This window comes from Bacillus sp. Leaf49, assembly GCF_001426125.1.
GTDB lineage: Bacteria > Bacillota > Bacilli > Bacillales > Bacillaceae > Bacillus > Bacillus altitudinis.
This window is the reverse complement of the sequence record NZ_LMRK01000021.1, coordinates 115344-171630: the sequence shown is the minus strand read 5'-3', so window position 1 is coordinate 171630 and position 56287 is coordinate 115344. Positions and strand designations below refer to the sequence as shown.

The 56287-nt window shown below is 40.4% G+C and carries 65 protein-coding genes, 5 riboswitches and 1 other annotated feature (1 of these 71 running past the window's edge); of the genes, 47 read left to right on the top strand and 18 right to left on the bottom strand.

The annotated features are described in order from the left end of the window. Positions 1-194 carry the end of an ABC transporter ATP-binding protein gene (locus tag ASG46_RS14000; protein WP_035700468.1) on the top strand. It extends 775 nt beyond the left edge of the window, so the window shows 194 of its 969 coding nt (coding positions 776-969); its start codon lies off the left edge, out of view; the stop codon is at positions 192-194. Positions 195-255: 61 nt separating this feature from the next. Here ASG46_RS14000 and ASG46_RS13995 read toward each other — a convergent pair whose 3' ends face one another. Then, positions 256-1116 carry a dimethylarginine dimethylaminohydrolase family protein gene (locus tag ASG46_RS13995; RefSeq protein WP_035700470.1) on the bottom strand — a complete coding sequence of 287 codons (861 nt, stop codon included), beginning with the start codon at positions 1114-1116 and terminating at the stop codon, positions 256-258. Positions 1117-1295: 179 nt separating this feature from the next. On the opposite strand from ASG46_RS13995, the gene ASG46_RS13990 reads away from it, so the two are divergent. The 5 genes from ASG46_RS13990 to ASG46_RS13970 all read left to right on the top strand — a co-directional run bounded on the left by ASG46_RS13990 (position 1296) and on the right by ASG46_RS13970 (position 4376). Then, positions 1296-1817 (top strand): acyl-CoA thioesterase, encoded by a 522-nt coding sequence (locus tag ASG46_RS13990; RefSeq protein WP_008346212.1) that lies wholly within the window; start codon positions 1296-1298, stop codon positions 1815-1817. Between the two features lie 114 nt (positions 1818-1931). After that, a complete protein-coding gene (locus ASG46_RS13985) occupies positions 1932-2258 on the top strand; it encodes a PadR family transcriptional regulator (RefSeq protein ID WP_017367090.1) in 327 nt (108 codons plus the stop codon). A gap of 4 nt (positions 2259-2262) precedes the next feature. Then, the gene (locus ASG46_RS13980; RefSeq protein WP_048002444.1) at positions 2263-3015 is read left to right on the top strand and encodes an HAAS domain-containing protein; all 753 of its coding nucleotides are present in this window, start codon (positions 2263-2265) and stop codon (positions 3013-3015) included. Positions 3016-3325: 310 nt separating this feature from the next. Further along, positions 3326-3814: a small multi-drug export protein gene (locus ASG46_RS13975; protein WP_007498817.1), complete on the top strand. Its 489-nt coding sequence runs from the start codon at positions 3326-3328 to the stop codon at positions 3812-3814. A gap of 16 nt (positions 3815-3830) precedes the next feature. Beyond that, positions 3831-4376, top strand: coding sequence for a GNAT family N-acetyltransferase (locus ASG46_RS13970; protein ID WP_008346205.1), 546 nt, complete (start codon positions 3831-3833; stop codon positions 4374-4376). Here the strand turns inward: ASG46_RS13970 and ASG46_RS13965 are convergent. Next, positions 4371-5429, bottom strand: a complete 1059-nt coding sequence (locus ASG46_RS13965) for a bifunctional transcriptional activator/DNA repair enzyme AdaA (protein WP_048002073.1) — start codon at positions 5427-5429, stop codon at positions 4371-4373. The genes ASG46_RS13970 and ASG46_RS13965 overlap by 6 nt on opposite strands. A 199-nt stretch (positions 5430-5628) precedes the next feature. Then, positions 5629-5738: riboswitch (guanidine-I (ykkC/yxkD leader) on the top strand. 66 nt (positions 5739-5804) lie between these two features. Between ASG46_RS13965 and ASG46_RS13960 the strand changes: the two genes are divergently transcribed. Next, a complete protein-coding gene (locus ASG46_RS13960) occupies positions 5805-6134 on the top strand; it encodes a DMT family transporter (RefSeq protein ID WP_017367095.1) in 330 nt (109 codons plus the stop codon). Further along, positions 6131-6445 carry a DMT family transporter gene (locus tag ASG46_RS13955; RefSeq protein ID WP_017367096.1) on the top strand — a complete coding sequence of 105 codons (315 nt, stop codon included), beginning with the start codon at positions 6131-6133 and terminating at the stop codon, positions 6443-6445. Before ASG46_RS13960 ends, ASG46_RS13955 begins: the two co-directional genes overlap by 4 nt. 33 nt (positions 6446-6478) lie before the next feature. Here the strand turns inward: ASG46_RS13955 and ASG46_RS13950 are convergent, their stop codons facing one another. Continuing rightward, on the bottom strand, positions 6479-6664 hold the full coding sequence (locus ASG46_RS13950; protein ID WP_017359125.1) for a hypothetical protein: 186 nt from the start codon (positions 6662-6664) through the stop codon (positions 6479-6481). A gap of 163 nt (positions 6665-6827) precedes the next feature. Between ASG46_RS13950 and purU the strand changes: the two genes are divergently transcribed. The 6 genes from purU (at position 6828) to ASG46_RS13920 (ending at position 12396) form a co-directional block, all read left to right on the top strand. Beyond that, positions 6828-7730, top strand: a complete 903-nt coding sequence (gene purU / locus ASG46_RS13945) for a formyltetrahydrofolate deformylase (RefSeq protein ID WP_007498809.1) — start codon at positions 6828-6830, stop codon at positions 7728-7730. A gap of 43 nt (positions 7731-7773) precedes the next feature. Continuing rightward, positions 7774-7992: a binding site (T-box leader), on the top strand. A 56-nt stretch (positions 7993-8048) separates the two neighbouring features. After that, on the top strand, positions 8049-9146 hold the full coding sequence (gene proB / locus ASG46_RS13940; RefSeq protein ID WP_025207224.1) for a glutamate 5-kinase: 1098 nt from the start codon (positions 8049-8051) through the stop codon (positions 9144-9146). 12 nt (positions 9147-9158) lie between these two features. Beyond that, complete coding sequence (locus ASG46_RS13935) at positions 9159-10406, top strand: glutamate-5-semialdehyde dehydrogenase (protein WP_025207225.1); 1248 nt, start codon at positions 9159-9161, stop codon at positions 10404-10406. 124 nt (positions 10407-10530) lie between these two features. After that, positions 10531-11667 carry a response regulator aspartate phosphatase gene (locus ASG46_RS13930; RefSeq protein WP_008346192.1) on the top strand — a complete coding sequence of 379 codons (1137 nt, stop codon included), beginning with the start codon at positions 10531-10533 and terminating at the stop codon, positions 11665-11667. After that, entirely contained in the window at positions 11657-11791 is a 135-nt protein-coding gene (locus tag ASG46_RS13925; RefSeq protein ID WP_008346190.1) for a hypothetical protein, read from the top strand. The genes ASG46_RS13930 and ASG46_RS13925 overlap by 11 nt, the downstream gene beginning before the upstream one ends. A gap of 176 nt (positions 11792-11967) precedes the next feature. Next, complete coding sequence (locus tag ASG46_RS13920; protein ID WP_007498801.1) at positions 11968-12396, top strand: organic hydroperoxide resistance protein; 429 nt, start codon at positions 11968-11970, stop codon at positions 12394-12396. Between the two features lie 33 nt (positions 12397-12429). Here ASG46_RS13920 and ASG46_RS13915 read toward each other — a convergent pair whose 3' ends face one another. Continuing rightward, on the bottom strand, positions 12430-12876 hold the full coding sequence (locus ASG46_RS13915) for a MarR family winged helix-turn-helix transcriptional regulator (protein ID WP_008346188.1): 447 nt from the start codon (positions 12874-12876) through the stop codon (positions 12430-12432). 161 nt (positions 12877-13037) lie between these two features. Here ASG46_RS13915 and ASG46_RS13910 point away from each other — a divergent pair, with 161 nt between their 5' ends. Further along, the gene (locus ASG46_RS13910; RefSeq protein WP_008346186.1) at positions 13038-13457 is read left to right on the top strand and encodes an organic hydroperoxide resistance protein; all 420 of its coding nucleotides are present in this window, start codon (positions 13038-13040) and stop codon (positions 13455-13457) included. A 72-nt stretch (positions 13458-13529) separates the two neighbouring features. Here ASG46_RS13910 and ASG46_RS13905 read toward each other — a convergent pair whose 3' ends face one another. From ASG46_RS13905 to ASG46_RS13895, 3 genes are all read right to left on the bottom strand, one after another. Continuing rightward, complete coding sequence (locus ASG46_RS13905) at positions 13530-14000, bottom strand: nucleoside deaminase (protein ID WP_008346184.1); 471 nt, start codon at positions 13998-14000, stop codon at positions 13530-13532. 142 nt (positions 14001-14142) lie between these two features. Further along, complete coding sequence (gene metE / locus ASG46_RS13900) at positions 14143-16431, bottom strand: 5-methyltetrahydropteroyltriglutamate--homocysteine S-methyltransferase (RefSeq protein ID WP_025207226.1); 2289 nt, start codon at positions 16429-16431, stop codon at positions 14143-14145. Between the two features lie 156 nt (positions 16432-16587). Then, positions 16588-16780: riboswitch (cobalamin riboswitch) on the bottom strand. A gap of 112 nt (positions 16781-16892) precedes the next feature. Continuing rightward, a complete protein-coding gene (locus tag ASG46_RS13895; RefSeq protein WP_007498796.1) occupies positions 16893-17852 on the bottom strand; it encodes a S8 family peptidase in 960 nt (319 codons plus the stop codon). A 460-nt stretch (positions 17853-18312) separates the two neighbouring features. Between ASG46_RS13895 and ASG46_RS13890 the strand changes: the two genes are divergently transcribed. From ASG46_RS13890 to ASG46_RS13850, 9 genes are all read left to right on the top strand, one after another. Beyond that, positions 18313-18615, top strand: a complete 303-nt coding sequence (locus tag ASG46_RS13890; RefSeq protein WP_017367102.1) for a hypothetical protein — start codon at positions 18313-18315, stop codon at positions 18613-18615. A 1-nt stretch (position 18616) separates the two neighbouring features. Then, on the top strand, positions 18617-18820 hold the full coding sequence (locus tag ASG46_RS13885; protein ID WP_008346178.1) for a helix-turn-helix transcriptional regulator: 204 nt from the start codon (positions 18617-18619) through the stop codon (positions 18818-18820). Between the two features lie 199 nt (positions 18821-19019). Continuing rightward, positions 19020-19706, top strand: coding sequence for a response regulator transcription factor (locus ASG46_RS13880; RefSeq protein ID WP_007498794.1), 687 nt, complete (start codon positions 19020-19022; stop codon positions 19704-19706). 3 nt (positions 19707-19709) lie between these two features. Continuing rightward, the gene (locus ASG46_RS13875) at positions 19710-21059 is read left to right on the top strand and encodes an ATP-binding protein (protein WP_056704869.1); all 1350 of its coding nucleotides are present in this window, start codon (positions 19710-19712) and stop codon (positions 21057-21059) included. A gap of 66 nt (positions 21060-21125) precedes the next feature. Continuing rightward, positions 21126-21815: a PepSY domain-containing protein gene (locus ASG46_RS13870; RefSeq protein ID WP_056704867.1), complete on the top strand. Its 690-nt coding sequence runs from the start codon at positions 21126-21128 to the stop codon at positions 21813-21815. Positions 21816-21908: 93 nt separating this feature from the next. Further along, a complete protein-coding gene (locus tag ASG46_RS13865) occupies positions 21909-22427 on the top strand; it encodes a PepSY domain-containing protein (protein WP_008346169.1) in 519 nt (172 codons plus the stop codon). Positions 22428-22503: 76 nt separating this feature from the next. Beyond that, positions 22504-22647, top strand: coding sequence for a hypothetical protein (locus ASG46_RS21155; RefSeq protein WP_008346168.1), 144 nt, complete (start codon positions 22504-22506; stop codon positions 22645-22647). A 131-nt stretch (positions 22648-22778) separates the two neighbouring features. Continuing rightward, a riboswitch (M-box (ykoK) riboswitch) is annotated at positions 22779-22942 on the top strand. Positions 22943-23149: 207 nt separating this feature from the next. After that, positions 23150-24508 carry a magnesium transporter gene (gene mgtE / locus ASG46_RS13855; RefSeq protein ID WP_007498785.1) on the top strand — a complete coding sequence of 453 codons (1359 nt, stop codon included), beginning with the start codon at positions 23150-23152 and terminating at the stop codon, positions 24506-24508. 101 nt (positions 24509-24609) lie between these two features. Continuing rightward, positions 24610-25008: a hypothetical protein gene (locus tag ASG46_RS13850; RefSeq protein ID WP_017367106.1), complete on the top strand. Its 399-nt coding sequence runs from the start codon at positions 24610-24612 to the stop codon at positions 25006-25008. Positions 25009-25153: 145 nt separating this feature from the next. Here the strand turns inward: ASG46_RS13850 and ASG46_RS13845 are convergent, their stop codons facing one another. After that, positions 25154-26017 (bottom strand): LysR family transcriptional regulator, encoded by an 864-nt coding sequence (locus ASG46_RS13845; RefSeq protein ID WP_056704864.1) that lies wholly within the window; start codon positions 26015-26017, stop codon positions 25154-25156. 200 nt (positions 26018-26217) lie between these two features. On the opposite strand from ASG46_RS13845, the gene ASG46_RS13840 reads away from it, so the two are divergent. After that, complete coding sequence (locus tag ASG46_RS13840) at positions 26218-26580, top strand: cupin domain-containing protein (protein ID WP_007498780.1); 363 nt, start codon at positions 26218-26220, stop codon at positions 26578-26580. Positions 26581-26825: 245 nt separating this feature from the next. Here ASG46_RS13840 and ASG46_RS13835 read toward each other — a convergent pair whose 3' ends face one another. After that, the gene (locus tag ASG46_RS13835; protein ID WP_007498778.1) at positions 26826-27155 is read right to left on the bottom strand and encodes a MerR family transcriptional regulator; all 330 of its coding nucleotides are present in this window, start codon (positions 27153-27155) and stop codon (positions 26826-26828) included. A gap of 192 nt (positions 27156-27347) precedes the next feature. Between ASG46_RS13835 and ASG46_RS21150 the strand changes: the two genes are divergently transcribed. The 3 genes from ASG46_RS21150 (at position 27348) to ASG46_RS13825 (ending at position 28528) form a co-directional block, all read left to right on the top strand. Then, positions 27348-27503, top strand: coding sequence for a hypothetical protein (locus ASG46_RS21150; protein WP_089374149.1), 156 nt, complete (start codon positions 27348-27350; stop codon positions 27501-27503). A 38-nt stretch (positions 27504-27541) separates the two neighbouring features. After that, complete coding sequence (locus ASG46_RS13830) at positions 27542-27706, top strand: hypothetical protein (RefSeq protein WP_008346148.1); 165 nt, start codon at positions 27542-27544, stop codon at positions 27704-27706. Positions 27707-28063: 357 nt separating this feature from the next. Beyond that, complete coding sequence (locus tag ASG46_RS13825) at positions 28064-28528, top strand: MarR family winged helix-turn-helix transcriptional regulator (protein ID WP_088004396.1); 465 nt, start codon at positions 28064-28066, stop codon at positions 28526-28528. Positions 28529-28763: 235 nt separating this feature from the next. Here the strand turns inward: ASG46_RS13825 and ASG46_RS13820 are convergent, their stop codons facing one another. After that, positions 28764-31187 carry an EAL domain-containing protein gene (locus ASG46_RS13820; RefSeq protein ID WP_056704862.1) on the bottom strand — a complete coding sequence of 808 codons (2424 nt, stop codon included), beginning with the start codon at positions 31185-31187 and terminating at the stop codon, positions 28764-28766. A gap of 248 nt (positions 31188-31435) precedes the next feature. Here ASG46_RS13820 and ASG46_RS13815 point away from each other — a divergent pair, with 248 nt between their 5' ends. The 4 genes from ASG46_RS13815 to ASG46_RS13800 all read left to right on the top strand — a co-directional run bounded on the left by ASG46_RS13815 (position 31436) and on the right by ASG46_RS13800 (position 35284). Continuing rightward, positions 31436-32050 (top strand): DedA family protein, encoded by a 615-nt coding sequence (locus tag ASG46_RS13815; protein ID WP_024719636.1) that lies wholly within the window; start codon positions 31436-31438, stop codon positions 32048-32050. Positions 32051-32128: 78 nt separating this feature from the next. Continuing rightward, a riboswitch (yybP-ykoY riboswitch) is annotated at positions 32129-32299 on the top strand. Positions 32300-32331: 32 nt separating this feature from the next. Further along, positions 32332-33123: a TerC family protein gene (locus tag ASG46_RS13810; protein ID WP_039169162.1), complete on the top strand. Its 792-nt coding sequence runs from the start codon at positions 32332-32334 to the stop codon at positions 33121-33123. A 215-nt stretch (positions 33124-33338) separates the two neighbouring features. Then, complete coding sequence (gene sigI, locus ASG46_RS13805; RefSeq protein WP_008346139.1) at positions 33339-34094, top strand: RNA polymerase sigma factor SigI; 756 nt, start codon at positions 33339-33341, stop codon at positions 34092-34094. Then, positions 34091-35284: an anti-sigma-I factor RsgI family protein gene (locus ASG46_RS13800; RefSeq protein WP_056704860.1), complete on the top strand. Its 1194-nt coding sequence runs from the start codon at positions 34091-34093 to the stop codon at positions 35282-35284. The genes sigI and ASG46_RS13800 overlap by 4 nt, the downstream gene beginning before the upstream one ends. Positions 35285-35323: 39 nt before the next feature. On the opposite strand, the gene ASG46_RS13795 is transcribed toward ASG46_RS13800, so the two are convergent. Further along, on the bottom strand, positions 35324-35518 hold the full coding sequence (locus tag ASG46_RS13795) for an alpha/beta-type small acid-soluble spore protein (RefSeq protein ID WP_008346135.1): 195 nt from the start codon (positions 35516-35518) through the stop codon (positions 35324-35326). A gap of 124 nt (positions 35519-35642) precedes the next feature. Continuing rightward, the gene (locus ASG46_RS13790; protein ID WP_046343373.1) at positions 35643-36359 is read right to left on the bottom strand and encodes a DUF1836 domain-containing protein; all 717 of its coding nucleotides are present in this window, start codon (positions 36357-36359) and stop codon (positions 35643-35645) included. A gap of 279 nt (positions 36360-36638) precedes the next feature. Between ASG46_RS13790 and htpX the strand changes: the two genes are divergently transcribed. From htpX to ASG46_RS13770, 5 genes are all read left to right on the top strand, one after another. Further along, positions 36639-37538 carry a protease HtpX gene (htpX, locus tag ASG46_RS13785; RefSeq protein WP_056704857.1) on the top strand — a complete coding sequence of 300 codons (900 nt, stop codon included), beginning with the start codon at positions 36639-36641 and terminating at the stop codon, positions 37536-37538. A 143-nt stretch (positions 37539-37681) separates the two neighbouring features. Further along, positions 37682-39028, top strand: coding sequence for a TrkH family potassium uptake protein (locus tag ASG46_RS13780; RefSeq protein ID WP_007498761.1), 1347 nt, complete (start codon positions 37682-37684; stop codon positions 39026-39028). Positions 39029-39329: 301 nt separating this feature from the next. Then, positions 39330-39857, top strand: a complete 528-nt coding sequence (locus ASG46_RS13775) for a DUF421 domain-containing protein (RefSeq protein WP_019743078.1) — start codon at positions 39330-39332, stop codon at positions 39855-39857. After that, complete coding sequence (locus tag ASG46_RS21145) at positions 39854-40018, top strand: hypothetical protein (protein WP_008346124.1); 165 nt, start codon at positions 39854-39856, stop codon at positions 40016-40018. The genes ASG46_RS13775 and ASG46_RS21145 overlap by 4 nt, the downstream gene beginning before the upstream one ends. After that, entirely contained in the window at positions 40011-40193 is a 183-nt protein-coding gene (locus tag ASG46_RS13770; RefSeq protein WP_035392274.1) for a hypothetical protein, read from the top strand. Before ASG46_RS21145 ends, ASG46_RS13770 begins: the two co-directional genes overlap by 8 nt. Before the next feature lie 34 nt (positions 40194-40227). Here the strand turns inward: ASG46_RS13770 and ASG46_RS13765 are convergent, their stop codons facing one another. Then, complete coding sequence (locus tag ASG46_RS13765) at positions 40228-41247, bottom strand: acyltransferase family protein (protein WP_017367116.1); 1020 nt, start codon at positions 41245-41247, stop codon at positions 40228-40230. A gap of 293 nt (positions 41248-41540) precedes the next feature. Here ASG46_RS13765 and ASG46_RS13760 point away from each other — a divergent pair, with 293 nt between their 5' ends. From ASG46_RS13760 to ASG46_RS21470, 3 genes are all read left to right on the top strand, one after another. Then, positions 41541-43736 (top strand): PAS domain-containing sensor histidine kinase, encoded by a 2196-nt coding sequence (locus ASG46_RS13760; RefSeq protein WP_019743075.1) that lies wholly within the window; start codon positions 41541-41543, stop codon positions 43734-43736. A gap of 1 nt (position 43737) precedes the next feature. Beyond that, positions 43738-44229, top strand: coding sequence for a methylated-DNA--[protein]-cysteine S-methyltransferase (locus ASG46_RS13755; protein WP_017359455.1), 492 nt, complete (start codon positions 43738-43740; stop codon positions 44227-44229). Positions 44230-44318: 89 nt separating this feature from the next. After that, complete coding sequence (locus tag ASG46_RS21470) at positions 44319-44453, top strand: hypothetical protein (RefSeq protein WP_017359454.1); 135 nt, start codon at positions 44319-44321, stop codon at positions 44451-44453. 24 nt (positions 44454-44477) lie between these two features. On the opposite strand, the gene mtnA is transcribed toward ASG46_RS21470, so the two are convergent. Together mtnA and mtnK are read right to left on the bottom strand one after the other, a co-directional pair. Then, positions 44478-45539, bottom strand: coding sequence for an S-methyl-5-thioribose-1-phosphate isomerase (gene mtnA, locus ASG46_RS13750; protein WP_017367119.1), 1062 nt, complete (start codon positions 45537-45539; stop codon positions 44478-44480). A 6-nt stretch (positions 45540-45545) separates the two neighbouring features. Then, entirely contained in the window at positions 45546-46739 is a 1194-nt protein-coding gene (gene mtnK / locus ASG46_RS13745) for an S-methyl-5-thioribose kinase (protein WP_056704854.1), read from the bottom strand. Between the two features lie 406 nt (positions 46740-47145). On the opposite strand from mtnK, the gene ASG46_RS13740 reads away from it, so the two are divergent. From ASG46_RS13740 to ASG46_RS13715, 6 genes are all read left to right on the top strand, one after another. Continuing rightward, positions 47146-48336 (top strand): pyridoxal phosphate-dependent aminotransferase, encoded by a 1191-nt coding sequence (locus ASG46_RS13740; RefSeq protein WP_046343376.1) that lies wholly within the window; start codon positions 47146-47148, stop codon positions 48334-48336. Positions 48337-48380: 44 nt separating this feature from the next. Beyond that, positions 48381-48482, top strand: a riboswitch (SAM riboswitch). 99 nt (positions 48483-48581) lie between these two features. Continuing rightward, positions 48582-49799, top strand: coding sequence for a 2,3-diketo-5-methylthiopentyl-1-phosphate enolase (gene mtnW / locus ASG46_RS13735; RefSeq protein ID WP_056704853.1), 1218 nt, complete (start codon positions 48582-48584; stop codon positions 49797-49799). Continuing rightward, entirely contained in the window at positions 49800-50495 is a 696-nt protein-coding gene (locus tag ASG46_RS13730; protein WP_017367123.1) for a 2-hydroxy-3-keto-5-methylthiopentenyl-1-phosphate phosphatase, read from the top strand. After that, the gene (locus tag ASG46_RS13725) at positions 50459-51091 is read left to right on the top strand and encodes a methylthioribulose 1-phosphate dehydratase (RefSeq protein WP_048002296.1); all 633 of its coding nucleotides are present in this window, start codon (positions 50459-50461) and stop codon (positions 51089-51091) included. Before ASG46_RS13730 ends, ASG46_RS13725 begins: the two co-directional genes overlap by 37 nt. 16 nt (positions 51092-51107) lie before the next feature. Further along, positions 51108-51638 carry a 1,2-dihydroxy-3-keto-5-methylthiopentene dioxygenase gene (locus ASG46_RS13720; RefSeq protein WP_008346104.1) on the top strand — a complete coding sequence of 177 codons (531 nt, stop codon included), beginning with the start codon at positions 51108-51110 and terminating at the stop codon, positions 51636-51638. A gap of 301 nt (positions 51639-51939) precedes the next feature. Continuing rightward, positions 51940-52182 carry an aspartyl-phosphate phosphatase Spo0E family protein gene (locus ASG46_RS13715; RefSeq protein ID WP_008346101.1) on the top strand — a complete coding sequence of 81 codons (243 nt, stop codon included), beginning with the start codon at positions 51940-51942 and terminating at the stop codon, positions 52180-52182. 51 nt (positions 52183-52233) lie between these two features. Here the strand turns inward: ASG46_RS13715 and ASG46_RS13710 are convergent, their stop codons facing one another. After that, complete coding sequence (locus ASG46_RS13710) at positions 52234-53733, bottom strand: ATP-binding protein (RefSeq protein ID WP_008346092.1); 1500 nt, start codon at positions 53731-53733, stop codon at positions 52234-52236. Between the two features lie 204 nt (positions 53734-53937). Between ASG46_RS13710 and ASG46_RS13705 the strand changes: the two genes are divergently transcribed. Continuing rightward, the gene (locus tag ASG46_RS13705; RefSeq protein ID WP_003211701.1) at positions 53938-54393 is read left to right on the top strand and encodes a MarR family winged helix-turn-helix transcriptional regulator; all 456 of its coding nucleotides are present in this window, start codon (positions 53938-53940) and stop codon (positions 54391-54393) included. A 179-nt stretch (positions 54394-54572) separates the two neighbouring features. Here the strand turns inward: ASG46_RS13705 and motB are convergent, their stop codons facing one another. Together motB and motA are read right to left on the bottom strand one after the other, a co-directional pair. After that, on the bottom strand, positions 54573-55340 hold the full coding sequence (motB, locus tag ASG46_RS13700; protein WP_019743067.1) for a flagellar motor protein MotB: 768 nt from the start codon (positions 55338-55340) through the stop codon (positions 54573-54575). After that, positions 55333-56127, bottom strand: coding sequence for a flagellar motor stator protein MotA (motA, locus tag ASG46_RS13695; protein ID WP_008346088.1), 795 nt, complete (start codon positions 56125-56127; stop codon positions 55333-55335). The genes motB and motA overlap by 8 nt, the downstream gene beginning before the upstream one ends. Positions 56128-56287: the final 160 nt, after the last annotated feature.

Genomic DNA, 56287 nt, shown 5'->3' with positions numbered 1-56287 from the left:
ATCCTGATGTGGAAGATAAACGCAAGCGGTTTATTTTAAAGGGAGAAATTCCAAGTCCAGTGAATCCGCCAAGCGGCTGCGTATTTCGGACAAGATGTCCTGCTGCAATGGATGTATGTGCGGACAAAAAGCCAGTATTACAAGCAGTCGAAGAAGGACATGAAGTGGCTTGTCATTTATATGATAGGAAATAGATAAAGGGAAGTAGACAAGCGTTTAAAAAGCCAGCGAGTAGACAAGCTGGCTTTTTGGCTTTTATGAACGCCTAATAGGTAATGTACAGCATCTAAAAGAGCCGCCGGATTTAATGATTTCTGAAAAATCTACTTCAATGACGGTGTAGCCGCGGGCTGTTAATGCAGCATTTGTTTCTTGATTGATTGGTAAGCTGATGACTTTTTTCTGACCAATGGACAACACATTTGGTCCAAGTGTGAACTGCTCTTGCTCACTTATTTCAATGAGATCATAATGCTTTTTGAGCATATGAAGATCCTTTTCCGTAAAAGCTTCAGGGTAAATCAAGATCTCATGATGAGAAAGAATATTCATCACACAATCAAGATGCAAAATGTGAGAAGGAAGATGAATAGGAATGATGTCGTGATTCGGCAGTTCTTTTTTGAGCTGCTGGATGGCGGCTAGATTTGTTCTTTTGCTGATCCCCACAAATACACGGGTTTGGTCTACAAGCACATCGCCGCCTTCAATCGTTCCATCATCCAGCGTGATGGTTGTCCATCCTTTTGTCTGTGCCCATTCTTTTAAGGAATGTTCTTCTCCTTGTCTGACAGGGGCTGCCATGTTTGAAACAAATAAAGTCTGTCCAATTGTAAATCCAATATCCCGAGTGAAGACTTGTTCAGGGAAACGTTCATTTGCAGGAAGAAGGACAGGCCGGACATGATGGTTTTTCAGCGTTTGGATGAATTGCTTATGCTGCGTGAGGGCTTTGATTTGAGAAATATTTTCTCTTGCAAAATGCTTTTGGGTTTCATTGATGATCTGTTTAATTTCCATATAAATTGGACTGCATAAGAGGACTTCTTGTAAATCATCATATTCACTCATACATTGCGGCGTTTTATACACTTTCTCTGATTTCATAGAATCCATCAAAGGGCCTCCTTGTTTATCGATAGTTATATTATTCCTCCTTCTAGTAAATGTTGAAACATTTCCGAAAGAAAATCTCTCATGAGAGACTAAAGCAAAAAGTTTAGACAAACCTAATAGAATAGTGTTTAATAAAAGTCGTTCCGCATCAACGAAAACAGCAAGAAGGAGCTATGACGATGAGTGAAGAAAATTTCAAATACTGCAAGGAATCAAAAGTTGTGAAAACCAGCAGGGTATTCCCCCTCGATACGAATAACCACCAAACGTTATTTGGCGGGAAATTAATGAGTTATATAGATGACATTGCTTCCATCTCGGCAGCAAGACACAGCCGTAGTGAAACAGTCACCGCATCAATGGATTCAGTTGATTTTTTAGAGCCGATTGGACAGAAAGAGTCCGTCTGCTTAGAATCTTATGTGACATGGGTCGGCACATCTTCTATGGAAGTATTCGTCAAAGTCATTAAGGAAAACTTGATGTCTGGAGAGCGCAGACTCGCAGCAACTTCATTTCTTACATTTGTCTCGCTTGATGAAAACGGGAAGCCAAAACGAGTTCCACAAGTCATGCCGGAAACAGAGGAAGAAATCATGCTTCATCAAACAGCGAAGCAGCGGGCAGAGGAAAGAAAAAGCCGCCGAAAGCATAGTAAAGCTTTGGCTGACGCACTTGGGACGGATAAGCCTTGGGCTTAAAAATCACCCTTTAAGCGGTGATTTTTTTCTGAGTCGGTATCTTGCATGGCAAGATAGTGTGTGGTAAGATCAAACTATCTTGTCATGCAAGGTACTGAAAGCGGAGGATCGATGATGACACAATCAACACAAATGCTAAAAGGAATTTTAGAGGGATGCCTGCTGTCGATTATTTCTGAAGGTGAAATTTATGGGTATGAAATGACAAAGAAGCTTGCGCACTATGGGTTTGATCAAATTAGTGAAGGGAGTATTTATCCGATCTTGCTGCGCATGCAAAAAGAACAACTAGTTCATACGTCTACAAAAGCATCGGCGAGCGGGCCGAAAAGGAAATACTATACGCTCACACAAAGAGGCGAAGAAGCGCTGACTGATTTTACCATGCGATGGAATGAGCTGTCAGGGAATGTAGAGCGATTATTACATAAAGGGAAGTGAGAAGATGGTAACAAAAGAAACGAGACACATCTTATTAGAGCTGCAACTCTATCTCATATCAAAAGGGAAAAATCAAGACGAGATCGACGAAGTGATGGATGAATTAACGACACACGCTGTCGAAGCTGAGAAAGATGGGAAAACAGGGGAAGATGTATTTGGCGGAGATCCACGGGGCTTTGCTGATGAGCTATCAAAAGAGCTCTCTAGAAACCATAAAGATTGGGTTCCGTTTGTCAGTGCTTTTTTAATTGGATCTCTTTTTTACATGATGTTAGCAGATGCCATCAGTCAAAGTTTATCGTATTCTTGGTATGCACTCATTGGTTATCCGCTCATCATAGTGGCCAATGTGATCATGACCATTGTGATGTTTAGAGCTTCTGCCTTTCAAACAAGCAGGAGGGCATTCTTTTACTTTTGGATATTAGGTGTTTTTCAGATGACAGCCTTGATCACAGTGAAATTATTGGACCAAAAACTTGGTACTCCTTTACTTGTGCTGACCTCGAGCCAAAGATGGGGCGTCATTCTTCTGTTGCTGCTGTGTATTGTCTTATTAAATGCCATTTTAAAAGCCAATATGGTGTCGCTCATTCCGCTGATCTTCTTCGGACCGCAGCTCCTATTCGAATGGCTTGGATGGACATCACCTCTCATGCTTCTTTTCACAAGTCTGGTATCCATTGTGATTTTAGTCATGCTCACAATCGCTTTTTTACGGAAAACAAACAATAAAAATGAACATTTAATGTAAATAGAGCACATCTCTTGCGATGTGCTTCAGCGTGTAGACAAACCCTCGCATTCTTTGTCAGTCCTGCGTGCTGGTGCTCACGAATGACAAATTCGCTCCGCGCCAGTACTCGTCCTTCCTAGGGCTGCAAAGGTTTTCTATCAAGCTGAAAAGAAGACAAAGGGCTAAAATCAAGTTCATTTTAGCCCTTTGTCAACAATCTGGAGCACATCTCTTGCGATGTGCTTTTCTTTTTCTAAAAAAATGTAGATATGGGATCACATTTTTCTTTACAATGAGAAGAGGACAAAAATGAAAAGGGGTTCTGTGATTGGATATTGTATGGGGGTATGTACTCGTTTTTATATTGGCTGCTTTACCTTTCTTTGAAGTGGTTGGTGTCGTTCCGCTAGGGATTTTAAGTGGTCTGCATCCTGTGACAACGGCAGTTATTGGATTCGTCGGCAACTTTCTTACCGTCTTGCTACTCATCGTCTTCGTGGACCGATTTAAAGCGTGGTGGCTGAAGAGGAAAGAGGAGAAACATGATGAAAAAGGAGAGAAAAAACAGCTGAAAGCCAGAAAGGTTTGGGAACGGTATGGTCTCCCTGGTTTGGCACTTATCGGTCCTTTTATCATTGGCAGTCATTTAGCGGCTTTTATGTGTATGAGCTTCGGTACGAAAAGAAAACAAGTCACTGTGTGGATGACGGTCAGTTTAATCATGTGGACCGCATTAGCTGCTAGTTTAACGGGTGCGGGCTTCCATTACTTTGCCCCAGATTCAAATGGGTTGTTCGGAGATATTTTTAGCAAGTAAGCAAGGGGGATAAAAAATGGCATATCAAACACGGATCGTGCTTGAAACAGAGCGCCTCAGACTGAGAACAATGGATGAAGACGATGCGCCTTTTTTATATGAAAAGCTGTTCCAAGATGAAGAGGTCATGAAGTATTATCCTTCACTAAAGGATGAAAAGCAGACAAAAGAGTGGATTGCTTGGAATCAAAAGAATGACCGCACGTATCATACATCCCTGTGGATCATTGAAGAAAAAGAAACGAAAGAACCACTTGGACAAAGCGGAATTGTTCTCCAAAACGTCGAAGGACAAACAGAGCTTGAAATTGGTTATATGCTAAAGAGATCGGCATGGGGAAAAGGATATGCTGTTGAGGCTGCAAAAGGCTGTCTTGCGTATGGTTTTGACGAAATGAAGGTGAGGCGAATGGTCAGCTTAATTCGCCCTGACAATGAAGCGTCAGTCAAGGTCGCAATGAAAATGGGGATGAAAAAAGAAAAAACCATTTCAAAATGGGATCAAATGATTGATGTTTACAGTGTTACTCGTGACGGAAAAAGCGGCTCGCTTGAATCATAAGGAGAGCCGCTTTTTCTTTTGTTCTAACTGAAGTAAATATTTCTTTCGTTCGATTCCCCCGCCATATCCGCCAAGTTCACCGTTTGTTTGAATGACTCGGTGACAAGGAATGATGATGGCCAACTGATTGGCACCATTTGCATTTCCAACTGCCCGAACCAAATGGGGATCGCCAAGCATGATGGCAAGATCTCGATACGATCTCGTTTCGCCTGACGGAATCTGTAAGAGAAGGTCCCATACCTTTTTCTGAAAAGGGGTGCCATGTATAGCAAGTGGCACAGTAAACTGCGTGAGTTTCTTTTCAAAATATAAGGCCAATTCCTTTGCTAATTGCTGATGGACGTTTGTTTCTCCAACTAAAATACGGGCATGATGTTTTTTTCTGATGTTCTCAATTTCTCTTTCTAATCCTCGTCTGTCCATAAATTCAAGCAAATACACATGGGTTGCATCTGAAATGCTCATCATCCGCCCAATCGGAGTGGAAATAAAATTCGCATGCAAAATATTGACTTGCGCCTTTTTGGGAGGATTTCCCATGATTTTCGTAAAGGCATCATTGAAGGCACTGGAAGACTCATAACCGAAGGTGACTTGCTGATCAATGACTTTTTTTCCGTTCAGAATCTCTTTAAACGCTAGCCCCATTCGGCGTGATCTAGCATATTGAACAAAGGTCATTCCATAGATTTCTTTGAATTTTCTCCGAGCTGTTGCAGAGTGAATCCCTAATTGGCGAAAATCTTCTTCTTTCCACCGTTTCTCAGGACTCTCTTCAACTGCTGATACAAGTGTTTTGACTTCTTCTGGAATGCTGTTAGGATATGTTAAAGGCGTGCATCGCTTACACGGCCGATACCCTGCAAGCAGTGCCTCCTCTGCTGTAAAGAAAAACTCGCAGTTCTCATATTTTGGTTTTCTAGCAGTGCATGTGGCATGGCAGAAGATGCCGGTTGTTTTAATACCAGCAAAAAACGTGCCGTCATATTGCGGATTCTTATCAACAAGTGCTTGATAAAATTCGTGTTTTTGTTCGTCGGTCATCATCATTTGATCCACCTCTTGTTTTATTATATCAGTGATGTGGTCGTTCCTCTTTCTAACATTTAGTATACTTCGCTTTCATCCACTTTCTTTCGAAAAATGAACAAGTATATTTGAAGGGGAAAAGCAAAGTGGTAGACCGGCATGTCAGGGTGTGATACACTTTTTCATACAGAATCGGCTGTATGCTAGATCTGATTATCATGAATTGGTTTTCTAGGGTTCCGTGCGGGCAGCGCAGTCTGGACCGAGAGAAAACACATAGGGTCTAGACAATAGACCGTATGGACACGGAGGGATAAAAGCCCGGGAGATTTGATCAAACGATCGATTTCCGGGCTTTTTTTATTGCTTGGAATCGGTAAGAAAGGAAGAGATCGAATGAAATGGGGAAACGTTTTGATTGCAGCCGTATTTGAAGTCGGCTGGGTAATGGGGTTGAAATATGCTGACTCTATATTGGAATGGAGCGCAACCATCGTTTGTATTGTCGTCAGCTTTTATCTACTCCTCAAAGCCACGACGGTACTTCCAGTTGGCACACTTTACGCCGTTTTCACCGGACTTGGAACAGCCGGTACGGTCATAGTAGGGATGGTCATGGGTGAGCCGGTACAGCTAGTAAAATTACTTTTGATCATGGTCCTTTTAAGCGGTGTATTAGGACTCAAATTGACCACAGGTGAAAAGAAAGGGGAGGCTGAATCGTGAGCTGGCTTTTACTCATTGGGGCAGGCATCTTAGAAATGCTTTGTGTCACCATGATGAATCAATTCCAGAAAGATCGCCATGTCAAATGGATTTTCTTCATAGCAGCTGGCTTTTCGCTTTCCTTTCTGATGCTGTCTCTTGCGATGAATACAATTCCGATGGGAACGGCGTATGCGATTTGGACAGGAATCGGAGCAGCTGGAGGAGCGATTGTTGGGATGCTGTTTTATGGTGAGTCGAAAGATGCAAAACGTATTTTCTTTATCGCACTGATTTTATCAGCAGCGGTCGGGTTAAAAATTATTGAATAAGAAAAGGCTGGCAAACATGAGCCAGCCTTTTTGCTACATCGAATGATGATTGGAATCGTTTTCATTTTTGCGGTAAAGTTGACTCACAAGCAGAAAACATACACCAAATGTAAGTAAAGGAATGAGTCTTTCTCCGGTCATAAATAGATAAATGCCCGTGATGAGACATACGATGCCGAGCCAAAAGCTCACTTTACCAAACAAAGTCATGTTTTTCATCTCCATCACTCCTTTTGTGATAAAAGGTCTATTCATATTATATCACGCCAGGTGCAGAATTGAATGAATATTCAATAAAAAATACGACACTTAATTGCTTTTTCTCTTTCCAGTCCAGTATAATATTTCATTAGAATGAAAAACGTAAATGAGGTCATAAGACATGAGAACATTGATTACAGAGAAACTTGAATTACACAGACAAAAGCATGAGCAAAAAGGCAGGCTTTTAGTCAGCTGCCCGGATCAGCCTGGTATTGTGTCAGCTGTTTCTACTTTTTTATTTGAACATGGAGCAAACATCATTGAATCTAGTCAATACACAACAGATCATGAGAGCGGCCGGTTCTTTTTAAGAATTGAATTTGATTGGAAAGACATTTCGGCCAACTTAGATCAACTGAAAAGCAGCTTTGAGCCAATTGCGCAATCATTTCACATGACGTGGAGCATGTCGCGTGCAAGTGATCTGAAAAAGCTGGCGATCTTTGTGTCCAAAGAGCTTCATTGTTTACATGAACTTTTATGGGAATGGCAAAGCGGTAATTTAATGGCTGAAATAGCGGTTGTTATCAGCAATCATGAAACGGCAAAAGATACAGTCGAAGCACTCGGCATTCCATTCCACTTCGTGAAAGCAAATAAAGACATTCGCCAAGATGCAGAAAAACAGCAACTTGCATTATTAGAAGAGTATGATATTGATGCGGTTGTGCTTGCGAGATACATGCAAATTTTAACGCCAGCCTTTATTGAACAGCATCCGAACAAAATCATCAATATTCATCATTCCTTCTTGCCGGCTTTTATAGGGGCTAACCCATACAAGCGTGCATATGAGCGAGGGGTTAAACTGATTGGCGCAACTTCCCATTATGTCACCAATGATTTAGACGAAGGGCCAATCATTGAACAGGATATTGAGCGGGTAGATCATAGAGATGATGCAGAGGCATTAAAAAATATTGGCCGCACGATTGAGCGCAGTGTGCTTGCCCGAGCTGTCAAATGGCATCTAGAAGATCGAATCATTGTCCATGAGAATAAAACGATTGTGTTTAATTGACCGCTTGACTTTTCTGAAGCAATTGGTGATAATATAAAAAAATTAACGAGCGTTGAGAAGGAATAGTAAGCAGGACCTGCTGTGTAAAGAGAGCAAATGACACGCTGAAACATTTGCCACAGACAGCTGCTGAACCTACCCTTTGAGCCTTAGAGGAAAAATCTAAGCGCATGCCTGGCGTTACAGGAGTTGAGTGGAATAAGCAAACGTATGCTTATTCAATGAAGGTGGTACCACGGAAAATCCCTTTTTCGTCCTTTACATAAGGAGAAAAAGGGATTTTTTATGTGGTGAAAGGTATAGCGGAGGGAATCAATGATGAAAAAGCAAAGGATCGTCATAAAAATTGGTAGCAGTTCATTAACAGAGCAAAAGGGAGCCATTGATGAACAAAAAATGCAGGATCATGTCAAAGCTATCGCAAAGCTAAAAGAGGCAGGGCATGAAATCATTCTCATTTCGTCAGGTGCCGTGGCGGCGGGATTTGGCAGTTTAGGATATCCGTCAAGACCTGTGACCTTAAAAGGGAAGCAGGCTGCTGCTGCTGTTGGTCAAGGCTTGTTAATGCAGAAATATACAGAACTATTTTCACAGTTTCAGATGACGCCTGCACAAATGCTTTTAACACGTAATGACTTTTCAGATCGTACAAGATATCGAAATGCTTACGCAACGATGATGGAGCTGCTCGAAAGAAAAATTTTACCGATCATTAATGAAAATGATTCTGTGTCCATCGAGGAGCTTACCTTTGGTGATAATGACATGTTATCAGCACTGGTCAGTGGCTTAATTCATGCAGACCAATTGATCATTTTAACAGATATCAACGGAATTTATGATGCCAATCCAAGTGAGAATCCTGATGCGAAGCGGTTTGATGTGCTGACTCACATTTCAGATGAATTGTTCTCATATGCGAAGAGTACGGGTTCAAAGGTTGGAACAGGCGGGATGAAATCTAAGCTTTCAGCTGCACAAACAGCTCTCTCCCTTGGCGTTAAAGTTTTCATTGGCACAGGTACAGGGGAAGACAAGCTTCTTCACATTCTCGCTGGTCAAGGGGACGGCACATATATTGGTGAACAAGACTTATCATCAGTCAATAACCGTCGCCAATGGATTCAATTCCACTCACCAGTCTCTGGGAAGATCATGATTGATGCCGGGGCAGAGGCGGCGATTTTGCATAATGGAAGGAGTCTTCTTCCAGCTGGTGTCATTGATGTAGCTGGTGAATTCTCTAAAGGAGAGGTCGTTGAAGTTGTTGGTCCAAATGGGTTAGTCGGTAAAGGGCAAACATTGTATGATTCAGATGAGCTTCTTGGCATTAAAGGGATGCGAAGTCAGGAGCTTTCTTATGAAAAACCTGAAGTCATTCACCGAGATCACTGGGTTCAGCACGTACAAAACTGAGGAGGGAAAACGATGAATGAAGTTCTAGAAAAAGCAAAAAAGGCAAGCGCAGCCAAAGATCAGCTGCTATTAAAAACAACTGAACAAAAGAATGCTGCATTAGACGCTATTGCAAAAGCATTAAAAGCATCTTCAGCGTATTTAATTGCCGAGAACCAAAAAGATGTTCAGGCGGCTATAGACAAAGAGTTCACGCCATCTGTGATCGACAGAATTACATTAACAGAAGAGAGAATTGAAGCGATTGCAGACGCTACGCATCAACTCATTCAGCTCAAAGACCCAATTGGTGAAACATTAGAGACCATTCAAAAAGAAAACGGGCTTTTCATTGAAAAAGTACGTGTGCCTCTTGGAACGGTTGGGATGATTTACGAAGCAAGACCAAACGTGACATTCGATGCGGCCACTCTTTGCTTGAAAACTGGAAATGCTGTGATTCTTCGAGGAAGTTCATCGGCCATTCATAGTAATAAAGCGATTGTGAAAGTCATTCATGAAGCGCTGCAACCAACGGATATTCCCGTAGACAGTGTACAATTGATTGAAGATACAGGCCGTGAGACGGCTAAAACCCTGTTCACTTTAAATGACTATCTAGATGTCCTGATTCCACGTGGCGGGAAACATTTAATTGATCTTGTTGTGAGAGAGTCTACTGTTCCAGTACTTGAGACGGGTGCAGGGAATTGTCATATTTACATTGATGAAACAGCCCAAAAAGAAATGGCTGAACAAATTGTTCTGAATGCGAAAACACAAAGACCATCTGTTTGTAATGCCATTGAGAGCATTGTCATTCATGAAACATGGGCAAAAGAACATGGTGCTTCGCTCTTTGAAGCACTTCAGACACATGGTGTAGAGATACGGGGCGATGAAGCAGTATGTGCACTTGCACCGAGTGCCACATTAGCGACGACCACTGATTTTGAAACGGAATTTTTAGCGCCGATTGTCAGTATTAAAACCGTCAAGACCATGGAAGAGGCGATACAGCATATTCAAATGTATAGCTCTAAGCATTCTGAAGCGATCATTACGGAAAACGACCAGCATGCGGCACTTTTCTTAACAGCCGTTGATGCTGCCGCTGTGTATCATAATGCATCTACCCGGTTTACAGATGGCTTTGAATTTGGCTACGGAGCGGAAATCGGCATTAGCACACAAAAATTGCATGCTAGAGGACCAATGGGTCTGCCAGCCCTAACCTCTGAAAAATTTGTCATTCGTGGGCAAGGACAAATAAGAGAATAACCAATCCAAAAGAGAGTCTTATCGCACAAGGCTCTCTTTTTCCTTTCATTTTTGTATTTCTCCGGTCAAGTATGATAAAATATGGTAATGTTTTATATTTTGAGAAGATTGGAGAAGGCAACGTATGGCGAAAATCATTCCCTCTTCGGATATTGGAGTGAAAATCAACAAGTGGTATGAATTAATCCGCAGATTTGATTCAGAACAAGCAGAACAGTTAAAGCAGGAAATTCGCACCTCTCTTGATTCAATGGAAGAAGATCAGAATTTGCTTCTCTATTTTTCTTTAATGGAATTCAGGCATGAGGTCATGCTCGATTATTTAAAGCCATTAAAGGAAGGAAAGCTTCGCGCCAACTTTTCCGAGCTTTCGAAAGAAATAGATGAGCATCAAACGCATGTCACAGGCATGCTTGAATATTACTATCATTTCTTCAGAGGCATGTATGAGTTCGGCCGGAGAGAGTACATTGCTGCCATATCGTCCTATCAAAAGGCAGAGCACAAGCTTTCTTTTGTATCCGACGATATTGAACGTGCAGAATTTCATTTTAAAATGTCAGAAATATATTATCACATGAAACAAACACACATTTCGATGCACCATGCCAAACTAGCGCTGGATGTCTATATTCAGCACGAACTATATGCGCTTCGTACCATTCAGTGTGAATTTATTGTAGCCGGTAATTATGATGATATGAGAAGGCATGAAAAGGCATTGCCACATCTCGAAAGAGCACTTGCAAGATCAAGAGACTTTCAGAATGTGCGTTTTATTGCTTCTTCTTTGTTTAATATGGGCAACAGCTATTACAGAATGGGAGACTTGAACCGCGCACTCGACTTAATGAAAGAATCCATCTCATTATTTGATCAAAACCAATCTGATCATCTTCGTCGATCGATAGACCCTCTTTATACAGCCGCTCAGATCTTATACAAACAAGGTAAAAACAATGAAGCATTATATTACAGAGAAGAATGTATGAAACGAGCAGAAGCTCTGCAGGATGACATTCATATTCAGAAGACCATTTTTTTAGAAGCATTGTACTTACGACAAGATGCAGAGCATATTAAACGGATATTCCATTTTTTAGAATCTTCCTATGCATATCCAGATATAGAAGAGCTGGCTTTAGACACCGCAAAGTATTATAATGAAATGGAGGATTATGAAAAATCTTCCATGTTCTATGGGGAAGCGGAACATGCTCGTATCTATATTCAGAGAGGGGATTGTTTATATGAATTTTAAAAAATGGGCAGTCGTCTGTACAAGCATCACGATCTTGGCATTATGGATCACATCACCTAATGCCGACCCCGATAACAGAAACCATACGTTAGAAAAACCGAATCCGCAGCATATCACGATCTAAAAAGCCCTTTTTAAAGGGCTTTTTTTATTGACCGCTTCAATCATCGTAGGTTGCACATTCATAAAAATAAAAAATGGAGGAAAGATGAAAGTGAGTGTTTTTCATTGACTCTTGAATTTAAATTGTGTACAATTTAATTGTAGAAAATATTAATAGAGCGAAAGAGGGTTATATTCATGTCAGAAGTTTTATTTACTGCAACTGTATCAGCTGTAGGAGGAAGAGAAGGTAAGGTTGTGTCAACAGATGGCGTACTAGAGCATGATGTAGCAATGCCAGGAACGCCAAGAGCGAAAAAGCTTGAGAAAGCAACGAATCCAGAGCAATTATTCGCAGCGGGCTATTCTGCATGTTTTGATTCAGCTCTTCAAATGGTCGCAAGACAAGAGCGTATCCGTTTTGAAAGTGAAGTAACCGCACATGTAAGCTTAATCAAAGACAGTTCAGACGGCGGTTTCAAACTAGGTGTCAAATTAGAAGTAAAAGGAACTGGAATTGAGCAATCTGCACTTGATGAACTTGTTCATAAAGCACACGGCGTTTGCCCATACTCAAAAGCAACGCAAGGAAACATTGAAGTAGAATTAGTAGCTGTCGCTCAATAATAGACATCAAAAAAAGGCTGAGGGAATATTCCCTCAGCCTTTTGATTGTGTTAATTTTTGCAGAAGCTCATGTAAAGAAGCGCGAAGTGTTTTCAGCTCTTCTTCTGATCTGCCTGTTCCAGACAGCATTTGAAATGGAATCGAAGTGGCCTTCTCTTGTAAAGCTTCTCCGTATTCTGTTAAACGAATTTGGACCGAACGCTCATCCTCTTTCGAACGTTCACGGATGATGAGTCCATTTTGTTCCATTCGTTTTAGCATAGGTGTGAGTGTACCGGAGTCTAAATATAAAAGCTCTCCCATTGTTTTCACATTTAATGTCCCATGCTCCCATAACAAAAGCAGTGCCAAATATTGCGGGTATGTGATATTCAACTCTTCTAATAATGGTTTATACTGCTTCGTCATTTCTCTTGAACTTGCATATAACAAGAAACAAAGCTGATTTTCCAGCTTCATATGTTCAAATTCATTTGTCATATCTGTCACCAACTATTTTTTGTCATACTTATCATTGTATAAGATTTTCTTCCTTTTTAAAATAAATACAGACTAAAAATGAAAAATTCTTCAATGTGCCATAAATGTTTGAGCAACGAATAGAACGTGAAAGGTATAAGTAGAAGAAGGAGGAGATCAAGATGAAACCATTATTTACTGCAAAAGTAAAAGCACAGCACGGAAGAGCAGGACATGTTCGTTCTGATGATGGTGTGCTTGACCACAACATTGTGATGCCAAACGCAAAGAAAGATGGAGAAACTGGTACGAATCCTGAACAATTATTTGCAGCGGGTTATGCGGCCTGCTTCGGAGGGGCGCTTGAACAAGTCGCCAAGAAGCAAGGTGTCGAAATTGAATCAGAAGTAGAAGGACATGTCAGTCTATTAAAAGATGAAAGTGATGGCGGTTTTAAACTTGGAGTGAAGCTGATTGTTTCCGCTAAAGGGCTTGACCATGACAAAGCGAAAGAGCTTGTTGAGGCTGCACATGAATTCTGTCCATATTCAAAAGCAACAAGAGGAAACATCGAAGTAGAGCTTGAAGTGGCGGAATCATGAAAAGAAAAAAGGGCTAAAATTTAGCCCTTTCTCAACAATCTACTGACACCTGCTGTGGAGCAGGTGTCTTTTTTAATATTCTTTCTTTTTGTCGTATGTGTCCCATGCTTCAAATGGAGCAAGGGTTTTTTGAAGGGTCAGCTGGTAAAATGGAATGTTTCTTGATTCGTATTCTTTATTGATTTCTTCATAAATAAAGGAGTCATCAAAACCAGAAGTCGCTGCATCCTTGTGTCCAGCGGCAAAATATACGGCCTTTGGTCTAGCCCAATAGATAGCACCAAGACACATTGGACAAGGCTCACAGCTTGTATACAAAATACAGTCTTCTAATTGATATGTATGTAGTGTTTGGCACGCCTTTCGAATAGCTGTCACTTCTGCATGTGCAGTTGGATCATTACTCGTTGTGACATTGTTGCTTCCCTCTGCAATAATCTGACCGTCTTTGACAATGACCGCTCCAAAAGGGCCGCCTGTGCCACTATTTACTCCTTCTACTGCAAGATCAATTGCGCGTTGTAAAAAAGCTTCGTGATTCATTGTCTTCCTCCCTTTGTTCGACTGACTTCTCTAGTATAAACGAATCATGATAGAAAAGGAATCATTGTAGGAGGAGATCGAACAGGACAATTTACGGATAAAAAACCCCTGCCAAATGTTCAGCAGGGGAAGAGTGAGTCCATTATGCGTGCTGCGCTAGCTTTTTACGAGCGACTTCAGCAGCTGTCACCATGTTTTTCAAAGCAGCAATGGTTTCAGGTTCTTGTCTTGTTTTCAGTCCACAGTCAGGGTTGACCCAGAAGCGATCTGTCGGACATACGTTCAGTGCATCATCAATGATTTTACTCATTTCTTCAACAGATGGAACGCGCGGGCTGTGGATGTCATATACCCCAAGTCCAAGACCTTTCAAATACGGGTGTTTTTCTAAATAATCGAGGAACCCGCCATGACTGCGTGAATGTTCAATCGTAATCACGTCTGCATCAAGGTCTTCAATCGTATCAACAATATCCTCGAAGTTGCTGTAGCACATATGTGTATGAATTTGCGTTTCATTTTGAACAGACGATGTCGATAGACGGAATGACTCTGCTGCCCAGTTTAAGTATGCTGCCCAATCACTCTCTTTTAAAGGAAGACCTTCTCTTAGCGCAGGTTCATCCACTTGAATCACTTGAATACCCGCTGCTTCTAACGCTTCTACCTCTTTGCGTAAAGCAAAAGCGATTTGGAAGGCAATGTCTTTACGAGAGATATCTGTTCTTGGGAAAGACCAGTTTAAGATCGTGACAGGTCCTGTCAGCATTCCTTTGACTTTTTTCTCTGTTAAGCTTTGAGCGTAAACCGTCTCTTTCACTGTCATTGGCTCTGTAAATTCTACATCTCCATAAATGATCGGCGGCTTTACGCATCGTGATCCATAAGATTGAACCCAAGCGAATTTTGTAAAGGCAAATCCAGCGAGTTTTTCACCGAAGTATTCAACCATGTCTGTACGTTCAAATTCTCCATGAACGAGTACATCTAGGCCAATCTCTTCTTGAATATCAATCCATCTTTTTGTTTCTTTTTTAATAAATTCATCATACTCTGCATCTGTCCACTCATTTTTGCGCCATTTTTGACGAGCACTGCGCACCTCAGCTGACTGAGGGAAGCTTCCGATTGTTGTGGTTGGAAGAAGCGGCAGTTCAAGAGATTCATTTTGAATGCGTAGTCGTTCTTCAAAAGCAACTGGACGTTTAAAATCTTTTGATGAAAGGCTGTTGCGCTCTGCTGTCAGGTCCGCATTTGTTCCTTTCGCGAATTCTTTTAGCGTCAGAAGTGCTTCATTTGCTGCATGGATGTCTGCATCAATGGCAGCTGCTCCTTTTGATAAGCCTTCTTTTAATAGCGTTAATTCAGCCAGTTTTTCAGTGGCATAAGAAAGTCCGTTTAATAGTTTTTCTTCAAGCTGTTCGCTCGGATGTTTTGCAACTGGTACATGTAGCAGGCTGCTTGAAGGCTGCAGCCATACTTCTTTCGGCTGCACGTCAGCAATCACTTCAGAAATAAACGATAATCTTTCTCCTAGATCTGATCTCCAAATATTTCTGCCGTCGATGATACCGGCTGCTAAAATTTTATCTTTTGGGAAGCCGTGTTTTTTCAATTGTTCAAGGTTTCGTCCTTGATCATGGACAAAATCAAGACCGATGGCTTCAACAGGATACGTCACAAGCTCTTCATAGGCATCTACTGAGTCAAAGTATGTTTGAAGGAGAACGTTTAAGGCAGGTACAGCTTCTTTAATCGTTTGATAGATGGCTTTTACTGCTTTCACGTCTTCACTTGAAGCTGTGACTAAAGCAGGCTCATCAATTTGAACCCATTTTACACCGGCTTCTTCAAGCTCTTTTAACAACTGAGTATAAAGCGGCACTAGGCGTTGCTGAATCTCTTTCACTTCATTGGCTTCATAGCCTTTAGAAAGAGAAACAAATGTATAAAGACCGAGAACGACAGGTTTTGTTTCAACACCAAACGCTTTTTTCACCTTTTCGTATGCTTCAAGCGGTTTGTTATGTGTGAGTTTGAATTCTGTGCTTTTTTCATATTCTGGAACGATGTAGTGATAGTTTGTATTAAACCATTTTGTCATTTCACTTGAGACAGCATCTTTTGTTCCTCTTGCTATCGCAAAGTATGTATCTAGCGGGTCTTTCAAGCTGCGGAAGCGCTCTGGAATCCAATTGAACATAACGGCAGTATCCAGCACATGATCATAGAAGGTGAAGTCGCCAGAAGGAACAACGTCAATTTGTTGATCAATTTGAGTTTTAATAGCGGCTAAAAATTGTTCATCGAGTGTGCTTAAGAGGGTTTCTCGGTCAGTTTGACCTTTCCAATAAGACTCAAGTGCTTTTTTCCATTCTCTGTTTAAACCAATTCGCGGGAAACCTAGATTACTTGTTTTAACAATTGTCAATTCCAATTCCTCCTCTAAATATAAAAAGACACTTACACTCATGGTCAAGATTGATGAGGGCAAATGTCTGGTTTAAAAAGACAAAATGTGTGTGCGAAAGAAGGCGTAAGTATCAATGACGAACGCTTTTCCGACATCTCCTATCAACCGTAGGGGGTTTGATGTGATAGAGCGGCTGGTATCCTGGCTCGTGAATCTGCAAGCTTTTCATCCTTCCCATCCTCACGACAGTGGATTATTAACGAAAAGCTCTCCTCACTTACAGTGGCGGGACCGCGCCGGATTTTCACCGGTCTTCCCAATTAAAATTCGACGTGTGATCGAATTACCGACTCTCAAACTATGAATTTATTGTGTTCGATTATATAACGTTCACTTCATTTCGTCAAAGTAAATTTTGAATAATTTTAATTAAAAAAATCCTGAGAAAATTCTATCTTTTCTCAGGACCTAACATGTACCTATAGAGACAAAAGTTCTGCTTCCAATGTTTTCTCAAGAAGCACATCTGGTGCAGTTAAATATAAAAACCCGTTTCCTACAAGGGTTTTTGATTGTTTTAGCGGAAGGGTTCTCCGTACGAGCTGAGCATATACCTCAGGTTCTGTCAGCTTACGCTGGAACGCTTCTTCTTCGGCATTTTTAATAATGGCGAGTGCACCGCTCACATGAGGGGCAGCCATGGAAGTGCCTGTTAGTCTTCCGTATTTATGGTTAGGGAGAGTGGATAAAATGTCTTCACCTGGAGCGACGAGGTCGATTTCTTTATTCGCATTGGAGAATTCAGAGGATTCTCTTGCAAGAGAGACAGAGCCGACGGCAATGACCTCATTGTATGCAGCTGGGTAGGAGAACTCTTCAGTACGCTCGTCTCCGTCACCTTCATTTCCTGCTGCGCAGACAACAAGCACACCGCTGCTTACCGCATGTTGGATGGCCTTTTGCAGTTCTGGTTCATTGCTTGGCCCACCGAGAGACATGGAAATGATATCAACCTTCTGCTCAACCGCATAGTTAATGCCATTGATAATCCATTCGTATTTCCCGCTGCCATTTTTCCCTCCAAGAACTTTTACGATCAACAGCTTGGCTTCAGGTGCAACACCTAAAATGCCGCCATTTTGATCCGTTGCTGCAATCGTTCCTGATACATGGGTACCATGCCCGTTGTAGTCTTTTACATTCTCAGCATCTCCATTGTCATCATCGGTAAAGTTTTTTCCTCCGATAATCTGATCTTTTAAATCGGGATGCTCCGTGTCGCAACCTGTATCAAGGACAGCAATGGTTATGCCTTTTCCTTTGAAGCCACTTGACCAAAGTTCGGGTGCTTTAATCTCCTGAATACTTTCCGGCGTCTCTTTCGCTTCCATCACATTGGCTTTTACTTCATACGGAATTAAGCGAATTTCACCTTTCATAAGAAAGCCCTCCTTATTTTGTTTTCAAAGTAGATTCAGGTTGCGTAATGTTATTGTATAAAACAAATGTTTGATCGGAAAGGGTCAATTGTAATAATTTTTCAAATAATCAAATAATTATTCATTGTGCAGTTCTCCTCATATCTTGCCGAAAGAAGTCACCTTTTGAGGAAAACTCTTAGTATCATATGAAAAAGAAGGAAATGCTGCATAGTGAGCTTGCACCTGTATAGATGAAAATGGGTGAAAAGAACTAAAAAAGGCAGAGCGAAAAAGCAATCATATAAAAAGATAGATGATGACAGAAAAGAAAAAGGTACATGCCATGTGCGGATGATTGTTTTTTCATTATAATGATCGAAAGAATATAGAATGTAAAAAGTATTTGACATTTTTTAAGTGGATGATATGATTGAAATGTAAAAAGTATTTGACATTTTGATTGAGAGGGGACTAACCGTTGGATGTTGTAAAAGTTGTGTATTCAGTCATCTTATTAGTGGTCGGACTGTTCATCTTTATCGCGCCTATGATTCAAAAGGGTGATGAAAGAAAGAGATTTATCTACTCAAAAGCTCAATCGTATGCATTTATGGTGGTCATCGGTATGCTTTTATTAGAAGTCGCAAAGTCTATATTTTTAACGACTCAAGGGAACCATTCTGATAAGGGGGTTGGGATTTCTCCCATCATGTTCCTAACTGTGATTTCGGTCATATATTTAGTTACATTACTCATATACAGAAAAAAATATGGTGATTAATTTGCAAAATCATATAAGAGAACTAAGGAAATCCATTAAATTATCCCAAGAAGAACTTGCTAAACGGTGTAAGGTCTCGAGACAAACCATCAATGCCATTGAAAACGATAAGTACGACCCTACTTTACAATTAGCCTTTGACATCGCCTCTGTTTTGAATACGACTGTAGATGAGCTTTTTGTCAGTCAACCTAAAAAGAAGTAAAGGACCAGCCTCAGAAAAGAGGCTTTTTTTGTTGATTTGTGTAATGTGAAAGGTTCAGCTGAAAATAAAAATCAACCATATTACATAACAATTCCTCATTCATGAAAAATAAGATATGAAGATTGTGACTGTTCCAATGGAGAAAGGCAACATATAATAATGGAAAGACAAGCTTGCCTTTCAGATAGGAGAGATAGAGATGAACAAAGGGAAGATACTCGTGGTCGAAGATGAAAAGAAAATTGCAAGAGTGCTGTCATTAGAACTTGAATATGAAGGATATGAGGTCACAGTCCAAGATACAGGGATGAAAGGGCTCCAGGCGCTCGAGGAGGAGAGTTTTGATTTAGTGCTTCTAGATGTCATGCTTCCAGAATTAAGCGGACTTGAAGTGCTTAGAAGGGTTCGAAAGACAAATACGGCAACACCGATCATTTTGATTACCGCAAGAGGAAGTGTTCCCGATAAGGTCAGTGGTCTTGATCTTGGGGCAAACGATTATATTACAAAACCCTTTGACATAGAAGAATTATTAGCGCGAATTCGTGCACAGCTGAGGTTCAATCACAATGCGCAAGAGGAAAAGGACATTGAGCTAAGTATTGCAGATTTAACGGTGAATGAGAAAACAAGAGAAATTCAAAGAGGCGGTCAGACGCTTGAGCTGACACCGAGAGAATATGACCTGCTTGTTCATTTATTGAAACATCAGCAGCAAGTGCTCACAAGAGATCAGCTTTTAACAGCTGTTTGGGGTTTTGATTATTTTGGTGACACGAACGTGGTTGATGTCTATATTCGCTATTTAAGGAAAAAAATCGATTACCCGTTTGAAAAACAATTGATTCACACAGTGAGAGGTGTGGGTTATGTGATGAAAGGATAAAGCATGAGATTAAAAAATAAGATCCAGCTTTATACATCGTTGTCCTTGTTTTTAATGGTGCTGCTGTTTCATACAGCGATTTATTTTATTTTTTCGATGACCTTGACGCAAAAAGATATGTCCAGACTGTCGGAAGTAGCTGAAAATATTGCGATTGCACTAAAGAAGTCAGAAGAAGAGGGCCTTCCATCTTCAGAGCTTCTGAAAGCGTATCTGCCTCAAAATGGTATGATCCGTGTCGTCACAGAGAAAGGTGAATCAAAGCTGACCGTCACGAAGGAATCTACGTTTAGCTCACTTCCTTTTACATACGAATCTGGTCAGACAGCAGAAATTCAAGAATACAATAAGCATATGATTGCGTTTGCGGCTATCCCTGTCATTTGGACAAATGGGGACATTGTGTCGCTGCAAGTATATGAAGAAATTGAAAATACAGAAGAGAACTTGGCGTTATTAAAAATGATTTTAATCACTACTGGCGTTTTGTTTATTGTGCTTTCTTATTTTGCAGGCCACATTTTAACGAAACAAATTGTCCGCCCAATTAGCCGAATGACCAATACGATGAAAGCAAGTATGAGAGAAAAGGCATTTAAACGAATTGAATTAACAGGCGATTCAAAGGATGAACTGTATCAAATGGGTCAAACCTTTAATGAAATGGCCGAAATTCTCGAGAAACATTATGAGAAAGAACAGCAATTTTTACACGATGCTTCTCATGAATTGAAAACACCCATTACCGTCATCATGAGCTACAGCAATTTACTAAAACGCTGGGGGCAAAGCCGGCCAGAGGTCGTAGAAGAATCCTCTCAAGCCATTCATGATGAGGCGAAAAAAATGAAAAGGCTGACAGATCAACTACTCACACTGGCGAAAAATGGGCAGCCGCTTTACTTGGACATGAAGCCGGTTGATCTTGGTCAATTGTGCAGCCAAGTCGGCCATACACTTGAAGTGGCAACCAATCGAACCATCCTTACTCATATACAAACCGATCAGCCTGTGATTGCTGAAGGGGACGAAGAGAAGATCAAACAGCTTTTGACCATCTTGATTGATAATGCGGTTAAATATAGTGCAGAGCCAGTTGATGTGAACTGCGGACGAGCAGGAGAGAAACCGTTTATTTCGGTTGTTGACAAAGGAATTGGCATAAAAGAAGAGGATCTGCCGAAAATCTTTGACCGCTTTTTCCGTGTGGATGAAGCGAGAAACAGTGAGACGGGCGGGACTGGACTTGGCCTGTCAATTGCGAAGCAAATTGCTGAAGAGCATGGGGCTGAGCTAAAGGTAGACAGCCGTATCGGTGAAGGAACCGTGATGACCATTCTTTTTCAGAAATAAATAGGTCTTTTCTCATCAATTTCTCATTTCCTCCTTATAAAATAGGAAATAGGAAGGAGGCGCTGCATGTCTAGAAAACTGAAAATGCTGCTTGCGCTCGCAGGATGTCTTTTCATTCTTGTGGCTTTTGCAATGCTCATGATTCAAACCATTGACAAAAAAATATTAAGCGAAGCAGACATAAAAAAAATCATCGCAAAAGACTACAATGGAAACATCACAAATATTGATCTGATCGACCATAAACAGGACTATACATTGACGCTTGAAAATTCAAATGGCATCTATCAAATCATTGCATCTTCCTCAAGCGGTCAAATGAAAGAGATGAAACAGTTAAAGAGCTATCAAAAACCAATTGAGAAAAATGCCGAACTCCAAGCAGAAGAAGTGGCAGTGAAAAAAGTGAAGGGTACCGTGATTCAAAAGAAAGAAAAATCGGATCGCTTTATCTTTACGATTCAATCAAAAAAAGAACTGTATCAAGTGGATGTTGAGAAAGACACGTTCAAGGTGATTGAAGCAGAAAAGAAAAAGCCAACCTCTAAAGAAAAGAAGCTGACAAAAATAACGGTAGAAGAAGCCATTCAGATTGCCGTAAAAGAAGTAGGCGGCACAGTGGATGATGCAGATCTTGAAACTTTTAGTGGAATGCTCGTGTTTGAGGTAGAGCTCGATTTGCCGGATGGAAGAGAGGCAGAGGTGTTAGTGAATGCTTATACAGGAGATATTGAAGGCATTACGTACGAAAACTAATCATTTTCTCATGATTTTCTCATGTTCCTTTCCTTCCTTTATCATCTTGTTTTTTTAAGATAAAGGAGAAATCAAACAGAGGAGGAATGAAATATGATAAAAAAAGTACTAGTAGCTACAGCATTCACAGGAGCACTTGTCGCAGGTGGTTTCACCCTTCAAGCGCAAAATACAAATCAAACGGCAAATGCCGAACAAGTGGTACAAAAGAAATCTTCATTTGTCTCAAAGAAACAGGCTGAAAAAGCAGCATTAAAAGTTGTGAAAGGCTATGTAGATGATGTAGATCTTGAGCGTAAAAAAGGAAAATGGGTATATGAGGTCGAGATTAAAAAAGGCGGCTTTGAATATAAAGTATATGTCGATGCCAAAACAGGCAAAGCGCTCAATGATCCAGTCAAAGAAAAGAAACAAAATGTAAAAATCACCAAAAAACAGGCTGAACAAATTGCCCTTGCAAAAGTAAAAGGAACAGTCACAGATTCAGAATTAGATAAAGAAAATGGTGTGTACTTGTATGAAATTGAAATTACGACACCAAGCGGCGAAGAAGTTGATTTTGAGATTTCCGCTAAAACAGGCAAAATCCTCAAGCAAGAATGGGACGATTAAGCCATAAATGAACCTTACACTTTTATGTGTAAGGTTTTTTCATTGGGACAAACTACTTGAAAGGAGGCGAGAGAATATGATGAAGAAAAAAGAAGAAGAACAGACGATGGATCGTGCGGAATATGTTCCCCATCCTGATGGAGAAGGATATGCTTTGTTTTTGCATGATTCCTTTCATCTCCTCTCCCAAGAGGATATGAATCAGCCGGAAGAAGAATAAAAGACATGAAAGGGCGATGGTCAACTTGTCGATCGCTCTTTTTTTGAAAAGAAAGCGAATACATCAGGAAACTTGGCATCTTGCTTATTGACATCATTGCGCTTTTTCTGTAATCTCAGTGTGTCAACAATATGAGACTTCGTTAGGTGAGGCTCCTGTATGGAGATACGCTGCTGCCCAAAAATGTCCAAAGACGCCAATGGGTCAACAGGAATCATCGACATAAGGTGATTTTTAATGCAGCTGGATTAATCCTATGCCATACAGTGCTAAAGCTCTACGATTGAAGGAGCAAGTGTTTATTTGTCATGCTTACAAAGCGCCTTCATTCGGTTGAAGGTGCTTTTTTATGAGAAAAGGAGGTGTGGGGATGGATCATCCCGATTCGAGACACATAGAGAGTATGTCAAAAGATCAGATTGACGCATCAGATAGAGGAGATCCTGACCCCCGCACAATCTAAGGGATTCGGGTATCTCCTGATTTTGGGGAGGTAACAGCGATGATACAGAACATTACGTACGATGAACTCATTTTACGCATCATTATTTTACTAAGAGATGGAAAACGTAAAGAATTTAAAAACATTATGGAAGAACTTCAGCCTTATGATATGGCCTACTTATTCAAGGAGCTTCCAGAAAAACACCGCGGCCGCTTTCTCAGCTTTTTAACAGTCGATGACGTGACGGAAATGATGGGTGAACTGGAGCGGGAATATCAAGAGATTGTTCTTGAAAAAGTAGGGAAAGACAAAGCCACCTTCGTCACAAACAAAATGGATAACGATGATCTAGCCAACTTGTTTGATGAGATGGAGGATGAGCTGAAGGATCAGCTTTTATCTAACATGGAAGCAGAGGAATCCAAGGCCGTCCAGCTTCTCATGAATTATCCTGCTGAGACAGCAGGTCGGATCATGACCAATCGGTACGTTTGGATTCCGCAGCATTATACGGTTCAGGATGCCGTGGTGAAGCTGAAAAGCTTTGCTGAAATTGCCGAATCGATCAACTACTTATATGTCATAAATGATCAAAAACAGCTTGTAGGGGTACTCTCATACAGGGATCTTATTTTAGGTGAGCCAGATGAAAAAGTGCAGGATCTTATGTTTACAAGAGTCATTGCCGTTGGTGCCTTTCAAGACCAGGAAGAAATCGCAAAGCTCATTGAACGATATGATTTCCTTGCCATCCCTGTTGTAGAAGAGAACAATGTCCTAGTCGGAATTGTGACAGTCGATGATATCATTGATGTTGTGATTCAAGAGGCAGGAGAAGACTATGAAAAGTTTGCTGCCTCTGGTAAAGATATCACGTTCGACACACCGGCATTTGTGGCGGCATACCGCCGTCTTCCGTGGCTTATTTTACTCTTATTCATTGGGCTGATTTCAGGCAGTATCTTGAATTATTTTGAAGATACTTTGCAACAAGTCGTTGCTTTAGCGTTCTTCATGCCGATGATTGCAGGTATGACAGGGAATACAGGGACACAGTCTCTAGCGGTTGTCATTAGAGGATTGTCAAAAGAAGAATTAACGAAAAAAACCATTATGCGCTTGATTTTCAGAGAGCTGAGAACAAGTATTTATATTGGGATTGTTTGTTCAATCATTATTACGGTCGTTGCCATGGTATGGCAGGGCAATATGATTTTAGGTTTTGTTGTTGGTTCCTCGCTTCTTGCAACACTGATTATTGGGACAATGGCAGGTACGGTCGTGCCGATTATTTTACACAGATTAAACGTGGACCCAGCCATTGCATCTGGACCACTGATCACAACATTGAATGATATTTTATCCTTACTCATCTATTTTGGAATTGCAACAGCATTTCTTCATACACTGATGTAGTCAAAAGACTGTAAAATGTAACGTTTTACAGTCTTTTTTGAATAAAGATTGCATATAGCGCTTCCATCCTTTACATTTTAAGGAGAAGGTGGGAGAGAAAAATGAAGAAGTTTTTATTCATTTTCATGTGCATTGTTTTGCTAAGTGCATGTTCAAGAGAAGACGAGGGGAAAGACAGAAGACTGGTGGCATCAGAGCATATGCTTGAAGCGATAACTGAAGGAAATAAACGAAAAATGGACAATGTCTATGTCGAAGGCGCAGTCCCAAGCCCAAATGACATTCTTAAATCGAAAAAGGAATGGGGAATTGAGACGCTTTCTTATGAAGATTTTCAAATGGAAGAAGCCAGCATCCACGTCTTTCATGCAAATTATAAAGATGCAAACACTGGAGAAAAAAAGGCGCTTGCCTTTCGGGTGAAAGAAGATCCTGAAAAAGGCGGCGTACGAATTGACTTTGTAGGGGTTGTTGAAGGAACTGACGCTTCATCTAAATAAAAAGTATCGTTCATATGCTTTATGATAAATCAGGCATAAGTTGAGATAATGTAAAAGGATAGAAGAGCTGAAAGAATGTCGCTCTATCTATCCTCTTTTTTTATCACACATGATCTTATTAATGAAAACAATGATTTGTCTCAGATCACATATTCGTAATGCCTATTAACTCCATAAATTGTGACAGAGCACTGGTCATGTACGAATCACGTCGCCTGATCAACACAGTGGGCACGATTCGATGTGGTTCTGGTAATGGATGACAGGTAAATTTGCCTTCCCCCCGAGATTCAACCATAGATTTTGGTAATATAGTCACTCCCAGCCCGCTTTCAACACATTTAAGGACGCCCTCTAACGTACCATATTCCATGACCTTCATAGGAGGATAGCCGTTGTTCTCTAGCCACTTTTGCCATCGTCCTAAATAAATACAATGGGCGAATGACGAGAGCAACGGCTCATGTAAAATAGATTCTACCTGGAATTGCTCCGTGGAGTAGCTTGTAATGAGAACGAGGGATTCTTCCAATACAGGATACTCGATGATTTCTGGATGAAGAATTGGCCCATCTACCAAGGCCCCGTCTACTTTGTAGTTGAGGATAGCGCTAACTTGGTCGACTGTAGGTGCCATATACAAGCTCAATTCTACTTGTGGAAATTTTTTGTGATATTCTGTGAAAATGCTGGGCAATCTTGTAGATGCGGTGGACTCTATAGATCCAATGTGTAAAGATCCTCGCGGAGTAGAGGAAAGCTTTACTGCTTCTATCGCTTCTTCGTAATCATATAGCAATTTATTTACATAGGGCAGTAGTTCACGTCCTGCAGGCGTTAAAGATATTTTCTTATGATATCGATAGAGAAGAGGTACACCTAACTCTTGTTCAAGACGTTGGATTCTTGCGGTGACATTGGACTGCACATAATTTAATTTTTGAGCAGCTTTTGTGATGCTTTGTTCAATGGCAACGGCTTTAAATACTTCCAAAGATTTAATATCCAAACTAACTCTCCTTTTTTGCATCATAAATTGTGATGATCTATATGCTATTTTTTGATTTTACGTGATCCAATGAAGTATGTAAACTAAATGATAGAAGAGGTTGATGCTCATTGCGTCCCTTTTATCTGATTGAGAGGAGAAAATGAGATTTTCTTAGCTGTGGCAATTAAACGTTTCCATTTAATAAGGAGGGGAATCGATTGATTTCAAAGGTAAATATCGAAGAAAAATTTTCGCAAATAAATGATTATTGGAATCCTAGAATAGGTGGAGAGTTGAATGACTCATACATGAAAATGGTGAAAATTAAGGGTGAATTCATTTGGCATCACCATGATGATGAGGATGAAATGTTCTTTGTGTGGAAAGGCAACCTAGTCATCCGTTTTAGGGATAGGGAAATAACGCTTAATGAAGGAGAATTTCTTGTGATTCCAAAAGGAGTTGAACATCAGCCAATTGCTGAAGAAGAAGTTCACTTGCTCTTAATAGAACCCAAAACGACGCTAAACACGGGGAATGTGCTCAATGAACGAACTGTTTCGATTCCTGAACAAATTTGAAAAACTAAATCGTTAAAGATCAAGTATCTTAGGTGATAAATAGTTGAATGGTTGTTTTAGCTAATAACGAGGCTGCAATTGCTGCCTCGTTTTGTTGCTTCAATGATTCAGATGAGCTGTAACGCATTTGCTTTCACTACCTGAAATAAACTCTTCAGCAAGAATCGGTTTGTGCTTTCATCGTTTCATATTCAGGACGATCAGATACTAAGTCTATTTTGCTGAGTAAGCGATTGTTATTTAGTTCATCGATTCTTGTACCGGAAGTGCGCGTTAATTTGACCTTCCAGCATCTTTTTCTTATATTGTCCGCTTTTTAATGCCTGTTCTTTTTTCTTCATGTCTTTCAAAATCTCCGCTGTCTGCACACCATCTTCCCGTTTATTGGCGATATCCATTAAACGTTCTACATCAGAAAAAGAATATTTCCGTGTGCCTCTTGTTGAGCGCTGGGGGTAGATGAGTTTCCGTTCCTCATAATATCGGATTTGCCTGACGGAAAGTCCTGTTAATTCACTGACAATCCCGATTGAAATGACTTTTTTATCTTTATAAGATACATCTTCCTGCGTCATATCCTCACCCCTGCAAGTCTTTTCTTCATATTATATCCAACAGTCAGTAAAAAAACCTAACGTTTGTTAGATAATATAACACAAAAATGAAAAAAACGAAAAACAATGGAAGGAAAATTAACATATAAAGTGCAAATCATATCACGTGAATATATGATAAGAAAAAGAAAAAATAAGGAGGGGGCGCACTTGATGGAGAAAACACAGATCATCCGTATGGCAAAAGAAATCATCGCATTAGATGTGAAGAGGGATGAACTGCTGGAGCAGTTCATGCAGGTTGCGGGTCAGAATGCACATGCTCTTCTTAGAGCCGTACAAAATGATTTGTATAAAAAGTCCTCATAAGCACCCGATCCATATCCATTGATAGGAGGGGAGATGTCGTGCGGCGTATATTAAAAGAAGCTTTAGCGAAAGAAAGACATTATTATACGAAGCAGCTTTGCTCACTTGGGGTGTATAGCCCTGATATGACCAAGAACATGACAATTAGTGACTTAAAAAAAGAGTATCATTTCTTTTTCAACAAAACCGATCGCTATCTTTAACATCCCTTATCATGTGCACTGTCACATGAAGGGTTCTTTTTTTGTGTGTTTAATATTATAGCAATATTGAATTTTGTAGAAATTTGACGAATCAAATGTAAGAAAATATAGAGCCTTTACAGATTATGTTAAAATTTGTCGTAACATGATGGTTTGCTGGAAAAGCTTTTTTTCGAGATGATTGTGAAAAATAAGAAGGATTTTAAAAGTTTATATCGAAATCTTATACATAACACGAATGGAGTCACTTATGTGGTTGAAAGGGTTTTCAAAAACGTACTTCTATTTTTTACGAAAGGCTCCAACTGCACCGCAAGAAAGCCTTGAAGTTAAAAAAATATTATAAGAGGTAGATATGTGATGAGACTATCGTTTAATGAAGAAGAAGTAGAACGTTCAATGACGCTTTACAAAGTTTTTGCAAGGGCATTTAAAAGCGTTTCCGAACACAGTATTAGAGACAGCAAGGAGCATGGATTCAATCCAACTGAATTTGCCGTTCTCGAATTACTGTATACGAGAGGTGCTCAAAAACTTCAGCAAATCGGCTCAAGACTCCTGCTTGTCAGCGGGAATGTGACGTACGTAATTGACAAGTTAGAACGAAATGGTTTCATTGAAAGAGAACAGGACCCAAAGGATAAGCGGTCAGTTTATGCCCATTTAACGGATAAAGGGCGCAGTTATCTGGATAAAATTTATCCAATCCATTCTCTTCGAATTGCGCGGGCGTTTTCTGGTCTTTCGCGTGAAGAACAGGAGCAATTAATTAGTCTGCTGAAAAAAGCAGGTATTCACAGTCAGCATTTGTTATTTAGATAAAACGAAAAGGTGCCATGGTTGGCACCTTTTAGATTGTTGACAAAGGGCTAAAATGAACTTGATTTTAGCCCTTTGTCTTCTTTTCAGCCCAGCGTGATAGAAAACCTTTGCAGTCCGAGGAAGGACGAGTACTGGCGCGGAGCGAATTTGTCATTCGTGAGCACCAGCACGCAGGACTGACAAAGAATGCGAGGGTTTGTCTACACGCTGAAAGGTGCCATGGTTGGCACCTTTTTTATGTATCCAGCTGATGAGCAGGATAGGCGATAAATTTTTCAATATCACTAGCTGGAAGTGGCTTGGCATAATAAAAGCCTTGTAGATCGTCACAGCCCTGCGCAGATAAAAGTTGTGCTTGTGCAAAAGTTTCAACACCTTCAGCAATGACTTCTAGAGATAGCTGGTGCCCCATTGCAATAATAGCCCCTGTGATTTGCTCAGACTTTGAATCACTCAAAATATCCTCGATAAATGATTTATCAATTTTCAGACGGTGAATCGGCAAATCCTTCAAATAGCTTAAAGAGCTATGGCCTGTACCAAAATCATCAATACTAATACGGACGCCAAGTTGTTTTAGAGATGTCAGTACTTGTTTTGACTGCTTGATGTTATCCATTGTCATGCTTTCTGTCACTTCAAGCTCAAGAAGTGATGGTTGAAGGTCGTATTTTTTTAGCGTTAGTTTGATCAAATCAATTAAGTCTTCAGAGTTAAACTGCTTAGCAGATAAATTGACCGCTACAGGGATTTTCAATTGCTTGTCATACCACAATTTTGCCTGCTGACATGCCGTGTCAATGACCCACCTTCCAATATCGATAATCAGGCCCGATTCTTCAGCAAGTTCAATGAAAGCCTCTGGTGATTTTAGAGAACCGTCTGGTGCTTTCATTCTTAAAAGGGCTTCAACACCTGTCATTTGTCTTGTTTTGGCGCTGATTTGCGGCTGATAATGAAGCACAAACTGCTTTCTTTGAATGGCATCTCGTAGCTCCAGTTCGCGATTAAGTCTGTCCTCACTCAATCTCTCCATAGATTCAGTAAAGAATTCATAGCGGCTTTGTTTATGTTTCTTTGATAAGTACATGGCCATATCTGCTTTTCTCATCAATTCCATGCCATTCTTTCCGTTTTGCGGAGAGATGGCGATTCCAATACTAATGGATGTAATGAGCTGATGGTTTTGAATGAAAAAAGGTCGTTCAAATTGGCGAATGATGTTTTTCGAAAGCTGTTCAATTTTATGTGTACCATGCTCCAGGTGAGGAAAGATCATTAAAAATTCATCCCCGCCAATTCTTGCAATAAAGCCATTGTCAGGCAAACATTTGGTTAATCTGTTTGCGGCGGCTTTCAACAGCAGATCGCCTATGTTATGACCAAGGGCATCATTAATAATTTTAAACCGATTTAAATCAAGAAAAAGAACTGCCGTTGACGTTTTTGTCTCTTCTTGAGCGGATAAAACATCATTTAAATGATTAATTCCGTGACGACGGTTCGGAAGTTCAGTTAATGCATCATAATGTGCCATCACATGAATTTCTTTTTCAGCAATCTTCTGCTGGGTTAAATCCTTTAAAACGAGATAAATGCTGTCAAGTGTATGGTTGACGTGTACGGGTATGTATGTAACATGATAATAATAAAAACGATCTGCTGCTTTCAGTTCTGCTTCACGCGTAATTGCTTTTTTTGATTGATAAATAAAGTCTTCCCACATCTCAGTCGGCATGACGTATTGACTCACATCATCACCAATCCAGGAATTGCACATTTTCAAAATGTGTTTGCCTGGGTCATTCGCCGATATCACTTTTCGATCAACAGATAACACGATAATACCATCTATATTATGTTTGATCAGTGATTGGAACCGCTGTTCATTTTCTTTTAGCTGATCTGATTGTGACATAATCCGTTGATCAATATAGGCGCCGAAAATCATGAGTGATTGGACGATAAGCGTCATCAGGCCGATGAAAATGGACAGGCTAAATGGTGACATTTCAAGAGAACCACCCGTAGCGACCTGACCATCTGAATGAAAAAACATCGTCGAAGACGCCATGCCAGTGTAATGCATGCCCGCAATAGCACCGCCCATCATCAGTGCACCCGCTATTTTTAACAGCTGATCCTCCCGCCTTTTCTCAGAGCGATGGAGCCGGAAAAAAAGGTGTAATGAAAAGAATGAAGCGAGCGCACCAATAAAAAACGAAAGAAAAAAGAGAACAGGGTCATAGCTGATGGTGACATTGGCCATTGATTCCAATCCGAGGTAGTGCATGCTGCAAATAGCTGAACCCATCGTGATCGAACTAATCAAAAGTCGTCTTGTGGAAAGTTGCTGCTGAATACATATTGAAAAAGCAATGAAAGAACCGATAAAAGAGGCCAAAATCGATAAAATGAGTAAGGGTGTTTCATATGTGATACCAGAGCGTAGATGAAACGCCATCATGCCAATAAAGTGCATTGACCATATTCCCATCCCCATGATCATCGCACCAATGATCAACCATACTCTTTTCTTTGCGCCGCTCGACTGGATCACCCGGCTGGCTAATTGAAGAGCTGAGTAGGAGGCGACAGCGGCGACAGCGACTGACAGAAAGACAAGCCATCCGTTGTAGCTTCCTGTTAAATGTGTCATGTAAGAAAACCTCCTGTATCTAAAAACAGACATATACTTAATATATCGGATCAAGTGGCGCCTGTGTTCACTTTTCCTTTACTTAAAAAGGGCATTCAGCATTTTTTTTGAACATTTTTTATAGTAAAATCAAATTTAATGTAAAAAAACGAAGAAAAGTGAATCATTTTTGGTTTTTTATTCGTTTAATAGGTGGCACGGTACGATTTGCAAGCATAGCCTGTCAAACTGATTATGTGTGAAAGGGATTGATAAACATCGAAGATTTTATTATTTCATTAGCTGATGCCTTTAAGAATTTGTCGTACTTCGGCATCTTTCTTGCATTATGCATTGAATTTGTTCCTGCTGAAGTGGTGTTGCCTCTTGCAGGTTACTGGGTTTCAAAAGGGGACATGGCCTTCATTGGTGTTGTGGCTGCCGGTTCTATTGGCGGTGTGGCAGGCCCCTTGACCTTGTACTGGTTAGGGCGTTATGGAGGGAGACCCTTTTTAAATAAATATGGGAAGTATTTCTTTGTGAAACCTGAGTCACTTGATAAATCGGATGCCTTTTTTGAAAAGCATGGCGGATTTGTTGCGTTTAGCGGCCGGTTTATTCCAGGGGTCAGAACCCTTATTTCCATTCCGTGCGGGATTGCGAAGATGAATGTGTGGGTTTTTTGCCTGTATACGTTTTTGGCGATTACGCCGATTACATTTGTGTACGTGTATTTAGGATTTGTTCTTGGAGAGAACTGGCAAGAGGTTGGAACCATTTTAGAACCATATGTATTGCCGATTGGTATTGGTGTGCTCTTGTTGTTTGTTGTCTACGTGTGGCTCAAACGAAGAAAAAGAAAAACAGAAACACCAACGGTTTAATCAGTGGGTGAAGATGAAAAGTCACCTGTTGACAATCCGGGGTCTGTTGATTATGATATAAGTAATCTAAATATTCTTAATCCCACCAAAGGGGAGTAGCGTCCGGTTATCACCGGAAACAAAGTCGTCATTACATGGAACCTCATTCCATCGGCTTTGTTGGCATGATTTACATATCACATGTCTAGCAAGACCTTTGCCATTACAGGCAAAGGTCTTTTTTGCATTCATAAGCCTTTGTCTGTTGTGGGACAATAGATAAAAAATAAGGAGGAATGATGATGGATGCAGCAATTATTTTAGAGTACGGGTGGGTTCTTCTCGTATTGATTGGATTGGAAGGCATTTTAGCAGCTGATAATGCGCTGGTTATGGCTGTAATGGTCAAACACCTTCCTGAAAAACAAAGAAAAAAGGCATTGTTTTACGGACTTGCGGGAGCATTTGTCATGCGATTTGGTTCTCTTTTTCTTATTTCGTTTTTAGTAGATGTGTGGCAAGTTCAAGCCATTGGCGCAATTTATCTTCTATATATTTCGATTCACCATATTTTAAAATCGCACGTATTTAAGAAAAAGGAAGCAGACACAAACATGAAACAAAGCGGCTTTTGGGCAACCGTCGTGAAAGTTGAGCTTGCTGACATTGCATTTGCAGTAGATTCTATTTTAGCAGCCGTTGCATTAGCTGTGACTTTGCCAGCAACAAATCTTCCGCAAATTGGCGGGCTTGATGGCGGTCAATTTATTGTCATTCTATTAGGCGGTATCATTGGTCTAGTGATCATGAGGTTTGCGGCGACTGTATTTGTGAAACTGCTTAAAACGAGACCAAGCCTAGAAACAGCAGCATTTGTCATTGTCGGATGGGTTGGCGTGAAGCTGACGCTCTATACACTTTCTCATCCAGCCATTGGGATCGTGTCCTCTCATTTCATTCATTCAACATTATGGAAAATCATTTTCTGGACGGTCCTTCTCGCGATTGCAGCATTTGGCTGGTTTTTATCAAGTCCATCAAGAAAAGGCGGCCAGCAAAACGAGGAAAAACAAGAGATTCGGCTGGAAGAGTAGGTTTTTTGAAAGAAATATCATTTCATTTTCATAACACGTATATTACAAAAAAGGGGGGGATACCCCCTTATTTCTTTGCTTTTAAACGAAACGTTGTAAAGTAGATAAAGAAATACATGTCACAATTGAGTAACAGGAAATGAATTCCTCATTTCTTCCTTTGCGCTTCCCTCATAAATTAGCTATCATAAATGAGTAATATAGGGAGAACTGAGGTGAAACCATTGCTTAGCCTTTTGTTTAAAAAGGGAAAGAAAAAGCAAACATTAGAGCAGTCGGCAATCAACATCCAACAGGGTGATACCGAGCTGCAAAATGCATTAATAGAGCAATACAAACCATTTGTCGCTAAGACGGTTTCATCCGTTTGTAAACGATATATAGATGAAAAAGATGATGAATTTAGCGTAGGCTTAATTGCCTTTAATGAAGCGATAGAAAAATACTCTGCCGAAAAAGGCAACTCACTCCTTGCATTTGCGGAGTTAATTATTAAAAGAAAAGTAATCGACTATATTCGAAAAGAAGCAAGAAACGCGCCAACGGTTCAAATGGACCTTCAAGAAAGTGAGAATGGCGAGTACTCGCAAAGCATGATTGAAGCAGAGCTTTCTGCAAATGAATATAGGCGTTTAATTGAACAAGAACATAGAAGAGAAGAGATTGAACATTTTAAAGAACGATTGAAAGTATATGGTCTTACGTTTCAAGAACTGCTTGAGCATTCACCAAAGCATGCGGATGCGAGACAAAATGCCATTAAAGTGGCCCATACACTCGTTAAGCACGATGAACTGAGAACCATTTTATTTCAGAAAAAACAATTGCCAGTCAAACAGCTGGAAAAGCTAGTGGAAGTCAGCCGCAAAACGATTGAGAGAAATAGAAAATATATTATTGCGATGGCGATCATTATGACAGGTGATTATGTGTATTTGAAAGATTACCTTAAAGGGGTGCTTAATTCATGAGAAGAGGCATTATAGTAGAGAAAAACAAAAAATATGTCACACTGCTGACCCCTGATGGACAATTTCTGCGGACAAAGTATGAACAGCAAGACTATGAAATCGGTCAAGAAGTGACGTTTCCGAATGAATCACGTCTCGAAAGAAAAAGAGCCGGTTTTTTTGACCTGCTTCGTTTACGTCCGTTAAATGCAGGAATTCTATCAATTGCAGCAATTATTGTCGTGATCTTCACTATGATGCCATCTTTCTCAAGTCAAAAAGCATATGCATATATGACGATTGACATTAACCCAAGTTTTGAGCTGAAACTCGATCACAATTATCAAGTGATCGGTGTCACTCCGCTGAATAAAGATGCGAAGCAAGTACTGGCCAGTATGAAAGATTTAGAAAAAAACGACATGACCAAAGTCGTGCAGGAAATCATCGATGATTGTGATAAAAAAGGATACGTGAACGACTCTAAAAGCATTTATATTTCAACTGTTTATGAAAACAAGCAGGATCATACATACAAAACAAACGTAAAAAGTAAAATCAGCACCATCTCGGGGGAATATCAAAAGCGCAATTATAAGCTGGAAACTGTGGAAGGTGACCTGGAAACAAGAGAAAAGGCACAAAAAGCAGGCATTTCAACAGGAACTTATATTAGAAATCAAGAAATGCAAGACAACGAACAAGAGGACGTTAAAAAAGAAGATGAAGATCCAGCAGATGACGAGGCTGTCAAAGAAGAAGAGCCGAAAAATGCTGATGAAGATCAAAAAGACGAAGACAAAAAAGAAGACATCAAGACAGACGATAGCGATGAGATGCAGCCTGATAAAGAAGCTCCTGAAGGCGAAGACAAAGAGCAGAAGGAAGTTGAGAGGGAAGAGCAAGGAGCTGTTCAAAAGCCTCACCAAACAAGCCCTAATTTTGACAACAAAGAGAAAAAGGGAAAAGAAGAAAAGGATCGCTCTTTTGAAAAAGACAAAGAGCAAAAAAAAAATCACTCGACTGATCCAAATGAAAAAAAACATCCAAACGGCACATCACGTGGTGATACTGAAAAGCATGTAAAAAAAAACGACAGTGGTCAGAATCGTCCGTACGGCGAACGTAACAGAAATGGCGTCAAACAAAAAGGAAAAAACACACCGCCCTCATACCGTGAAAACCGGGATGAACCTACATATGAACAGTAAAAAAACGCCAGAATAGATCCGGCGTATTTAACCATGTCTTTATTTAGTTGAATGGCCCATTTGAGATTGCGCCTGCTGTACGAGTCTTTTTGTCATCTCGCCGCCAACAGAACCGTTTGAACGTGCGACTGTATCTGAACCGAGATTCACGCCAAATTCTTGAGCGATCTCGTATTTAAATTGATCTAAAGCTTGTTCTACTCCAGGAACAAGAAGTTGATTTCGATTTGCCATCACATATTCCTCCTTTCACCTCATGTTTGTTGCGCCTTCTTATTTTGAAAAAAACAGCCTGCAATTATGCTGGCAATTGCTGCACAAAAAAGCCGAGGTGATGAAGGTCACCTCGGGCTCAGTTTTAAGCCTTTTTCAGCTGAAGCGTATTCAACATCATTTCTTGCGCTGTGCTTTGCAAGTGAGAAGTGAAAACGGAGAACACGGTAGAACTGATAATGCCTTTAATCAAATGCCATTGCGGCTTCGTCAATTCTGTGAACTCTTCGTGGAGCTTGTCCGTCTGTTCTTCTGTCATTTCTCGTAAATTTGTTTCCTTTAATGGAAAATGTGTATGGTGATAAATAAAATCAAGGACGTGCGCATATGCTTCATAAAAACGGATGGGGCTGATAATATCATCCGTTCGATCTGTGATCGTATTAAATAAGGCAGATAAGATCGTACGAATAGAATCAAAATCAAATACTGATTTTAAATCCCGGACAATTAATAAAATAACGACTTGATCAATGGAGTACTTCTTGCCAAGCTCTGGATGGCCGATCATATCTTTAATATCGCGCTTGATCCAGTTTTGAATGGCTGTCGATTTAAGAGAAGTCAGTTCACACAAGTTGCCAAGCTCAACGATTTCGTTCGTTGAAAGCCCGTGCTCTGATTTTTGCTTCCGCCGTTCGAGTTTTTCAAAAAACGAAGGGATTCTTAATTCATCATATTCATGTTCCTTATCGCTTTTTACAGATAAATTCAAAAGCTGAAGCGGAGTCAGATCTCCCTCGCCTTTTAGAGAATACAGAAGTCTCGTCATGTCAATTCTCGTTAATTTAAAAGTCACCATGTTCCACCTCATTTTGTACGTCAAAAACGTGATTATTGATCTAATTCAACATCATAATCTCTTTTTAATGAAAATGCAAAATAAACTAAAATAGGACCGGTGCGTCACAATTTGTTCACTTGTTTGCGGATGCAAGTAGCGTAATCATTGAAATGACGAGGTTTTAGCCAGTATGATAAACATAGAAAACGATTCCTTTTTCCTTGCAATTTGAGACGTTTATTTTTATAATTTTATTAATAAGTTCAAATGAACTTAATATGACAGCGGAGGTTATGTATGGGTAAAAGAATATTTCTGTTTATATTAACGAACATTCTTGTTATCACTACGATTGGTATTGTCCTATCGGTTATTAGTGCAGCAACTGGTGTTGGTTCTTATATAGGAGCAGACGGAAGACTTAATATCCTTTATCTTCTTGTATTCAGTGCAGTTGTTGGTTTTGTAGGCTCGTTTATGTCACTAGCGATGTCTCGCTGGATGGCAAAAATGATGATGGGTGTGCGTGTGTTAAATCCAGAAAAGGATTCATTAACATATGATGAGCAGCAGCTTGTTGACCGCGTTCACAGACTATCAAGAGCAGCAGGCCTTTCTAAAATGCCTGAGGTCGGTATTTACCAATCATCTGAAGTAAATGCATTTGCGACAGGTCCTTCTAAAAGAAGATCGCTTGTTGCCGTATCAACTGGATTGCTTCATGAAATGGATGATGCAGCAGTTGAAGGGGTTATCGCTCACGAAGTCGCTCACGTAGCGAACGGTGACATGGTTACAATGACGTTACTCCAAGGGATCGTCAACACGTTTGTTGTCTTCCTTTCAAGAATTGCGGCATGGATCGCAAGTCGTTTCGTTCCACGTGAAGAGCTTGTCCCAGTTGTTCACTTTATCGCTGTGATCGTCTTCCAAATTATTTTCTCTATCTTAGGAAGCCTTGTCGTGTTTGCATATTCTAGACATCGTGAATTCCATGCAGACCGCGGCGGTGCGGACCTTGCAGGAAAAGATAAAATGATTCATGCGCTTCGTTCACTAGAGGCGTATACATCAAGAATCAAAGATGATGATCAAGCAGCTGTTGCTACACTGAAAATCAGTGGTAAAAGAAAAGCTTCTCTTTTCTCAACACACCCTGATTTAAACGAAAGAATTAGAAGACTAGAAGCAAAATAAGAAAGATCAAAAGACATTCTGCGTAAGGATGTCTTTTTCTTTTTGATGAAAAAGTAAATAAAGCACAAAATACCTTTAAAATCTTCTCTCTTTTCATTAAAATGATAAAGTATTCGAAAAGAAAGATAAAAGAAGGAATAACCATGAATCCAATGAAAAAACTAATTGACCGGCTGTCGGCTTTTCAGCTGATTGCCCTTTACTATTTTCTTGCTGTGACCGTGTCGTTCATTCTACTCAGTCTGCCAGTGGCTCACCAAGAAGGAGTCAAATGGACATTTATTGATGCGCTGTTTACAGCTGTGAGTGCTGTCAGTGTCACGGGTCTGACTGTTGTCGATACGTCACAAACATTTAGTGTGACCGGGATGTGGATCCTTGCATTTGTTTTGCAAATCGGTGGTATCGGCATTATGACGCTTGGTACATTCGTCTGGCTGGTTATGCGAAAAAGGATCGGCATTAAAGAAAGAAAATTAATTATGGCAGACCAAAACCAGAGCAACTTATCAGGAATTGTAAAACTCATGAAGCAGGTCTTATATTTAATCTTACTGATTGAGTTTGTAGGCGGTCTGATTTTAAGTATGTATTTTCTAAAGTATTACGATGTGCAAGGTGCTTTTTTACACGGATTTTTCTCTAGTATCAGTGCCACAACCAATGGAGGATTTGATATTACTGGAAATTCGTTAATTCCTTATAAAGATGACTATTTCGTCCAATTTATTACGATGCTGCTCATCATTTTTGGCGCTATTGGCTTTCCGGTACTTGTCGAAGTAAAGGATTATTTATTCAATCAAGACCGAAAACATGCATCGTTTTCATTGTTTACGAAAATTACCACGATCACGTTTGGCCTTCTTGTTGTCGTTGGGGCAATTGGGATTTATGCACTTGAAGCCCGCTTCACTTTTCTAGGGAAGAGCTGGCATGAAATCTTGTTTTATTCTTTGTTTCAATCAACAGCTACTAGAAGTGGCGGGCTTTCGACATTAGATATTACGCAATTGACAGAGCCGACACTGTTATTTTTATGTTTGCTGATGTTTATCGGGGCATCTCCAAGTTCGGTAGGGGGCGGAATTCGGACAACCACGTTTGCCCTTAATTTACTTGCTTTGTTTCATTTTGCGAGAGGAAATAAGTCCATTAAAATCTTTAAAAGAGAGCTTCATCAAGCGGATATTAATAAATCCCTCATGGTGACGATGATGGCCTTTATTTTAGTGTTTGGTGCTACGTTTCTGTTAACTTTATCAGACCATCATACACTTCTTGAAACTTTATTTGAAGTTTGTTCTGCCTTCGGAACAACAGGACTGTCGCTCGGAATTACGTCTGACTTGTCCGTATTTGGTAAGTGTATTATTATGGTCGTCATGTTTATAGGACGGATTGGAATTCCAAGCTTCTTGTATTTAATTGGCCGCCGGGAAAGTGAAGCGAATTATCATTATCCGAAAGAGCGTGTGATCATCGGCTAACCAGCATTCCTACTGAATGCTGGTTTCAGCGTGTAGACAAACCCTCGCATTCTTTGTCAGTCCTGCGTGCTGGTGCTCACGAATGTGACATTCGCTCCGCGCCAGTCCTCGTCCTTCCTAGGGCTACAAAGGCTTTCTATCACGCTGAAAAGAAGACAAAGAGTTAAAATAACGATCATTTTAACTCTTTGTCGACAATCAGACCAGCATTCCTACTGAATGCTGGTTTTTTTATTTCCATTATATAACTGGCTAAATCACAAGGGATGTTCGCAATCTATAGGTAAGAGGTGAAAGAGACGTGCTGGATGTGTTATGGAAAGCAATTGTAATGCTGCTCGTTGGTACCTTGCTGCTGAGAATAGCAGGACCTAAATCCATTAGTCAATTAACGGTTCAACAGACAGTCATCATGATTTCAATTGGATCGATTATTATCCAACCCTTCATTGAGCATAATTTACTTGAAACCATTTATGCGGCCGCCATTTTTATTGTGGCGCTTGTGATTATGGAAAAGCTGTCGATCCAATTTGATTTTTTTGAAAAGTTGGTTTCAGGGAAGTCTGTGGTGATTTTAGAGGATGGAGAAATGCTTGATCACAAGCTGAAAAAAACGCGGCTGACAAGGGACCAATTCAAAATGCGCTTAAAGCAGCAGGGCATCACAGACATCAGCAGTCTCAAAAAAGCAACGCTAGAAGCGAATGGGCAAATTGGATATGAGTTAAAGCCTGAGGAAAAACCAGTGACAGTCAAACAAATGAAAGAGCTATTTGATCAATTGAGCGAAGAACTAAACATGTTAAAAAGGAATGATGACAGATGAAAAGAAAAACAGCAAAAAATGAAGCACTCACGAATAATATGACGCCTACAGAAAGCATGGCACACGATCAAGGACAAACACAATTTGACGAGCAATCAGAAGACCGCCAGGCGAACCGAAATTCTCATCAAGGTAAACAGGGGGGAGCATCTCGTGACTAAAAAACATGTGAAAAGTAAAGACATGAAAGACCATAAAAAACCGATGAACCCCGATATCTTGGAAGAGGAATTTGGCAGCGAGCTAGGAGATATAAACAGCAGTAAATGGATTGATACTTTAATGAAGCCTAAAAAAAACGATGAATGTCACAATGAACAGAAAAACAAAAAATAAATAGAAAAAAACGATCCTCACAGGATCGTTTTTCCTATTTAATATAACTGTTTTGTCTGCCAGTAATGGTTCGCATCAGACTGGTCATTTTGAGCTCGATGACTGGTTGTGCAACAGTTTTAACAAATGTACTAGATAGGGTAAAGGTTAAGAGGACCGTAAGTAGCAATAGAATCAATACACTTGCCGTATTTAGAGCCCAATCATCAAACCAAGTCGTTCTTAAAAGCTTAATCACAAAGCCATGAAGTAAATAGACATAAAGCGTTCTTGTGCCCCATTTGGTAAAGAAGAACCGGCGTGTTGGGACTAATGCAAAGAAACTAAAGGTAGCAGCAAATGCAAGTAAATACCATACCATTCGTTTCATCGCTGCAATGAGTCCTTCATCTCCAAGAGAAGCGTAAGACTGTGACCCAAATAAAAAGGAATAATCGAATTCATAAAAATAGCAAAACATGAACACGGCCATCAGTACAAGAAGTGCAGTCAGTTTCCCTTTGCTTGTTCGGATAAATTCAAAGTGCTGCTTTTTTAAATAAAAGCCAGCTAAAAACATCGGCAAAAAGACAAATGTACGAGATAGGCTGAGTGTATCGCTAATGCTGTCCACGTAACCGACAAGTAACGCCATCGATAAACTGACGATCATTGCCCAGTGGAATGGCAGTTTTGAAAAAGGAATAAGTAGTAAGTTCCAAAAGAATAAACTGATTAAAAACCATAAAGACCATTGCGGATCAATCGGATTTAAGTTAGAGATGCTTTGATCCTGTAAGAAATAATAATACACAGAATAGATGACCTGAAAAATCAAATATGGGATGATCAGCTTAACAGCGACTTTTTTCATAAAACCTGGTTTTCTAAAACCTTTGGCAAAGAAGCCAGACACCAATATAAAAGCGGGCATATGGAATGTATAAATAAATTTATATAAGTAGAGTATCCAGTCATTATCATGTATGAATGACCGTAACAAATGACCAAAAACAACTAGAAAAATCAGAAGAAATTTTGCATTATCAAAATAACTGTCTCTCGTGGATGTCATAACATCACCTTTCCTGCTTCATTTCGAACATAAACGTTCTAAGTGCACTGTTCCCTCATTTGCCCCATTTTAAAATACAAATTGGCTCATTTCGCTATTTGATGTGAAATTGTAGAGCGGTTGTAAAAGAAGCGTAAGAAAAGAGAATCGTTATACAATCGTGTCATCCAAATGAAACAAATGAAGCAAGCCTCGTGTAAAAAGTTCTCTTTTTTTATGAGTCGAATGAAGGAACAATGAAAATCTTGTAGAAATATTGTAGAGGAATGAGGCTGGAAAAGGAGTGTAAGAGAATGACTGAAACGCTCGATGGTGCGAAAAATATCAGAAAATTAGAAAAAGAAAACGAATATTTGCGAAATGAATTGATACAGCACAAAATGCTGTTAAATAAGACGTTAGATGCCATTTTTATATTTGATCAGCACCTCAACATTATCCAAGCCAATGAAGCGACATGCAGGCTTGTCCAAACACCGAAAGAAGACCTCCTCAATAAATCCGTTCTAGATTTCCTATACGGCATTCCGAAAAACAAAATTGACTGCTCACTTGAGATTTTTTTTCGAAAAGGAACTTTAAAAAGAGAGATCTCCATTCAACTTGAAAATGGAGAGACAAAATATATTGAATTTGCAGCAGAGCACGACGTGGTGAATCAACAATATATTGTCGTCATGCGTGATATTTCTTCAAAGAAAATATTAGAGCGAGAACGCTCGATGAATGAGCAGCTGTTTAAAGATTTATTTGATCGAGCGATTGACGGTATGGTCATTTTTGATCAGGATGGTTGTATGATTGACGCCAATCACTCTTTTTGCCAGAGCTTTGAACTTCAAAAAACAGATTTAACAGACCGCTACTTAAATGAATTTGTTGAAGAAGAAAATCTTCCAGCGCTCCAGCAGCTCTTAACTTCATTGAAAGAAACAGGGAAAGCAAAGGGAGAACTTCCTGTTACCCTTCAATCTGGGCAGCACAAATTATTCGAACTGACCATCACATCCAATGTGATGAGTGGTTTTTACATGTCCATCATGCGTGATATTACAGAAAAAAGATTAATGGAAGAAAAGCTGCTAAAAAGTGAAGAACGTTTTAGAGAAATATTCGAAAATGCGATGGATGCCATCATCATTTGGGCGGATGATGGAGAAATTGTCAGGGCAAATGAATCAGCCTGCCGAATTTTCGAATTACCGATGCATCAGCTGATTGGCAAGAAACTCATGGATTTTCTAGTCAAATCTGATCGCAGATACCGGCCGACAAGAAGACGGTATATAAGGAATCTTGAAATCAGAGAAGAACTCCTCTTTAGAATGGCGAATGGCCAATTCAAAGAGCTTGAGTTCACCTCTAAGCATGCGGTATTAGAAGGACAGCACTTAACCATTTTACGGAATGTCAGTGACAGAAAGCGAATGGAAGAGGAGCTGCGAGAAAGTGAGCTCAAATTCCGTAAAGTATTTAATGGCTCTATGGATGGCATTGTTCTTTTCGATAATCAATACCGGATTATTGATGTGAATCCTTCCGCAAGTGAACTGCTTGGCCTCAAAGATGATCACTTAACGGAAATGAACCTTTTTCATATCCTTGCACCATATCAAATTGAAAATTTGGCGCAGCCAGCTCAGGCGATGTCATTAGATGAGATGGACAATGAAGTTCCATTTGTGCTGAACCATCCAGATCAACGTATTTTGGAGTTTTCTTTTAAACGAAATATTATTCATAACATGAATTTGGCCATCTTTAGAGATGTGACTGAACGCAAGGAATTAGAGGAGCGGGTAAGAAAATCGGATACGCTTCATGTTGTCGGAGAGCTTGCCGCTGGAATTGCTCATGAAATTAGAAATCCAATGACAGCTTTAAAAGGCTTCATTCAGCTGCTCAAAGGAAACATTGAAGGGGAGTATTCGCTCTATTTTAATGTCATCACATCAGAGCTAAAAAGAATCGAATCCATCATTACAGAATTTTTGATTTTAGCGAAACCGCAGGCCATCATTTATGAAGAAAAAAATGTCGTGCAAATTGTCAAAGACACGATGGATCTTCTTCACGCACAGGCCAATCTTGGCAATGTGCAAATGCACTTAAATGTGCTGGATGATATTCCGCTCATCTACTGTGAACAAAATCAGTTAAAGCAAGTCTTTATTAACATTTTAAAAAATGCGATTGAAGTAATGCCTCAGAAAGGAAATGTTTACGTGAGCATTCAAAGGAAGGGGGAGGAGCACATTGTGATTTCTCTTCGTGATGAAGGCTGCGGCATGACAGAGGATAAACTAAAGCGTCTCGGAGAACCATTTTATACAACAAAAGAAAGAGGCACTGGACTTGGGTTAATGGTTAGTTATAAAATTATTGAAGAGCATCAAGGAACCATTGAAGTAGAGAGTGAAGAAGGGGTCGGAACAGTGTTCCATCTCACGCTTCCACTCCGGCAGCAGAAACAAGAAGGGGAGCTTTAATGTGTATTATACAGTCTATACCGCACCAATCGGGGCATTATACATACTAGAGAAAGATGGTGCCATCATTGAAGTGAAGTTTGATGATGAATCGTTTTTGGTCAAAGAACAGAGAGACCATTTTAAACAAGAAGACACGCCTGTATTAAAAGAAGCGAAAAAACAGCTGGATGAATATTTTAAGGGCGATCGGAAAGTGTTCGATCTCCCGCTCAAGCAAGCAGGCTCTCCGTTTCAAGAGCAAGTGTGGGAGGCACTTTCTACTATTCCGTATGGTGAATCAAAGAGCTATGCTGATATTGCAGAAGCGATCGGCAATCCAAAGGCTGTCAGAGCCATTGGACAAGCTAATAGGCGCAATGCATTGCCAATTTTTATCCCGTGTCACCGGGTCATTGGAAAAGACAGGACTCTGACTGGTTATGCAGGGACGAAGACAGGGATGAAAGCGATCCTGTTAGAATTAGAAGGCATCCCATTTGTTCAAAAATAAATGAATTGACCTGTTCCAAATGTTTAGTGAGCGACATATCCTTTTATTAAGCTAAAAAAGTTGGTCTAGGGAAAAAGGAGGCAGCTAACATGTTATGGGGCAAGAAAGATAAAATGTACGCCGTCACATCACTATGTGTCAAAATGAACGTGTTGACAGAAGAACAGAAAAAAGAAATATTAGCAAAAACGAACGAAACAAAAAAGCGCGGTGCTCTTAAATGATAAGAACCCCGCGCTTTTGTTTGATTAAAGTGACACGCTTTCGGTGAATAGTGCATCAATCTCTTCTGTATAGTTGGAAGTGATAATGCCTTTTTCTGTAATGATTCCGGAAATGAGGTGATGAGGAGTGACATCAAAGGCAGGGTTAAATACCTGCACGTCAGGAGGCGCAATTTGGATGCCGTTTAATTCCTTTACTTCCTGCGGGTCGCGTTCTTCAATCGGAATATCTGACCCATCCTGAGTTGACACATCAAAGGTCGAAAGAGGCGCTGCCACAAAAAATGGAATTTGAAAGTGTTTAGCTAAAATAGCCAGACTTAACGTTCCAATTTTATTTGCTGTATCACCGTTTCTAGCGATTCGATCTGCACCAACAATAACGGCAGAAATTTGTTTTTCTTTCATCGTATGGGCTGCCATATTATCCGTGATAAGCGTCACATCTACGCCGCCCTGCATTAATTCCCATGTCGTCAGACGAGCGCCTTGAAGGACAGGACGTGTTTCACATGCGTAAATGTGAAGATCGAGGTTTTTCTTTTTCGCTAAATAAAAGGGTGCAAGCGCTGTTCCGTACCGGCTTGTGGCAATGGAGCCTGCGTTGCAAATGGTCATAATTCGATCACCAGATTTAAAGAGCTGAAGAGCATTTTGACCGATTTGCCGGCATGTTTCTTCATCTTCGATTTGAATTTGAATGGCTTCATGGACAAGATCAGTTTTGGCTGCATTCACCGAAGCAGCACGCTCAATGCGCTGATAAAGCCGGTCTAATGCCCAGGCAAGGTTCACAGCGGTTGGACGAGCACTGTTTAAATATTCTTTCAGGCGAGCGACTTCTCGCTTAAAGAGATCAATGTCTTCTGTATCAATCTCTTGTGCACTGAGTGCAAGCCCAAAAGCCGCTGTAATGCCAATAGCAGGTGCTCCGCGCACTTTTAGCGTCACAATGGCATCATACACATCTTCTTTTGTATATAAATGCTCAAACACTGTTTCAGCGGGTAATTTTTGCTGATTCAAAATGTTGATACGGTTTTCTTCCCATTCGACGGAACGGGGAACTTCAAATTCTTTAGACAAAACTCGTCACTCCTTTACAGTTTGCTGGAATAATGCGACGAGGTCAGACGCTGTTTCCACTGCATGATATTGTTTGATCAATGTTTTTCCTAGTGTAAGTGCTGCTTTTTTCTGCTGAAGCCTTCTAGAATGTGATGGAATCGCATCGAGATCAGCCGCATGCGCAAGACCGATGGTTCGGCGAACAAGCTCACAGCCAGCAAAGCCGGTGGCTTCTTTTAAAATACGGTCAAACGTTGTTTCTAAAAAGCTGTCCGATACACTAAACGCTTCAATACTGTCTTCTTTCCATGCTTTTGTGAACACTTCTTTGAATGTTGCCCACACATTGACGACATGATCAAAAAGGTGCTGCTGATCCTGCTCATTCTCATGAGATAAAGCATTGATGAACAGATTGGCAATAAAGTGACCGATATCGAATCCGAAAGGACCGTAAAAAGCGAACTCTGGATCAATGATTTTCGTTTCCGTTTCGTTTGCGAAAATACTGCCTGTATGAAGATCTCCATGTACCAGTGTTTCAGCAGAGGTTAAGAAGATCCGTTTCAATTCTGCTGCTTTTGCTTGCAGTTCAAGATCAGCCCATAGTGCTTGTGCCTCTTCTCTTAATTCTTCTTCGAAGTCATTCGTTTCGCTGTCAAAGAAAGGATCTGTGAAGACGAGTTTCTCTGTAATGTCACAAAGATCAGGGTTCGTAAACTGCTTCACGAATTGTTTTTTGATTTTAGGATTTGTGGCAAAGTCAGACGTGTAAAATAGTGTTTTGCCTAAAAATTCTCCGACATGATCTGATAAATACGGATAATGTTTTCCGGCAATTAGCCCTTTTCTGACGATTTCAAGGTGTGATAGATCCTCAATTGCCGTCACTGCAAGAGCTGTATCCGAATAATAGACGGCTGGTACGAGATGAGGTGCATACTCTGACTGCTTGATGAGTGCTGCACTTTCAATTCTTGCACGGTCTAATGTCAGCGGCCAGCTTTCTCCAACGACTTTTGCGTAAGGAAGGGCCTGCTTGATAATCAGTCCTTTTGCTTGTTTGTGATCATAAATATGAAAGACGTAATTTAAATTTCCGTCGCCAATTTCAGTACAGGTCAAATGACTGCTCTCTTGAATCAAGCCAAGTCTAATGGCTAATGCAACTGCCGAACTCTCTGTTAATTCTTCATATGATGCCGTAAGTGTAACCAATTGCTTCCCCTCCAAATCATATAAAAAAGCCTCTTTCTCCTGAGAGAAAGAGGCTTGATGGCGTGTATGCTCGAAGCCTCTCTTATCTCTCAGCACATACGTCTGATGGAATTAGCACCGTGCCCTATAAGACAATGAATTGTCTTGGCGCTGTTCTTGCTGCGCCCCACTTCACAGTGGTATTAACGGTCGGTTGCTGTTGGGGTCAAAAGGCCAAATCCCTCGCCCAACTCTCGATAAGAGAAATCAATATGTAATTGTTTCATGTCTGCTTGCAGTTCTTAATTCTAGATATTATCAGAGCTGCAGTTCACATGTCAATCTTTTTTCAAAATTGCTTTACAATTCATAAAACAATCCATTACAGTGATTGTATTGTCATGTAACTTGAATAGAAGGTGAAAAAATGGAATTCCAGCAATCGGATGTATTGAAACATTTACCGAAACAATTTTTTGCGTCGCTTGTACAAAAAGTACAGAAAAAAGTGCAGGAAGGAGCAGATGTGATTAATTTAGGTCAAGGAAATCCTGATCAGCCCACTCCTCCACATATTGTGAAAGCGATGCAGGAAGCGGTAGCAAAACCTGAAAATCATCAATACTCCTCATTCCGCGGGACAGCGAAACTAAAAAAGGCCGCAGCTGCTTTTTATGAAAGAGAATATGGCGTCACGCTTGATCCAAAGACAGAGATTGCCATCTTATTTGGAGGAAAAGCGGGACTAGTCGAATTGCCGCAATGTTTACTGAATCCAGGTGATACGCTGCTTGTTCCAGACCCAGGATATCCTGATTACTGGTCAGGCGCTGTGCTTGCCGGAGCTCGCATGGTCACAATGCCTCTTCTTGAACAAAATAACTTTTTGCCTGACTACCACCAACTGTCTGAGGAAGATAAGAATCAAGCAAAATTGATGTACTTAAATTATCCAAATAATCCAACTGGTGCGACTGCAACCCGGACATTTTTTGAAGATACTGTTGCGTTTGCGAGTGAAAATAAGATGTGTGTTGTCCATGATTTTGCATATGGCGGCATAGGGTTTGACGGCGAAAAGCCCCTTAGTTTCCTGCAAATAGACGGAGCAAAAGAGACGGGTATTGAAATCTATACATTGTCCAAAACGTATAATATGGCTGGCTGGAGAGTCGGTTTTGCAGCAGGGAATGCCTCTGTTATCGAAGCCATTGAGCTTTATCAGGATCACCTGTTTGTGTCACTGTTTAAAGCAACTCAAGATGCAGCAGCAGAAGCACTTTTAAGCGATCAAACGTGTGTTCAATTACAAAATGATCGGTACGAAAAAAGACGGAATACTTGGATTGATGCATGCAAAGAGATTGGCTGGGACGTCAGTGCGCCAAAGGGCTCGTTTTTTGCTTGGTTAAAGGTGCCTGAAGGGTATACATCTGAAACCTTTTCTGATGTATTGTTAGAAAAAGCACATGTTGTTGTTGCACCCGGGAATGGCTTTGGTGCTCACGGTGAAGGCTACGTCAGAGTCGGACTTTTAACAAGTGAGGAGCGGCTAAAGGAAGCAGCTGATCGTATCGCTGCCTTGCAGTTATTTGAAAAAAAGCCATTGACAACGTAAAAAAATGGTGCGATAATTCAGGCAATATTTAAGAAAATTGAATATTCTTATCAAGAGTAGGCAGAGGGACTAGCCCAATGAAGCCCGGCAACCGACTTCCATGAAGCACGGTGCTAATTCTTGCAGCAAGCGCTGAGAGATAAGATTCGGATGAATGAGACGAAACCTCTTTAACGCGCTGATCAAGCACTTAAAGAGGTTTTTTTATTGACCATATACAGGACGCAATCGAAAGGGGATTCCTAGTGAGTGAACTACTGGCAACATACGTACTAACACATCGAGAGGATGAACAAATAGACCGAAAAGCAGAGCAGATCGCACTTGGGTTAACGGTCGGGTCATGGACGGACTTGCCGCAGCTCAAAAAGGAGCAGCTGAAAAAACATAAAGGCCGTGTGGTGAGCGTAAAAGAACAGTCTCCCTCAATTGGTGGTCTGTATCAATCAGAGGTGACCATTGCTTATCCTGAGGCGAACTTTTCAGCTGATATACCAGCGGTGTTGACGACGATTTTTGGAAAGCTTTCACTGGATGGGAAAGTAAAGCTCGTCGATATCGAATTTTCGGAAAGGTTTAAAAGCTGTCTGCCAGGACCGGTATTTGGCATTGAGGGGATACGAAAGAAAGTAGGCGTGTTTGATCGGCCGCTATTGATGAGTATATTTAAAGGCGTGATCGGTCGTGATATGGAGGATTTAAAAGAACAGCTCCGCTTACAGGCTTTAGGTGGAGTAGACTTCATCAAAGATGATGAGATTTTATTTGAAAGCCCATTAGCCCCTTTTGAAGATCGAATCAAGGAAGGAAAAAAGATATTAAAAGAAACATATGAAGAGACAGGACATCGCACGCTTTATGCTGTTAATTTAACTGGTAGAACTTTTGATTTGAAAGATCGAGCAAGAAAGGCAGCCGAACTCGGGGCTGATGCGCTATTATTCAACGTTTTTGCCTATGGACTTGATGTCATGCAAAGCTTGGCTGAAGATCCAGAGATCCCATTGCCGATCATGGCACATCCGGCAGTGAGCGGTGCAATGACATCCTCTCCAGACTATGGATTCTCGCATTCTCTTCTTTTAGGCAAATTAAATCGATATGCTGGCGCTGATTTAAGTCTTTTTCCCTCTCCTTATGGATCAGTCGCCCTTCCGAAAAAAGATGCCATGGGCATTTTCGAAGCATGTGTGAAAGAGGATACAGTTCAACAAACATTTCCTGTTCCTTCAGCAGGCATTCACCCGGGAATGGTGCCGATCTTAATCAAAGATTTTGGACTTGATCATGTCATTAATGCAGGCGGGGGAATTCACGGACATCCGCGGGGAGCAATCGGAGGAGGGAAAGCCTTTCGTTCGATCATTGATGCGGTGGTCAAAAAAGAGTCTATCGAAGAAAAAGCATCAACTTGTCAAGACTTACAAGCAGCACTTGATCTTTGGGGAAGGGTAGCAGAATAAATGAAAAAACCAATTGTATGTTGTGATTTTGATGGCACGATTACGAAAAATGATAATATCATTCGCATCATGAAGCAGTTTGCTCCAAAAGAATGGACGAAATGGAAGGATGGTGTTCTAGCAAAAGAGATCACGATCCAAGAAGGCGTCGGGCAGATGTTTCAGTTACTGACGAGTGATCAGAAAGAAGCCATTCGGTCATTTATTTTAGAGGATACAGAGATTCGTGAAGGATTTGAACAATTTGTCGATGATGTCAAAAAAGCAGACATTCCTTTCTATGTACTCAGCGGCGGTATGGACTTTTTTGTCTATCCCATCCTTGAAGGGATTGTCGAACAAGAGAATATTTATTGTAACCATGCATCATTTAAAGAAGACCATATTCAAATTGAATGGCCGCATGCCTGTGATTCAGAATGCCAAAATGGCTGTGGCTGCTGCAAGCCTTCCATTATTCGAGAGCTGACGCAGGAAGATGACTTTATTATCATGATTGGTGATTCAGTGACTGATATTGAGGCAGCGAAACATGCGGATCTCACGTTTGCGCGTGATTATTTACTGAACGAATGTAAAGAGCTAGGGCTCGTACATAAAGAGTATGAAACATTTGTTGATCTTAAAGCGCAATTTGATCAAATAAAGGAAGTGAAGGAATGGCAGACGAGAAGAGTAAACGCTGGAAGGAACTAGCAGACGTCAAACGTGAATTGGCACAAAGAGACTGGTTTTACGGAACGAGCGGCAATTTATCGATAAAAGTGTCGGATGATCCTATCACGTTTTTGGTGACGGCAAGCGGCAAAGATAAACGAAAAGAAACCGATGAAGATTTTGTTCTTGTTGATGCAGCAGGTCAGCCGGTTCATCCGAATCAGCCGCTCAGGCCATCAGCTGAAACACTGCTTCACACATACGTTTATGAGCGGACGAAAGCAGGATGTTGTCTTCACGTCCACACGATCGATAACAATGTCATTTCTGAGCTGTATGGCGATAAAGGAGAAATTCGTTTTAAAGGCAACGAAATCATTAAAGCGCTTGGTTATTGGGAAGAGGATGCAGAAGTTGCTGTTCCTATTATTGAAAACCCAGCTCATATTCCGCACCTTGCAGAGCAATTTGCAGTGCACCTGACGGACGATGCTGGTGCTGTACTCATTCGTAATCATGGCATCACCGTTTGGGGGAAAACCGCATTTGAAGCCAAACGAGTCTTAGAGGCTTATGAATTTTTATTTACCTATCATTTGAAAGTAGCGCTTTATCAAAAGCAGCTTGTTAAATAAAAAGGAGGAAACACACATGGCGACCATTTACATTCATAATGAAGAGAACACGTTACTTGAGAACGAACAAGAGGTCCGGGCGTATTTAGAACAGCAAGGGGTCATTTATGAACATTGGGATATTGAAAAACTACCAAAACAGTTATCAGAAAAGTACGATTTAACAGATGATGAAAAGGAAGAAATTTTAACTGTGTTTCAAGAGGAAATAAAGAGTATTTCCGAGCGAAGAGGATACAAAGCGCAGGATGTGATTTCATTATCAGATGCGACCCCTAACCTTGATGAACTGCTTCAAAACTTTAAACGTGAGCATCATCATACGGATGATGAAGTCAGATTTATCGTGAGCGGTCATGGAATCTTTGCCATTCAAGGCAAAGACGGCGTCTTTTTTGATGTGAGACTGAATCCAGGTGATTTAATTTCTGTGCCTCCGAATATTCGTCACTACTTTACACTTCAAGAAGATCGTCAAGTCGTCGCCGTTCGCATATTTGTCACAACTGAGGGCTGGGTGCCAATTTACGAAGAAGAAACGGTTTAATAGTGGGAGCTGATCATTTCGCATGAGGCGGAAGATCAGCTTTTTTTTAGGAAAATAGACATAAAATGAGAGAGAAAATAGTTGATTTTGGTCTTCTGCATAGGATAAAATTCTGTTTAATCAATGTGTCAGTCCTGTCCAATTTTGAAGTTTACCCCCAGAATTCATTGGGTAAAAGGTCTTTAGGCTGTAAAAAATTAAATAAAATAAGCATATTTAATTTAATTTACAAATAAAGTATAATTTTGGTGTCGGATCATTTAGAGCGTAGACAGACGAATTCAGAGCGGGAGCTGAGATCATGAATATTTATGTACGGAAAGAACAGCTATTAATGTCAATTGATGAAAAGAGAAGACAAATGGTAGAAGCTGCTCAAGTAGAAGGCTATACAGGTGAGACGACAATTAAATATAGTCAAGAACTGGACAACCTGATGAATGAGTATCAGTATCTTCTTTTTCATGAACAACAATCTGTTGCTTCCTTTCATGATCTTGTATCACAAATGAGTCTCCTTTCTGTCAATCGTCCTTCTTATTGACATCAAAAAACCGGTCTTGCCATTAGCAAAACCGGATGAATGCTTCAGCTATTAGTGTGCAGAAGGGAGCATGATGATCACGGTTGTTCCTTTATTCACTTCGCTCTCGATATCGATTGTCCCCCCATACATCGAAATGATTCGTTTACACACAACAAGCCCAAGACCTGTTCCTTTTTCCTTCGACGTAATAAAAGGGAGGAAGATATGTTTCAGCATCTCTTCTGGTATACCTTCACCTGTATCTTTCACTTTTATGATGACCTGTTCTTTTTCAGCCTCAATGACAATCTTCAAATGACCGCCATTTGGCATCGCTTCTAACGAGTTTTTCGCTACATTCAATACCACTTGTTTAATGTGATCCTTCGTGCAATACACGCCAACATCTTGAATGGTATTGATTTGCAAATCAACCTCGACGTTATAAAGGTTCGCCTCAGAAAATACAATTGGCATGATTTCACTGACAATTTCTTTCACAGAATTATTTTGCCACTTTTCAGCCGTTGGTTTTCCTAGCACAAGAAACTCACTGACGATTTGATTAATCCGTTTAATTTCTTCCTCGATGACAGAAAAATAAAGCTGATCCTCTTCTGAACGATACTTCTTTTGCAAAAGTTGAATAAACCCGCTAATGCCTGTTAATGGATTGCGAATTTCATGCGCTGTACTTGCTGCGAGTGTTCCAATGAGTTCAAGTTTTTGTGCTTCATTTTGGTGGCGTTCCTGCTGGGTTTGTCGTCTTAAAATGATATATTGGACGAGTGTGAATAAGATATTTAAGAGAATAAATGCACTGGATAAAGGAAACAGCATCACAGACAGTACTTCACTTGTTGTCGCACGCTGCGGAAAAACCTCCAGCTTCCAGCTGTTTTCATCTAAATATGTAGACACGGTGCTATCACTTTCAGATGCTGGCTGTGGACCACTTGTAAACACAACGTCTCCATTTTGATTCAGCATCTTAAAATGAAGCTCTGGGTTTAATACATTCATAATATTTCTTAAATAATCAATTTGAATCGCAGCGACTAGCACATCCGTGACTTCGTCGTTTTCATTCAAAACAGGGACACAAATGGAGAGAATCCGCTGCTTAGTAATGCGGCTTACATAGTTATCTGTGATGACGGTCTGTTTTGTGACTTGAATACGTTTAAAGTAATCTCTAAATGACAGGTTGATTTTTTCCTTTAATGGTGTGGTGCTGGCTGTGACATTTCCTTTTTGGTCTAGGAGATACAGGCCTGAAAAACGAGGTTCTTGTTTATAGATTTTCTCTAGGATGTTTTGTACTCTTTTCGTTTCAAGCGGCTGGTCAAATCCCATGGCAAGGGAAGTTAATCTTGCTTCTGTTTCACTGATTAAATAATTCATTTGGTTTTTGTGAATATTTAACATAAGTGTAGCGGTTTGTTTGTTTTTTACATCAATTTTCTCAGTTTCTTTTTCGTAGATAAAATAACTAATGATGAGGGTTGGAATCACGACCAAAATAAGGTAAAGCTTGATCTTCTTCCAAAACCCTTTCAGTATACTCATGATTCATCGCTCCAACGTATTACCTAATAGACTTATTATAGCATTGAACCTATCTTTATTACGATGACTTGTGAGATTTTTAAAAAATTAGGTGATTCGTTCTGGTCTCTTTTTCATGCTAAAAATGGTTCAACATGTTGACATTTTACTTATTGTTTATTAATGTCACATTAGTGGGTTGCATTTCATAAAGGATGATAAAAAATGGAAAATCATAATGTTGAGAAATCTTTGAAATTATTTATTGTACTATCACGTGCCTATCGCTCCATTAATCACCACATGAACAAACATATTGTGAAGCACGGTCTGAATCCGACTGAATTTGCTGTATTAGAATTGCTGTATCATAAAGGTGATCAGCCGCTTCAGCAAATAGGTGATAAGATCTTACTCGCAAGCGGAAGCATCACGTATGTGGTTGATAAATTGGAGAAAAAAGAACTCCTTAGCCGGAAAGCTTGTGCAGAAGACCGCAGGGTGACATTTGCACATATTACGGAGCAGGGAAGAGCTTTGCTTGATGACATCTTCCCAGATCATGCAAAAGAGATTCACGAGATGATCAGTGTGCTTAGTGAAGAGGAGAAGGATGCCTGTATCGATATGCTCAAACATGTAGGGCTGCGTGCCAAGCATTTATATGATCATAAAGAATAAACAAAGGAAGCCGTTGGCTTCCTTTTTAGTATGTAGAGTAATCCTCGCATATGGTGTCAGTCCTGCGCACCGATAAACGACAAGAGCTTTCAAACGCGCTCATAAGAAAGACAAAGGACTAAAATAAACATTATTTTAGCCCTTTGTCATGATCTGAAAGGAAGCTGCTGGCTTCCTATTTATTTTGCTTTTTTCTCAATTGGCAAAATAAGAACTTCGACGCGTCTGTTTTTACTTCTGCCTTCTGCGGTATCGTTAGATGCAATCGGTTTAAATTCACCGTAACCTTTTGTGCTAAAGTTCTCTTGGTCTAGGTTGCTGTTTTCAAGGAGAATATTTAAAAAGTTGACCGCACGAATGGCGCTTAAATACCAGTTGGATTCAAATTCAGAATTCCGAATCGGAACGTTATCTGTATGTCCGCTAATGACGATATCACGAGCAGGGTTAATGACGAGCAGTTTTGATATTTCTTTGGCTAACGGAACATCCTGCGAGCGGATCACCGCTCGCCCAGAATCAAAGAAGATGCTGTCTTCAATTGTAATAAGCAGACCTTCATCCGTCAGCTTTGTTTCAAGCTTCGAACCAAGTTTTTTATCCGCAATGAATGAATCTACTTGCTTTTTAACCTTTGTTAAAACCGCTTGGTCACGAGCTTTCGCTTTTGCTTCTTCTTCTTCATCTTCTGCGGATTTTTTGGTTTGATTGCTGTTTTCTGTTTCTTCGGTGCTCTGCATGCTTGATTGGTCCATTACGCCAGTGCCGCCAGTAAAGACAACATTAAACGATTTAGCCATCTGTTCATATTTTGCCGCATCAATGGAGCTAGATGCAAACAGCACAATGAAGAGGGCGAGAAGAAGCGTAAGAAGATCGGCGTAAGGGATCAGCCAAGACTCATCTACATGGTCTTCATGATCATGGTTTTTACGTTTCCTAGCCATTCTGTTTTTCTCCTTCTTCAATGACAAGATTTGCACGTTCTTTTGCTGGTAAGTACATCAGAAGTTTTTGCTCAATGACCTTTGGAGACTGGCCTTCAAGGACAGAAAGAATCCCTTCAATCATAATGAGACGAAGCTTTACTTCTTCCTTTGATTTACGCTTCAGCTTGTTGGCAAATGGATGCCACAACACATACCCTGTAAAAATCCCAAGCAGTGTGGCGACGAAGGCAGCACTGATCGCATGTCCAAGTGCTTCAATGTCTCCCATGTTTGCAAGTGCGGCAATAAGTCCGACAACGGCACCAAGTACCCCTAGAGTCGGAGCGTATGTACCAGCTTGTGTAAAGATTAATGCGCCTGACTGATGTCTCTCCGACATGGCATCGACTTCTTCTGTTAAGACGTCGCGAATAAATTCAGCACTTTGACCGTCAACTGCCATGCTTAAGCCGTTCTTTAGGAAATCGTCATCGACTTCCTCAAGATTTGCCTCTAATGCCAAAAGACCTTCACGACGAGCAATTTGTGCCCAGTTTGAAAATAGAGGAATCATCTCTTGTATTGTTGGAAGCTTGCTATCTTTGAAAATTTTGCCGAATAATTTTGGTGTTTTCTTAATTTCACTAGATGGGAAGGCAATGACAACAGCTGAAATTGTCCCAACCACAATGATCAATATAGCCGCCGGGTTGATAAGAGCGGTTAGACTCACACCTTTCAAAACCATACCGACACTCAGTGCAATAAATGCTAAAATAATACCAATTAACGATGTTTTGTCCATTATCTCACCAAATCCTTTAACTATCTTTTTCTATAGTTAATATCGGTGTCTTCTAGAAGGGTTTTAGTCAGAATATAAAATTAAGACAGTTTATGTGAAGAAATTTTGACAAAAGCGCTTTCTGGAAGCCGTAAAAAAAGAAAACTCCCTCATATAAAAG

Coding starts and splice junctions, on each gene's coding strand:
- ASG46_RS13800 (WP_056704860.1), top strand. CDS start 34,091: ATGAGAAGAGGCATTATAGTAGAGAAAAACAAAAAATATGTCACACTG.
- ASG46_RS13835 (WP_007498778.1), bottom strand. CDS start 27,155: ATGACGCAGGAAGATGTATCTTATAAAGATAAAAAAGTCATTTCAATC.
- ASG46_RS13790 (WP_046343373.1), bottom strand. CDS start 36,359: ATGGTGACTTTTAAATTAACGAGAATTGACATGACGAGACTTCTGTAT.
- ASG46_RS13980 (WP_048002444.1), top strand. CDS start 2,263: ATGGTAACAAAAGAAACGAGACACATCTTATTAGAGCTGCAACTCTAT.
- ASG46_RS13865 (WP_008346169.1), top strand. CDS start 21,909: ATGATAAAAAAAGTACTAGTAGCTACAGCATTCACAGGAGCACTTGTC.
- ASG46_RS13935 (WP_025207225.1), top strand. CDS start 9,159: ATGAATGAAGTTCTAGAAAAAGCAAAAAAGGCAAGCGCAGCCAAAGAT.
- ASG46_RS13960 (WP_017367095.1), top strand. CDS start 5,805: ATGAAATGGGGAAACGTTTTGATTGCAGCCGTATTTGAAGTCGGCTGG.
- ASG46_RS13715 (WP_008346101.1), top strand. CDS start 51,940: ATGAATATTTATGTACGGAAAGAACAGCTATTAATGTCAATTGATGAA.
- ASG46_RS13970 (WP_008346205.1), top strand. CDS start 3,831: ATGGCATATCAAACACGGATCGTGCTTGAAACAGAGCGCCTCAGACTG.
- ASG46_RS13920 (WP_007498801.1), top strand. CDS start 11,968: ATGTCAGAAGTTTTATTTACTGCAACTGTATCAGCTGTAGGAGGAAGA.
- ASG46_RS13990 (WP_008346212.1), top strand. CDS start 1,296: ATGAGTGAAGAAAATTTCAAATACTGCAAGGAATCAAAAGTTGTGAAA.
- ASG46_RS13950 (WP_017359125.1), bottom strand. CDS start 6,664: ATGAAAAACATGACTTTGTTTGGTAAAGTGAGCTTTTGGCTCGGCATC.
- ASG46_RS13795 (WP_008346135.1), bottom strand. CDS start 35,518: ATGGCAAATCGAAATCAACTTCTTGTTCCTGGAGTAGAACAAGCTTTA.
- motB (WP_019743067.1), bottom strand. CDS start 55,340: ATGGCTAGGAAACGTAAAAACCATGATCATGAAGACCATGTAGATGAG.
- ASG46_RS13720 (WP_008346104.1), top strand. CDS start 51,108: ATGGCGACCATTTACATTCATAATGAAGAGAACACGTTACTTGAGAAC.
- ASG46_RS13880 (WP_007498794.1), top strand. CDS start 19,020: ATGAACAAAGGGAAGATACTCGTGGTCGAAGATGAAAAGAAAATTGCA.
- ASG46_RS21155 (WP_008346168.1), top strand. CDS start 22,504: ATGATGAAGAAAAAAGAAGAAGAACAGACGATGGATCGTGCGGAATAT.
- ASG46_RS13895 (WP_007498796.1), bottom strand. CDS start 17,852: ATGAAAGGTGAAATTCGCTTAATTCCGTATGAAGTAAAAGCCAATGTG.
- ASG46_RS13965 (WP_048002073.1), bottom strand. CDS start 5,429: ATGATGATGACCGACGAACAAAAACACGAATTTTATCAAGCACTTGTT.
- ASG46_RS13820 (WP_056704862.1), bottom strand. CDS start 31,187: ATGACACATTTAACAGGAAGCTACAACGGATGGCTTGTCTTTCTGTCA.
- ASG46_RS13705 (WP_003211701.1), top strand. CDS start 53,938: ATGGAAAATCATAATGTTGAGAAATCTTTGAAATTATTTATTGTACTA.
- motA (WP_008346088.1), bottom strand. CDS start 56,127: ATGGACAAAACATCGTTAATTGGTATTATTTTAGCATTTATTGCACTG.
- ASG46_RS13725 (WP_048002296.1), top strand. CDS start 50,459: ATGGCAGACGAGAAGAGTAAACGCTGGAAGGAACTAGCAGACGTCAAA.
- ASG46_RS13995 (WP_035700470.1), bottom strand. CDS start 1,116: ATGGATTCTATGAAATCAGAGAAAGTGTATAAAACGCCGCAATGTATG.
- ASG46_RS13730 (WP_017367123.1), top strand. CDS start 49,800: ATGAAAAAACCAATTGTATGTTGTGATTTTGATGGCACGATTACGAAA.
- mgtE (WP_007498785.1), top strand. CDS start 23,150: ATGATACAGAACATTACGTACGATGAACTCATTTTACGCATCATTATT.
- proB (WP_025207224.1), top strand. CDS start 8,049: ATGAAAAAGCAAAGGATCGTCATAAAAATTGGTAGCAGTTCATTAACA.
- purU (WP_007498809.1), top strand. CDS start 6,828: ATGAGAACATTGATTACAGAGAAACTTGAATTACACAGACAAAAGCAT.
- ASG46_RS13925 (WP_008346190.1), top strand. CDS start 11,657: ATGAATTTTAAAAAATGGGCAGTCGTCTGTACAAGCATCACGATCTTG.
- ASG46_RS13910 (WP_008346186.1), top strand. CDS start 13,038: ATGAAACCATTATTTACTGCAAAAGTAAAAGCACAGCACGGAAGAGCA.
- ASG46_RS13810 (WP_039169162.1), top strand. CDS start 32,332: ATGGATGCAGCAATTATTTTAGAGTACGGGTGGGTTCTTCTCGTATTG.
- ASG46_RS13760 (WP_019743075.1), top strand. CDS start 41,541: ATGACTGAAACGCTCGATGGTGCGAAAAATATCAGAAAATTAGAAAAA.
- ASG46_RS13915 (WP_008346188.1), bottom strand. CDS start 12,876: ATGACAAATGAATTTGAACATATGAAGCTGGAAAATCAGCTTTGTTTC.
- ASG46_RS21145 (WP_008346124.1), top strand. CDS start 39,854: ATGAAAAGAAAAACAGCAAAAAATGAAGCACTCACGAATAATATGACG.
- ASG46_RS21470 (WP_017359454.1), top strand. CDS start 44,319: ATGTTATGGGGCAAGAAAGATAAAATGTACGCCGTCACATCACTATGT.
- ASG46_RS21150 (WP_089374149.1), top strand. CDS start 27,348: ATGGAGAAAACACAGATCATCCGTATGGCAAAAGAAATCATCGCATTA.
- htpX (WP_056704857.1), top strand. CDS start 36,639: ATGGGTAAAAGAATATTTCTGTTTATATTAACGAACATTCTTGTTATC.
- ASG46_RS13780 (WP_007498761.1), top strand. CDS start 37,682: ATGAATCCAATGAAAAAACTAATTGACCGGCTGTCGGCTTTTCAGCTG.
- ASG46_RS13905 (WP_008346184.1), bottom strand. CDS start 14,000: ATGAATCACGAAGCTTTTTTACAACGCGCAATTGATCTTGCAGTAGAA.
- ASG46_RS13870 (WP_056704867.1), top strand. CDS start 21,126: ATGTCTAGAAAACTGAAAATGCTGCTTGCGCTCGCAGGATGTCTTTTC.
- ASG46_RS13930 (WP_008346192.1), top strand. CDS start 10,531: ATGGCGAAAATCATTCCCTCTTCGGATATTGGAGTGAAAATCAACAAG.
- ASG46_RS13985 (WP_017367090.1), top strand. CDS start 1,932: ATGACACAATCAACACAAATGCTAAAAGGAATTTTAGAGGGATGCCTG.
- ASG46_RS13740 (WP_046343376.1), top strand. CDS start 47,146: ATGGAATTCCAGCAATCGGATGTATTGAAACATTTACCGAAACAATTT.
- ASG46_RS13765 (WP_017367116.1), bottom strand. CDS start 41,247: ATGACATCCACGAGAGACAGTTATTTTGATAATGCAAAATTTCTTCTG.
- ASG46_RS13875 (WP_056704869.1), top strand. CDS start 19,710: ATGAGATTAAAAAATAAGATCCAGCTTTATACATCGTTGTCCTTGTTT.
- ASG46_RS13850 (WP_017367106.1), top strand. CDS start 24,610: ATGAAGAAGTTTTTATTCATTTTCATGTGCATTGTTTTGCTAAGTGCA.
- ASG46_RS13710 (WP_008346092.1), bottom strand. CDS start 53,733: ATGAGTATACTGAAAGGGTTTTGGAAGAAGATCAAGCTTTACCTTATT.